Raw genomic sequence first — 55,616 nt, 5'->3', positions numbered from 1 at the left:
CCGACGGCCGAGGAAGTCGTCACCGACATCTTCCGCGCCTCGATCAAGAGCTACAAGGATCTGCCCAAGAACCTCTACAACATCCAGTGGAAGTTCCGGGACGAGCGCCGCCCGCGCTTTGGCGTGATGCGCGGCCGCGAGTTCTTCATGAAGGACGCCTACAGCTTCGACCTCGACGCCGACGGCGCGCGCAAGTCCTACAACCGCATGTTCGTGGCCTATCTGAACCTGTTCGCGCGGATGGGGCTGAAGGCCGTGCCGATGCGCGCCGACACCGGTCCGATCGGTGGCGACCTCAGCCACGAGTTCATCGTCCTGGCCGAGACCGGCGAAAGCGCCGTGTTCTGCCATAAGGACCTGGTCGAGATGCCGGCTCCCGGTCCGGACCTCGACTGGATCAACGGCGACCTGCAGCCGATCGTGAACCAGCGCACGTCGCTGTACGCCGCGACCGAGGAAATGCATGACGAAGCGGCCTTCAACGCCCTGCCGGAAGGCGACCGCCTGTCGGCGCGCGGCATTGAGGTCGGTCACATCTTCTCGTTCGGCACGAAGTACTCCGAGCCGATGAAGGCCACCGTCCAGGGCCCCGACGGCCAGCAGGTCCCGGTGCAGATGGGCAGCTACGGCGTCGGCGTCTCGCGTCTGCTGGGCGCGATCATCGAGGCCAGCCATGACGAGGGCGGCATCATCTGGCCGGAAAGCGTCGCGCCGTTCGACGTCGGCATCGTCAACATGCGTCAGGGCGACGCCGCCTGCGACGCCGCCTGCGAGACCGCTTACAACGCGCTCAAGGCCGCCGGTCGCGACGCTCTGTACGACGACACCGACGCCCGCGGCGGCGCCAAGTTCGCCACCATGGACCTGATCGGCCTGCCCTGGCAGCTGATCGTCGGCCCCAAGGGCATCGCCGAGGGCGTCGTCGAGATCAAGAACCGCAAGACCGGCGAGCGCCACACCGCTTCGCTGGAGTCGGTGCTCGACGGCCTGACCAAGAGCAAGACCGCCTGATGCCAGACGCTCGCGCCGCCGGTCCCTTCAGCCGCTGGGAGCGCTCCGTCGCTCGCCGGTATCTGTTCGCCAAGCGCAAGAACGGCGGCGTGGCGCTGATCTCGATCATCTCGTTCTGCGCGGTGATGTTGGCGGTCTTCGCCCTCATCACGGTGATGAGCGTCATGAACGGCTTCCGGGCCGAGTTGCTGGGGCGGATCCTCGGCTTCAACGGGCATCTCTACGCCCAGTCGCCGCTGATCAACGGCCCTGATCGCGACACGATCATTCGCCGGATCAAGGCGGCGCCGGGCGTGATCCAGGCCGCGCCGATGGTCGAGGCCCAGGCCATGGTCATCGGCCCGACCCAGGTCACCGGCGCCATCGTGCGCGGCGTGACGACCTCGGACCTGCGGCACATGTCGCTGATCGCGGGCAACATCAAGCAGGGCTCGCTGGCGGGTTTCGGCCAGGGCGAGTACGGCGGCGACACGGTGCTGATCGGCGACCGCATGGCTCAGGCTCTGGGCGTGCGTCCCGGCGACGCCATCACCCTGATCTCGCCTTCGGGCCCGGCCACGGCTTTCGGCAGCTCGACGCGCGAGAAGAACTACATCGTCGGCGGGGTCTTCAGCGTCGGCATGAGCCAGTTCGACGAGGCCTTCGTCTATATGCCGCTGGAGCAGGCGCAGCTGTTCTTCGGCCGTGACACCTCGATCGACTATGTCGAGATCAAGGTCGACGATCCCGACAAGGCCGTCGACTACAAGCACGCCGTCGAGGTCGCCAGCGGCCCCGGCGCCCTGGTGACGGACTGGGTCGAGAAGAACCAGAGCTACTTCAACGCCCTGCAGGTCGAGCGCAAGGTGATGCGGCTGATCCTGTTCTGCATCGTCGCCATCGCCACCCTGAACATCATCTCCAGCTTGGTCATGCTGGTGAAGAACAAGGGCAAGGACATCGCCATCCTGCGCACCATGGGCGCGGGGCAGGGCGCGATCCTGCGCATCTTCCTGATGGCCGGCGCCTCGATCGGCGTGGCCGGCACCCTGAGCGGTCTCGCGCTCGGCGCGCTGTTCTGCACCTACATCACGCCGATCCAGAAGTTCGTCGAATGGGCGACCGGCACGGCCGTGTTCAGCGCCGACGTCTACATGCTCTCGCACATTCCCGCGAAGATCGACTGGATCGAGGTCGCCGGCATTGTCACGGCCTCCGCCCTGATGAGCCTGCTGGCGACCCTGCCGCCTGCCTGGCGCGCCTCGCGCCTCGATCCGGTGGAGGCGCTTCGCTATGAGTGACCCGATCCTGTCCTTGCGCGGGGTCGAGCGCGTCTACAAGACCGAGGCCGGCTCGCTGCCGGTGCTGCGCGGCGTCGATCTCGACGTTTATCCAGGCGAGGTCGTCGGCCTGATCGGCCCCTCGGGCTCGGGCAAGTCGTCGCTGCTGCATTCGGCTGGGCTGCTGGAGCACCCGGACGCTGGCGCGGTGACGCTGGAAGGGCGCGATTGCACCAAGCTCTCGGAGCGGATCCGCACCCGCATCCGCCTCGGCACTGTGGGCTTCGTCTATCAGTTCCACCACCTGCTGCCCGAGTTCACCGCCCTTGAGAACGTCGCCCTGCCGCTGTCGATCGCCGGCAAGGGGCAACGTGAAGCCGAGGCGCGGGCGAAGGAGCTTCTGGAAGGGCTGGGCTTGGGTCATCGCCTCAACCACCAGCCGGCCCAGATGTCCGGCGGCGAGCAGCAGCGCGTCGCGATCGCCCGGGCGCTGGCCAATCGGCCTAAGCTGTTGCTGGCCGACGAGCCGACCGGCAACCTCGACCCCGCGACTTCCGCCGCCGTGTTCCAGTCGCTGTATGAGGTGGCGCGCCAGGAGGGCGTCGCCGCCCTGATCGCCACGCACAACATGGAGCTGGCCCGCTACATGGATCGGGTTCTGGCGCTGAAGGACGGTCACCTCGAAGCGCGTAGCCGCCAAGAGGTCTAGAGCAGCGCCTGCTTCATCGCCGCGAAGAAACCCGCCTGGTCGATGCGCTTGATCACGCGGGCGTTCGGCGGCCGGCGCTTCAGCGCCGGATCGGCGACCTCGATGTCCGGGAGGATCGAATGCGAGACGCTGAGATAGCCGCGCGTCAGCTCGCCCATCGTCTCGACGTCGACCACGCACTGCTCGCTTTCCAGGATCAGGCTTTCGTCAAGCGCGACGGCGCAAGTCAGGGCGTCGGGATGCAGGCTGCCGTCCAGGCCTTCAGTATCGCGCGCGAAGGCGAGGGACGCGCGGTTCACGTCGGTGAAGAACTTGGCCTTCGGTGTGCCCAGCGCCTCAAGCTCCGCCAGTTGCGCACTGGTGAAAAGGCCGTCCCGTAAGGTCTCTGTCCAGGTCACGATCGACATATTGAAACCAGCGTTGATCACGATCTTCGCCGCTTCCGGATCGACATACAGATTGTACTCGGCCGCGGGCGTGACGTTGCCGACTCCATTGTCCGTGCCGCCCATGATCCAGAGATGCTTCAGCGCCTGCGCGATGCGAGGCTCGCGCAGATAGGCGAGGGCGATGTTGGTCAGCGGCGCCTGGGCGATCAGCGTGATCTCGCCGGGCGCGGCCATGATCCGTCGCACAAGCTCGTCGACCGCGTGGCCCTCGGTCGGGCGCTGCGCGGTCTTGGCGAAGCCGCTGTCGCTCATGCCGTCGTGGCCGAAGACATAGGCCGCATCGAGGGGCGCGCGGGTGAAGGGACGCTCCGCGCCGAGATAGACCGGTACGCCGGCCTTGCCGCAGCGCTCCAGCGTCACCAGGGCGTTCTCGGCGTGCTGGACGAAGCCGACATTGCCGTGGGCGATGGTGATCGCCTCGACCTCCACGCCGGGGCGGGTGAGGGCGAGCATCAGCGAGAAGACGTCGTCGCCGGCGGTGTCGGTGTCGATGATCAGGCGCATGGCGACGATTTGCCGTGATCCGCGCGGCTTGACCATAGGAAGGTGCGCCATACGCGGCGTTCGGCGGAAAATGCACGAACCGCGACAGGAACATCTTGTGAACAGAACAAAACCGGAATATGGAACAAAACAAGAAATCTGTGGAGGTTCGGATGATCCGTGTGGCGCGTGAGTCTTTGGCCCTTGTGTCTGTCGCCAGCTTCGTCTGGATGATGTGCTCGGTCGCCCAGCTGGTGGCCTGAGTCGTGTAGGCGGAGGATCGGTCATGGCGGACGGGGAGGCAGACGGTTTCGTCCACCTGCGGGTCCGCTCGGCCTATTCGCTGCTCGAAGGCGCGATCAAGGCCGACCAGATCGGCAAGCTGGCTGCGGCGGCGGGGATGCCCGCGGCGGGTCTCGCCGACCGCGCTAACCTGTTCGGCGCCCTGGAATATTCGTCCTACGCCAAGGACGCCGGCGTTCAGCCGATCATCGGCTGCGCCATCCCCGTGACAGGCATCGGCGGTGGACCGACAGAGCGTTGGGCGCGGGCCCCCACCGTGATGCTGCTCGCCCAGAACGAGCGGGGCTATCTCAATCTCTCCGAGCTCTCGTCGATCGCCTATCTCGACAGCGCCGAACTGCCCGAGCCGGTCGTGCCCTGGGCCAAGGTGGCGGAGTACAGTGACGGTCTGATCCTGCTGTCCGGCGGAACCGACGGTCCCGTCGACGCGCTGTTCGCCGCCGGCAAGACGGCCGAGGCGTCCGCCGCCCTGGCGGAAATGCACCGCGTGTTTGGCGACCGTTTCTATGTCGAGCTGCAGCGCCATGGCCTGCCCAAACAGGCGGCCGCCGAGCCGGGTCTGGTCAACTGGGCCTACGAGAACGACGTGCCGTTGGTCGCCACCAACGACGTCTATTTCGCCAAGCCGCAATTCTACGAGGCGCACGACGCGCTGCTCTGCATCGCCGACGGCGCGTTCGTCGGTCAGGACGAGCGCCGCCGCGTCACGCCCGAGCACTGGTTCAAGCCGCCGGCCGACATGCGCAAGCTGTTCGCCGACCTGCCGGAGGCCTGCGACAACACCCTCGACATCGCCCGGCGCTGCGCCTTCATGGTGCACAAGCGCGCGCCCATCCTGCCCAGCTTCCCGACCGGCGATGGCCGCAACGAGGCCGAAGAGCTTCGTCACCAGGCCCGCGAGGGCCTGAAGATGCGCCTCGACGGGCTGACGCTGTCGGCGCCCGAGGAGGACTATTGGAAGCGCCTCGAGTTCGAGCTCGACATCATCGAGAAGATGGGCTTCCCCGGCTACTTCCTGATCGTGTCGGACTTCATCAAGTGGGGTAAGGCGCACGGCATCCCGGTCGGTCCGGGGCGGGGCTCGGGCGCCGGTTCGCTGGTCGCCTGGGTGTTGACCATCACCGACCTCGATCCGCTTCGGTTTGGCTTGCTGTTCGAGCGCTTCCTCAATCCCGAACGGGTTTCAATGCCCGACTTCGACGTCGACTTCTGCCAGGAGCGACGCGAAGAGGTGATCTCCTACGTGCAGGAGAAGTACGGCCGCGACCGCGTGGCCCAGATCATCACGTTCGGTTCGTTGCAGGCTCGGGCCGTGCTGCGCGACGTCGGCCGAGTGATGCAGCTGCCGCTGGGTCTGGTCGACCGTCTCTGCAAGATGGTGCCGAACAACCCGGCCGCGCCGGTGACCCTGGCCCAGGCGATCGACATCGAGCCGCGTCTGCGCCAGGCGCGCGACGAGGACCCGAACGTCGCCAACTGCCTCAACGTGGCGCTGCAGCTGGAAGGCCTGTTCCGTAACGCGTCGACCCACGCCGCCGGCGTGGTGATCGGCGACCGGCCGCTCACCCAGCTGACGCCGCTGTACAAGGATCCGCGCTCGGACCTGCCCGCCACCCAGTTCAACATGAAGTGGGTCGAGAGCGCCGGCCTGGTGAAGTTCGACTTTCTGGGCCTGAAGACCCTGACGGTGCTGGATCGCGCCGTGAAGCACCTGAAGAAGCGCGGCTTCGAGATCGATCTAGGCAAGCTGCCGTTCGACGATACGAAGACCTACGAACTGCTCGCCTCCGGCCAGACGGTCGGCGTGTTCCAGCTTGAAAGCCAGGGCATGCGCGACACCCTGCGCAAGATGCGCTGCGGCTCGATCGAGGAGATCACGGCGCTGATCTCGCTCTATCGACCGGGCCCGATGGACAACATCGACACCTTCGTCGACTGCAAGTTCGGCCGCAAACCCGTCGACACCCTGCACCCGTCGCTGGAGACGGTGCTGAAGGAAACCTACGGCGTCATTGTCTACCAGGAACAGGTGATGCAGATCGCCCAGATCCTGGCGGGCTACAGCCTGGGCGAAGCCGACCTTCTGCGCCGGGCCATGGGTAAGAAGAAGAAGGAGGAGATGGATCTCCAGAAGATCCGTTTCGTCTCCGGCGCCAAGGAAAAGGGCGTCCCCGAGGAGCAGTCGGGCTCGATCTTCGAACTGGTGGCCAAGTTCGCCGGCTACGGCTTCAACAAGTCGCACGCCGCCGCCTATGCCTTCATCTCGTACCAGACCGCCTGGCTGAAGGCGAACACGCCGGTCGAGTTCTTCGCCGCGTCGATGAGCCTCGATCTGTCGAACACCGACAAGCTGGCCGTCTTCCACCAGGACGCCCGCCGCTTCGGGATCACCGTGCGCGCGCCGGACGTGAACCGCTCGGGCGCCGACTTCGAGGTCGAGAACGGCGAGGTGCTGTACGCCTTGGGCGCGATCCGGAACGTCGGCTTGGACGCCATGAAACATCTCGTGGCCGTGCGCGAGGAAGGCGGACCGTTCCGCGACATTTTCGACTTCGTCGAGCGGATCGATCCACGTCAGGTCAACAAGCGGGCGATCGAAAACCTGGCTCGCGCGGGCGCCTTCGACTCGATCCACAAGAACCGCGCCCAGATCGTGGCCTCGGCCGACGTGCTGATCGCCCACGCCCAGAGCTGTCACGCCGATCGCCAGGGCGGGCAGGGCGGCCTGTTCGGCTCGGACTTGGGCGCTGGTCGTCCACGCTTGGCCAAGACCGAGAATTGGAATCAGGTCGACCTGCTGGACGAAGAGCTTTCGGCCGTCGGCTTCTATCTGACCGGCCACCCGCTGGAGGACATGGTTGGCATGCTGCGCCGCCGGCGCACGGCCATGCTGGCCGAGGCCATGGTCCAGGCGGAAGCCGGCATGGAGGCCTTCCGGATGTGCGGCATGGTCCGCCGCCGGCAGGAGCGCGCCTCGCAGAGCGGCGAGAAGTTCGCCTTCGTCTCGTTGTCGGATCCGACCGGCGAGTACGAGGTGCTGTTCCCGCCCGAGTCATTGCGCAAGTGCCGCGACGTGCTGGAGCCCGGCAAGGCCGTGGCCATCAAGGTCCGCGCCAAGGCCCGCGACGGCGAGGTCCGCTTCTTCGGCGACGACGCCGAGCCGATCGAAAAGGCCATCGAGAACGTCGTGGCGGGCCTGCGCGTGCACCTGTCGCCATCGGCGGCCGAGATCGACGCTCTCAAGCGGCGGCTGGAGCCGGCGCAATCCCAGAAGGGCGGCGAGGTCACGTTCGTCGCCGCGATCAGCGGCGGACGCGAGATCGAGCTGAGGCTGCCGGGGCGTTATAGTCTGGACGCGGCGCTGCGCGGAGCTTTGAAGACCGCGCCGGGCGTGGCGTTGCTGGAGGATGTTTAGGAAAATATTCCTATATCGAGGTCTTCTCGGGTGATTGGAGGGGCTGCGCGCTATGGCGGCGTTGGACATGGCGTTTGAAGCTCTTGCCAAGGATTTCAGCCAGCGCGGTCTATTTGTGCGCCTTGAGCACGATCCTGGCGATGTCTTGGAGGGGCCGTGACGTCGTCCGTTGGCAATTCAGCTGAGGTCGCCGGTTATGACGAGGCGACTTTGCGGTTCTATGCGGAGCAGGCTCAGACCTACGCCGCCAACGCGCGGGATGGTCCCAGTCGGCTCTTGGGCGGGTTCCTGAAGCGACTTCACCCTGGCGCGCGCATTCTGGAGCTGGGTTGCGGGGACGGTCGGGACAGTGAGGCCATGCTGACGCTCGGTTTCCGCGTGGACCCCACGGACGGCGTGGCGGCCATGGCGAAGCAGGCCGAGGCCAGGCTCGGGCGCCCGGTGCGCGTGATGCGCTTTGATCAGTTGGATGATTTGGACGTCTATGATGGCGTATGGGCCAATGCGAGCCTGCTGCATGTGCCCGGATCGGCGCTTCCCGATATTCTGTCGAGGGTCTTTCGAGCCCTGAAACCGGGCGGACTTCACGTTGCGACCTATAAGGCGGGCGAGATGGGCGGGCGCGACGGCCTGGGCCGCTACTTCAACTATCCATCGCCCGGGGTTCTTGAGGCCGCCTACCACGCCGCGGCGGATTGGGAGGTCTTGTCCGTTCGCGGCTATGCCGGCGGCGACTACGAGGGCGGACAAAGGCCGTGGCTGGCCGTCACGGCGCGTCGGCCCCGCTGAGGACGGGCGATCTCACCAGGCCGCGGCGCGGCCGTTCAGAAGTCCCGCTCGGAAGAGCCGCCGCTCGGCCGCCTTGCCGCCCTTGACGATCACGGGCTTGTCGGCGGCCCGCAGGATGGGAAGGTCGTCCAGGCTGTCGGTATAGGCATAGGCCCAACGGGCGCCATGGCCGGCCTCGGCCAAGGCCTGGCATTTGCGTTGATGGCGGCAGTGGATGTTGGCGATCCAGCCGCCGAGGCCAGGCTTCAGCGAGGTCCCCAGCACATCGACGCGTCGATCCAGCGTGCGCAGCAGGGCGTTGGCCAGGCAGGTCGGCGCGGCGGTGACGACGACGACCCGGTCGCCGGCCGCCACGTGGTTGTCCAGCGCGGCCAGGGCTTGGCGCTTCCAGGACAGACTGCAGCGCTTTTCGACGAAGGCTTGGGCGAAGTCGTCGCACGACGCCAACAGTTGCTGTTCTGACAGGCCCGCGGTGGCGATCCACAGGAGGATCGATGCGCCGGCCCGTCGGGTGTGGGGCAGGGCGACCATCGGAACCGCCACCGGGGCGACAGCGAGCGTCGCCAGAAGGCGTAGCGGCGAACGCTTGGCGCGCGCCCACAGCCACAGGGCCGTGGAGTCGCCGTTCAGCAGCGTGCCGTCCATGTCGAACACCGCGAGCATCGCCATTCCCCGTCTCACCCTTTGTCAGTGAGCCACGGCGACGTGGAAGATTTGCGACAGCGTCCCATGTCCCTGTGGACAAGGACGCCCCCGCCGTGGGCTCCTGGCTATAGGACGACGTCGGTCAGCGATCGCCTCAAGGCGCCGGCGATCATATTTCACCGGCGTCGAGGCGATGGGCGGGCTTGCTTTTTCGTTCCACAGCGACTATTTGCGCGGCCATTCCACACGTGGACGTTCGGCTGCATCGGGGAGACATCCCGGCGTCGCCGTTCCGGTCCCGCTCCAGAATGGTCTGGAACGGGGGTGTCCACGGAGGTTCAACCGGAAAAAGGATTAAGGCCCGATGGCTCTTCCCGAATTCTCCATGCGTCAGCTCCTGGAAGCCGGCGCTCACTTCGGTCACCAGACGCACCGCTGGAACCCGAAGATGGACCGCTACATCTTCGGTTCGCGCTCGAACATCCACATCATCGACCTGTCGCAGACGATCCCGCTGCTTCACCAAGCCCTGGTGAAGGTTCGCGAAGTCGCCGCCGCCGGCGGTCGCGTGCTGTTCGTCGGCACCAAGCGCCAGGCCAGCGACCCGGTCGCCACGGCCGCCAAGCGCTGCGCCCAGTACTACGTGAACCACCGCTGGCTCGGCGGCACCCTGACCAACTGGCGCACCGTCTCGGGCTCGATCGCTCGTCTGCGCGAGCTGGAAGGCGTCCTGGCCGGCGAAGCCCAAGGCCGCTCCAAGAAGGAACTGCTGCAGCTGACCCGCGAGCGCGACAAGCTGGAGCTGTCGCTGGGCGGCATCAAGGACATGGGCGGCATCCCCGACATCATGTTCGTGATCGACACCAACAAGGAAGCGATCGCGATCCTGGAAGCCCGCAAGCTGAACATCCCGGTCGTCGCCATCCTCGACACCAACTGCGATCCGGACGGCATCACCTACCCGATCCCGGGTAACGACGACGCCGCCCGCGCCCTGCAACTGTACTGCGACCTGATCGCCGACGCCGTCCTGGACGGCCTGGCCGCCGGTCAAGCCGCCGCTGGCGTGGACCTGGGCGCTTCGGTCGCTCCGGTCGAGCCGGCCCTGGCCCGCGAACTGGCTCCGGAAGCTCCGGCCGCCGAAGCGGCTCCGGAATCGGCCGAAGGCTGATTTCCCACGCGTTCCCGGCCGGGCAGCCGCCTGGCTTGGGGACCGTCGCGACCCTGACATGGGACCGGGCTAAGTAGTCCGGTCCCAACTCTTTATCGATTTGGCGAGCTAACAAGCTCGGTCGCCAACCGTTTGAATCTGGAGATTTTCGATGGCTGAGATCACCGCCGCCCTCGTCAAGGAACTGCGCGAAAAGTCCGGCGTCGGCATGATGGACTGCAAGAAGGCGCTGGCTGAGAACAACGGCGACATCGAAGCGTCCATCGACTGGCTGCGCGCCAAGGGCCTGTCCAAGGCCGCCAAGAAGGCCGATCGCGCCGCCGCCGAAGGTCTGGTGGCCATCGCCACCGCCGAGCAAGGCGCTGGCGAAACCGCCACGGCCGTCGAAGTGAACGCCGAAACCGACTTCGTGTCGCGTAACGACCTGTTCCAGGGCGCTGCTCGTCAGATCGCCGGCGCCGCCATCGCTACCGACGGTTCGGTCGACGCGATCACCGCCGCCAAGCTGGGCGGCGGCGAGACCGTGCAGGACCACCTGACCAACCTGATCGCCACGATCGGCGAGAACATGATGGTGCGTCGCGCCGCCAAGTGGACGGTCGAGAACGGCGTCGTCGCCTCGTACATCCACAACGCCACCGCGCCCGACCTCGGCCGCATCGGCGTGCTGGTCGCCATCGAGTCGGCCGGCGACAAGGCCGCCCTGCGCGAGCTGGGCCGCAAGATCGCCATGCACGTCGCCGCGACCTCGCCGCTGTCGCTGTCGCCGGACGATCTGGACCCGGCCGCCATCGAGCGTGAAAAGGCCGTGTTCACCGAGCAGGCGCTCGAGTCTGGCAAGCCGCCGGCGGTCGTCGAGAAGATGATCGAAGGCCGCATCCGCAAGTTCCTGGAAGAAGTCGTGCTGCTGAAGCAGGCCTTCGTCATGAACCCGGATCAGACCGTCGAGCAGCTGGTCGCCGAGACCGCCAAGACGCTCGGCGCGCCGATCACCGTGAAGGGCTTCACCCGTCTCGCCCTCGGCGAAGGCGTGGAAAAGAAGCAAGACGACTTCGCCGCCGAAGTCGCCTCAATGACCGGCCAAGGCTAAGGCCTTTCGTCGGACGCCGCCTGGCGCCCGACAGACATTCAGGGCGCGGCGCGTCTAGACGCGCGCCGCGCCCTTTTTGCGCCTGCCGGACGGCGTCTTCGCGCCGGTTGGCAAAACACATCTCAGTTCTGTACAACGCACGTAATGTGCGTGCCGACGACTCAGGAATAGCGGTCCATGTCCGATACCAGCGCGCCCCAGAAATATCGTCGCATCCTGCTCAAGGTGTCCGGCGAAGTCCTGATGGGCGAGACGCCGTACGGCATCGACACCAACACCGTCCAATCCGTCGCTGAAGATGTCGCCGAGATCGTGCGCTCGGGCGTCGAGCTGTGCCTGGTGATCGGCGGCGGCAACATCTTCCGCGGCATGGCCGGCGCGGCCAAGGGCATGGAGCGCTCCAGCGCCGACTACATGGGCATGCTGGCCACGGTGATGAACGCCCTGGCCATGCAAGATGCTCTTGAGCGCATTGGCGTCCAGACGCGGGTGCAGTCGGCCATCCCTATGGCCACCGTCTGCGAGCCCTACATCCGTCGCCGCGCCCAGCGCCACCTCGAGAAGGGGCGCGTCGTGATCTTCGCGGCCGGCACCGGCAACCCGTTCTTCACGACCGACACCGCCGCCGCCCTTCGCGCGGCCGAGATGCAGTGCGACGCCCTGTTCAAGGGCACCAGCGTCGACGGCGTCTACACCGCCGATCCCAAGAAGGACCCCAAGGCCGAGCGCTATGATCGCCTGACCTATATGGACGTCCTGGCCAAGGACCTGCGGGTCATGGACGCCTCGGCCGTGGCGCTCATGCGCGACAGCAACATTCCGATCGTGGTCTTCTCGATCAAGGGGCGCGGCAACCTGCTGAACGTCCTGCGAGGCGAGGGGACCCATACCGTGGTCGCCAGCGACCGCGCCGCCGCCTAGTTTCGAAAAAGCGAGGAGAGCCCGTCATGGCCGCCGCCGAAAAACCCGTCCTGTCGCGCTATCGCGACCGCATGGACAAGGCCGTCGCCGCTCTGAAGGAAGAGTTCGGCAGCCTGCGCACTGGCCGCGCTTCGGCCAGCATTCTGGACCAGGTGATGGTCGAAGCCTACGGCTCGACCACGCCGCTGAACGCGGTGGCTTCGGTCAGCGTGCCCGAGCCGCGCCAGATCAATGTCAGCGTCTGGGATCGCGGCGTCGTGGTCTCGGTCGAGAAGGCGATCCGCGCCTCGGGCCTCGGCCTGAATCCGGTCGTCGAAGGTCAGAACCTGCGTATCCCGATCCCGCCGCTCACCGAGGAGCGCCGCAAGGACCTGCAGAAGATCGCCGGCAAGTACGCCGAGCAGCAGAAGATCGCCGTTCGTAACGTCCGCCGCGACGCCAACGACGACCTGAAGAAGGCCGAGAAGGACGGCGCCGTCGCCGAGGACGAGCGCAAGAAGATGGAAACCGAGGTCCAGAAGATGACCGACGAGGCCATCAAGCGCATCGACGAGGCCTTGAAAATCAAAGAACAAGAGATCATGCAGGTCTGATCGCCCTTCCCATCGCGTAGGGAGAGGACGAGGGAAGGTTGAAGCGGATGTCGCCGACCACCGGCTTGCAGGACGTTTCGGCGCGCGTCGGGGGAGGCGCGTCCGATCAGCGACTGCACGTGGCCATTATCATGGATGGCAATGGCCGCTGGGCGAAGCAGCGGGGCATGCCGCGCGTCCTCGGCCATCGGGCCGGGGTCAACGCCCTGAAGCGCACTGTAGAGGGCGCCCAGGAGCAGAATGTTGGTGTGCTGACGGTTTTTGGTTTCTCGACCGAGAACTGGCGCCGTCCGGCGCAGGAAGTGTCGGAACTGATGGGCCTGCTGAAGGCCTATGTGGAATCCGACCTCGAGCGCCTGGCTCGCGCCGGCGTTAAGGTCCGCATCATCGGTCGCCGAACGGGCCTGTCCGCGGACATCGCCGAGGTGATCGAGCGGGCCGAGAAGCGTACGGCTCAAAACACCGATTTCGTGCTCCAGGTCGCCTTCAACTATGGCGGTCAGGCCGATATCACCGATGCGGCCCGCGCCTTCGCCGAAAAGGTGGCGCGTGGCGAGGCCAAGCCCGAGGACCTCACCGAGGAAACCTTCGGCCAGCTGCTGTCGACGGCGGCCGCGCCGGCGCCGGACTTGATCGTCCGCACCAGCGGCGAGCGTCGAATCTCCAACTTCCTGCTCTGGGACTGCGCCTACGCCGAGCTGGTGTTCCAGGATGTGCTGTGGCCCGACTACGGGCCAGAAGCCCTGGCGGCCGCCATCGCCGAATATCGCCGTCGGGATCGACGCTATGGAGGGGTCGCGGCCGATGACGTCGCCGTCGCCGGCTAAGCGCTTCAACTGGGGCAATCTTCGAATGCGCGTGGTCTCGGCCACCGTGCTCGTGCCTACGGTCGTCGCCGCCGTATGGCTGGGCGGCCCATGGATTCTGGCCCTGGCCCTGATCTGCGTGGCGCTGCTGGCCCGGGAGTGGGGCAAGATCAGCGCGCCCAAGGCGCCGCGCGCGGTCGGCGCCGTGGTCGGCGTCTTCTGCGCCATCGCGGTGATCGCCGCCTTCCTGCACCAGTTCTTCATCGCCTGGGCGGTCGTGGCGGTCGGCGCCTTCCTGGCCGGACTGATCGCGCGCGGCGCCGTCGAGCGCCGCGCGGACGCGGCCTATGGCGTCGTCTACATCGCGCCCGCCGTGATCGCGCTGGTCTGGGTGCGGTCGCTGCCGGATGGACTTTGGTGGACGCTGCTGCTGTTCGTGGTCACCTGGTTCGCCGACATTTTCGCCTATGTGGCCGGCAGCATCGTGAAGGGGCCCAAGCTGTGGCCCCAGATCTCGCCGAACAAGACCTGGTCGGGTTTCGTCGGCGGGCTGGTGGCGGCGACGATCGGCGCCGTGCTGGTCGCCTATTTCGCCCAGCTGAAGCTGGTCTGGCCGGCCGCGGCGCTGGTGGGCTTTCTGGGCGGGCTGGCGACCATGGCCGGCGACCTCTGGGAGTCGATGCTCAAGCGCCGCTTTGGCGTGAAGGACAGCGGCGACATCATTCCGGGCCACGGCGGTCTGCTGGACCGCGTCGATGGCCTGATGTTCGCGGCCATCGTCATCGCCGCCGTGCGTCTCGTCGATCACTGGGGATGGGCGCATTGACCTCGCCACGCAAGGTGGTGGTGCTGGGCTCGACCGGATCGATCGGCCTTTCGACCTTGAGCCTTTTCGAAGAGGCCGGCGTGCCGGTCGAAATCCTGGCGCTGACGGCCGGGGGCAACGTCGATCGCCTGATCGAGCAGGCGCTGCGCTGGCGACCGCAGGTCGCGGTGATCCAGGACGAAACCAAGCTTGGAGCTCTTCGAGCGGGCCTCGCCGGAAGCGGCGTCCGCGCCGCCGCCGGCGCGGACGCGATCATCGAGGCCGCGGCCATGGGCGCGGACTGGGTGATGTCGGCGATCGTCGGGGCGGCCGGCTTGGCGCCGACCCTGGCCGCCGCGCGAACCGGGGCGGTTATCGCCCTGGCGAACAAGGAGAGCCTCGTCTGCGCCGGGCCCGCGCTTCTCGGGATCGCCAAGGCGGCGGGCGGCTCGGTGATCCCGGTCGATTCGGAGCATTCGGCGATCTTCCAGGTGCTGCAGCCTGAGTGCGCGCATCGCGTCGCCCGGCTGATCCTGACGGCCTCGGGCGGCCCGTTCCGCACCTGGGACAAGGCCGCCATGGCGGTCGCGACGCCTGAACAGGCGGTGGCCCATCCCAACTGGTCGATGGGCGCCAAGATTTCGGTCGATTCCGCGACGATGATGAACAAGGGGCTTGAGATGATCGAAGCCTCCTACCTGTTCGGAACCCCAGAAGACCGCGTCGACGTCGTGATCCACCCGCAGTCCGTGATCCATAGCCTGGTGGAGTATGCCGATGGCTCGACGCTGGCGCAGCTGGGCCCGCCGGACATGCGCAGCCCGATCGCCTGCGCTTTCTCCTGGCCCGATCGTTTGCCCTGGCCCGCGCCGCGCCTCGATCTGGCCGCCTACGGCCAGCTGACCTTCGAATCGCCCGACCTGGATCGCTTCCCGTCGATCGGCATCGCCCGCGAGGCGCTGCGCCTCGGCGGCGGCGCGCCGACGGCCATGAACGCCGCCAATGAGGTCGCGGTCGCCGCTTTCCTTGACCGGAAGATTGGCTTTCTCGATATTGCCGCCGCGGTGGCGGGAACCCTCGAGCGTATGAACAGTCTGGGTGGGCTCTCCGTTGCGGAAGGTGACGCCGTCGATAATGCGATGATGATCGACGCCAGCGCTCGCCGCATTGCGGCCGAGGTTGTCGCGCAAAAGCATCGGCGCTGATCGGGAGACCCGGCCATTTCATGACCGACGTGCTGTTCTACATCGTTCCCACGATCTTCGTGCTGTCCATCGTGGTGACGATCCACGAGCTGGGCCATTTCTGGGTGGCGCGCGCCTGTGGGGTCGCGATCGACTGCTTCTCGATCGGTTTCGGTCGAGCGCTGTTCTCTTGGCGCGACAAGCAAGGCGTCGAGTGGCGCATCGCGGCGATTCCGCTGGGCGGCTACGTCCGGTTCTCGGGCGACGAGAACGCCGCCAGCGTGCCCGACCAGAACGATCTCACGGCCATGAAACGCGCCATCGTCGCGCGTGAGGGCGAGGCGGCGGTCAAGCGCTACTTCCACTTCAAGCCGGTCTGGCAGCGCGCGCTGATCGCCGTCGCCGGTCCGATGGCCAACTTCATCCTCGCCATCCTGATCATGGCCGCCTTTCTGGTCATCATCGGCAATCCGCGCGGCCAGGCGACGGTGCGCGAGGTGCAGCCCAACTCGCCAGCCGCCCAAGCGGGCCTGTTGCCGGGGGATATCCTGCTGAAGGCCGACAAGACGCCGATCCGCGGCGCGGGCGACGTTAGCGCCTACGTTTCCTTGCGCGCGAAGATGCCGATCGACCTGACGATCGAGCGGGCGGGGCGCGTGCAGCACGTCACCGTTGTTCCCGCCCTGGCCGAAAGCCGCGACGACATCCGCGGCCGCATCAAGGAAGGCCGCATGGGCGTGGTGCTGGGCAGCGTCTCGCGCCTCGAGAAGTCCAGCGTCCTGACCGCCATTCCCGACGCCACGGTCGAGGTGTGGGGCATGATCAAGACGATCGGCTTCTATCTCGGCCGCCTGGTGACCGGGCAACTGCCCGCGGATCAGATCAGCGGCATTATCGGCATCGGCCACACCGCCGGCGCGGTCACCAAGGCCAGCGCCGCCGGCGCGCCGGATATGGCGACGATGGCGCTACGGGTCTTCGTCTCGTCCATGCTGCTGATCGCCAGCCTGTCGGTCAGCATCGGCTTCATGAACCTGTTGCCGATCCCGATCCTCGATGGGGGCCACTTGCTGATGTACGCCTATGAGGCCGTGGCCCGGCGGCCGCTGCGAGCGGACTTTCAGGCGGCCGGCTTCCGCGCGGGGCTTGCCTTGATCCTGGGTTTCATGCTGTTCGCGGCGTGGAACGACCTCAACCGCTACGACGTGTTCAAATTCATCGGCGGCCTGTTCACGTGAACGCCCGCCCTCCGTCCATGATTGGTCACATGAACAGATTCCGCGCCCAAAGCGCCGCGTTCGCCACTGGTATGGCGCTGCTCCTCGGCTCGACGGCCTTGGTGGCTCCGCATCAGGCCTTCGCACAGGCCGCCCAGACCGGTGTGGTGCAGCGCATCGTCGTGCAGGGCAACGAGCGGATCGAGCAGGGCACCGTTCTGTCCTACCTGCCGATCCAGCCGGGCGACACGGTCGATTCCCAGCGTCTTGACCTGGCCCTGAAGACCCTGGCGCGCACCGACCTGTTCGCGGACGTGAAGATCGAGATGCAGGGCGGCGACCTCGTCGTGAAGGTGGTCGAGAACCCGATCATCAACCAGGTGGTCTTCGAGGGGAATTCGTCCCTCAAGGAAGACAAGCTGAAGGACGAAGTGCAGATCCGCCCGCGCGGTATCTTCACCCGCGCCAAGGTGCAGGCCGACGTTCAGCGCATCATCGAGCTCTATCGCCGTTCGGGCCGCATCTCGGCGACCGTGACGCCGAAGGTCGTGGAACTGCCGCAGAAGCGCGTCGACCTGGTGTTCGAGATCAGCGAAGGCCCCAAGAGCGGCGTGCTGGGCATCAACTTCCTGGGCAATTCCGAGTTCTCGGACAACGACCTGCGCGATGTCATCGTGACCAAGGAAAGCCGCTGGTACAAAATCCTGACCAGCAACGACAACTACGATCCCGATCGGATCGAGTACGACCGCGAACAACTGCGCAAGCACTACCGCAACCGCGGCTATTTCGATTTCCGCGTGATTTCGTCGGTGGCCGAACTGGCGCCGGACAAGAACGGCTTCGCCGTCACCTACACGCTGGATGAAGGTCCGAAGTACAAGTTCGGCAAGGTCACGGTCGAGACCGAGCTCAAGAAGCTGGACGGCAATCTGCTGGCTCAGATCCTGCCGATCCGCGCCGGCCAGCTCTACGAGGACGAGCGTATCGAGCAGGCGACCGACGCCCTGACCTTCGCGGCGGGCGCGGCTGGCTTCGCCTTCGTGGACGTGCGTCCGCGCTATGTGCCCAACCGCGAGACCAAGACCGTCGACGTCGTGTTCTCGGTCCGCGAAGGGCCGCGCGTCTATGTCGACCGCATCGACATCGTCGGCAACACCCGCACGCTGGACTACGTCCTGCGCCGCGAGCTGGAAGTGGCCGAGGGCGACGCCTACAACCGCGTGCTGGTCGACCGGTCGAAGAACAACATCCGTCGCCTGGGCTTCTTCAAGGAAGTCGACATCGACGACACCCCCGGCTCGGCGCCCGATCGTACGAACCTGCGGGTCAAGGTCGAGGAACAGCCGACCGGCGAACTGTCCTTCAGCGCCGGCTACAGCTCGGTCGACAAGCTGGTGCTGGACGTCGGCATCACCGAGCGGAACTTCCGCGGCCGCGGTCAGAACTTCCGGGCGCGCGCCTCGGTCGGTTCGCTGCGTCAGCAGGTCGACTTCGGCTTCTCCGAGCCGCGCTTCCTGGGCCGCAACCTGGTCGCGGGCGTGAACCTCTACACCTTCCGCTACGATCTGTCGGACTACGCGGCCTACGACACCAAGTCGGTCGGCGGCGACGTGCGCTTCGGCTTCCCGCTGACGAACGACGCCTCGATGAGCCTGCGCTACACGATCCGCCAGGACGACGTCAGCGTCGCCGACAGCCTCTGCACCAGCGGCTCGGTCTCGCAGATCCTCTGCCTGCAGCGCGGCGCCTACATCACCTCGATGATCGGTTATGGGCTGCGCATCGACAAGCGGAATGACCCGATCAACCCGACCCGCGGCTGGTTCGCGGACTTGAACCAGGATCTGGCCGGGCTGGGCGGCGACGTGAAGTACCTCAAGACCGAAGCCGACGCCGGCTGGTATTGGGGCTTCACCAAGGACCTGGTGTTCAGCGCTACCGGCTCGTTCGGCTACATCCAGGGCTGGGGCGGCGACAACGTCCGGATCAACGACCGCTTCTATCGCGGCGGCACCTCGTTCCGCGGCTTCGAGATCGCCGGTATCGGCCCGCGCGACATCTCGAGCACGAACAACTCGATGGGCGCCAAACTCTACGCCATCAGCACCTTCGAGCTGACCGTGCCGACCTTCCTGCCTGAGCAGTACGGCATCAAGGCCGCTCTGTTCAGCGACGTGGGTACGGCCGGCCTGCTGGACGATGTGGATCGTCAGAAGTCGCCTGGCGTCTTCGATCCGAACATCAAGGATAACCTTGGTCTGCGTGCCTCGGCCGGTATCTCGATCGACTGGAAATCCCCCATGGGTCCCATTCGGTTCGATATCAGCCGCATTTTGGCCAAGGAAAGCTACGACCGAACCGAGACGTTCCGGTTCTCCACCTCCACAAGGTTCCAATAAACATGTCCAAGTTCCTGTCCGCGGCCGCTTCCAGCGTTGTCGCCCTCGCTATCGCGACCAGCGCTTCGGCCCAGACGGCTCCGGCCGCTCCGGCCGCCGCTCCCGCGGCTCCGGCCGTCACGCACGGTCCGGCCCTGCCGGGCGTCTGCATCTTTTCGGACAAGCGCGCGGTCGGCCAATCGCTGGTCGGCAAGGCCGTCGACGCCCGCCTGAAGACCATTGCTGGCCAGGTGCAGGCCGAGCTGAACGGCGAGCGCACCGCGCTCGAGACCGAAGCCAAGGCCCTCGACGCCAAGCGCGCCACCCTGGCCCAAGACGCTCAGGAGCAGCAAGGCGCCGCTCTGCAGGTCAAGGCCAACGCCTGGCAACGTAAGGCGCAGCTGCGCCAGAAGGAATATGAAGCGACCGAGCAAAAGGCGCTGTCGCGCGTCTATCAAGAGCTGGATACGCCGATCCGCCAAGTCTATCAGGCGCAGAAGTGCAGCATCCTGTTTGACCGCGACTCCGTGATGCTGGCTAACCCGGCCATGGACATCACCGACGCCGTCGTCGCCGCTCTGGACGCCCGCATCAAGACCCTGACCTTCGATCGCGAACGTCTGGACCAGCCGGTCCCGGGCGCTCAAGCTCTGCAACCGACCAATAAGTAAGCGAATCGTCTCCTTTGGGGTTACCTAAGGGAATTGTATTCGCCGTGAGGAGCCATGCCGGACCCGCGTTTCTTCGATAGCCTGGGTCCGGCATCGCTTTCCGAGTTGGCCCGGGCCGGCGCCGCCGAGTTGGCGGACGCGGCCTTGGGCGACCGTCAGATCGCCCACGTCGCGCCGCTTGACGCCGCCGACGCCCAGGCGATCACCTTCTTCTCGGACGCCAAGCGTAAAGACGCCGCCGCCGCGACGCGCGCCGGCGCGTGTTTCGTGCGGCCGGAACACCGTGACTTTCTACCGGCGACGTGCGCCGCTCTGATCACCAGGCATCCACAGGCGGCTTGGGCCGCGGCGACCGCGCGCCTTCACGCGCCGCGACGCCAGGATCCTTCGTCCGACGCCGTAAGCGCCCATGCCGAGCTGGAGGATGGCGTCTTGCTGTCGCCGGGCGTGACGGTCGGGCAGGGCGCTCGCATCGGACGCGGAACGCGCATGGCGCCCGGCGTGGTGATCGGGCCCGGCGTGGTGATCGGCCGCGACTGCCTGATCGGACCTAACGTCGTGATCGGCTTTTCGCTGATCGGCGACCGGGTGTCCATTTCGGCGGGCGCGGTGATCGGCGAGGCCGGCTTTGGCGCCGCCGCCGGGCCGCGCGGCATGGTCGACCTGCCTCAGCTGGGGCGGGTGGTGATCCAGGACAACGTGACGATCGGCGCCAACAGCTGTGTGGATCGGGGCGCTTTCGCCGACACCACGATCGGCGAGAACACCAAGATCGACAATCTCGTGCATGTCGCCCACAACGTCCGTATCGGGCGTAATTGCGTGTTGGCTGCGTTTACCGGCATTTCCGGCAGCACGACGGTGGGCGACGGCGTCGCCTTTGGCGGCAAGGCCGGGGTGGCCGACCATTTGAATATCGGTTCGGGCGCGAGCGTCGGGGCGGCCGCCTCGGTGTTCAAGGACGTTCCGAAAGGTGAAACATGGACGGGATTCCCGGCGCGACCGCTGAAGCGGTGGCTCCGAGAAACCGCCTGGCTGTCGCGCAGAGCGGGCGGCCGAGTGACGAGGGGCGACGAATGAGCCAGACCAACGAACAAGCGACGTCGACCGATATCGACATCGCCGAGATCCTGGCGCGCATTCCGCACCGCTATCCGTTCCTGCTGGTCGATCGCGCCGAGGACTACAACGCCCACAAGTCGATCGTCGGCATCAAGTGCGTGACGGTCAACGAACCGTTCTTCCAGGGTCACTTCCCCGGCAATCCGGTGATGCCCGGCGTGCTGATCATCGAGGCCTTGGCCCAGACCGGCGCGGTGCTGATGAGCAAGTCGCTGGAAGTCGACACCGAGGGCAAGACCATCTTCTTCATGTCGGTCGACAACGCCCGTTTCCGCACGCCCGTCCGCCCCGGCGACGTGCTGCGCATGGAGGTCGAGGTGCTGCGGGCCCGTTCGTCGATCTTCAAGTTCAAGGGCGTCGCCAAGGTCGGCGACAAGGTCGCCGCCGAGGTCGAGTTCGCCGCCATGGTGGTCGAGACGGGGCCCAAGGCATGACAATCCATCCCACCGCTCTGGTCGCGCCCGAGGCCAAGATCGCCTCGGATGTCGAGATCGGCCCCTACAGCATCGTCGGCCCCGACGTGACCCTGAACGCGGGCGTGCGCCTGCTGTCGCACGTGGTCGTGGAGGGCGCGACGACGATCGGCGAGGGCTGCGTTGTCCACCCCTTCGCCAACCTTGGCGGGCCGCCCCAGCACCTAGGCCACAAGGGCGAGCGCACCGAGCTGTTGATCGGGCCGCGCAACATCATCCGCGAGCACGTGACGATGCACACCGGCACGGCTTCGGGGAAGGGCGTGACCACCATCGGTTCGGACGGCTTGTACATGGTCGGCTCGCACGTCGCCCATGACTGCACGGTCGGCGACTTCGTGGTGCTGGCCAAGGGCGCGACCCTGGGCGGCCATGTCGCCATCGGCGACTACGTGTTCATGGGCGGCCTGGCCGCCGCGCACCAGTTCTCGCGCATCGGCCGCTACAGCTTCATCGGCGGCCTGGCCGCGGTGACCAAGGACGTAATCCCCTACGGCTCGGTGTGGGGCAACCACGCCCACCTCGAAGGGCTGAACCTGGTTGGCCTCAAACGCCGCGGCTTCTCGCGCGAGACGATCAACGCGTTGCGCGCGGCGTACCGCCTGCTGTTCGCGGATGAAGGCACGTTCCAGGAACGCCTGGAGGACGTGGCCGAGATCCACGCGGGCAATCCCGAGGTCATGGAAATCGTCGACTTCATCCGCGCCGACGCCAATCGCCCCCTGTGCCTGCCCGAGCGGGAAGTCTAGGCTCAAGTCATGCGTAAGCTGGGTCTGATCGCTGGCGGCGGGTCGCTGCCCGTCGAGCTCGCCGCGCGCTGCGAGGCGGCGGGACGGTCGTTCGCTGTCATGCGGCTGAAGAGCTTCGCTGACCCCGTCCTGGCCCGCTATCCGGGCGTTGACGTGGGCCTTGGCGAGTTCGGCAAGGTGTTCAAGGCGCTGAAGGCCGAGGGCTGCGAGGTGGTCTGCTTCGCCGGCAATGTGAAGCGTCCGGACTTCGCCGCCCTGATGCCCGATGCGCGGGGCCTGAAGGTCGTGCCGGGTCTGATCATGGCCGCGCGCCAGGGCGACGACGCCCTGCTTCGTCGGGTGCTGGACGAGTTCGAGAAGGAAGGCTTCGAGATCGAGGGCGCGCACGAGGTCGTCGGTGAGATGACCCTGCCTCTGGGCCGCCTGGGGCGCTTCTATCCCAGCGCCGAACACATGGCCGACATCGACAAGGCGTTGATGGTGGCGCGCGAGATCGGCCGGCTGGACGTGGGGCAGGGCGCCGTCGTCTGCGATGGCCTGGTGCTCGCCGTGGAGGCCCAGGAGGGCACCGACGCCATGCTGCGGCGGGTCGCGGATCTGCCGCAGGCCATCCGGGGTTCCGCCGAGCGTCCGCGGGGCGTGCTGGCCAAGGCGCCCAAGCCGATCCAGGAGACCAAGGTTGATCTGCCCACGATCGGCGTCGCCACGCTTCAGCGCGCGGCGCGCGCGGGTCTGGCCGGCGTCGTCGGCGAGGCTGGCCGCCTGCTGGTTGTCGATCGCGAGGCGGTGATCGCCGCCGCTGACGAGCTGGGTCTTTTCGTGCTGGGGGTGGATCCGCGAGGCGACGGGTGACCGCGCCCTTGAAGGTCATGCTGGTCGCCGCCGAGGCCTCGGGCGACGCGCTCGGCGCGTCCCTGGCCAAGGCTCTGCGAGCTAGGCTCGGCGATCGGGTGACCTTTGTAGGCGTCGGCGGCGTCAAGATGGCTGAGCAGGGGATCCAGAGCCCCTTCGATATCGCCCAGTTGTCCATTCTGGGCATCTGGGAGGGACTGAAAGCCTATCCCACGGTCAAGGCGCGTCTGGCTGACACTGTCGCCCTGGCTGAGCGCGAAAAGCCCGATGTCGCCGTGCTGATCGACAGCTGGGGCTTCAACATTCGCCTGGCTAAGGCCCTTCGGAAGGCCAATCCCAGCATTGCTCTGGTGAAATACGTGGCCCCGCAGGTCTGGGCCTATCATGCGGGTCGCGCTCACACGCTCGCCAAGGCCGTGGACCTGCTGCTGTCGATCCAGCCCATGGACAAGGCCTATTTCGACGCCGCGGGGCTGGAGAACGTCTTCGTCGGCAATTCGGCGCTGGCCAAACGGTTCGATCGCGCGGACGCTCACCGCCTTCGCGCCGCCATCGGCGTGAGCGCCGACGAGCCGATGCTGCTGGTCCTGCCGGGTAGTCGCCCGTCCGAGATCGAGCGGGTGATGCCGGCTTTCGAAGACGCCGTGCACCGACTGAAGGCCGAGCGGCCGGAATTGGTGGTGGTCGTGCCCGCCGCCTACACCGTCGTCGAAGCCGTCAAGGCCCGGGTCGCGGGCTGGCCGTTCCGCGCCCACGTGATCGAGGACGAGCAGCTCAAGGACGATGCCTTCGTTGCGGGCGACGTGGCCCTGGCCTGCAGCGGCACCGTGACTACCGAGCTGGCCCTGGCTGGTCGACCGATGGTGGTCGGCTACAAGACTGGCGCGATTACCTACGCCATCCTCAAGCGCCTGATGAAGCCGCGCTGGATCACCCTGTTCAACATCGCCGCCGGTCGCGCCGTCGCGCCGGAATTCATTCAGCATGATTGCGAAGGCGAAGCTCTGGCGCGCGCCGTGGGCCAGCTGTTGGACAATCCCGAACGCCGCGCTCGACAAACGGCGGAGCAATACGAAGCGCTCGACAAGATGGGGCGGGGCATGCCCGACCCGTCCGAGGCGGCGGCGACCGCGATGATCGATTTCCTGACCGCGCGTGGCGCACCGCAAGGTTAACTGGCGGTTTACGTCCGAGTCTTAATCTCTGGATAACGTCCCTCGCGGAGCCGTCGTCGTGGCCATAGACCCGACCGCGCCCCTGACTCCGATTACTCCCGCCGCGCCGCCCGGGAGCCAGCCGAATTCTGTCGTTCTGCAGGCCATGGCCCGCGCGGCCCTGGCGAACGTCACCAACACGTTGAGCGAACTCGTCGGGCAGCCCACGACGGAGGCCAACAAGTCTCGCCAGGATGTCGAGCAAGCTGACAAGGCGGGGACCCGGGACGCGGGGCGCGCCGCGGTGTCGTCTTCATCGGCGAGCGGGACCGCCAACGCGACGACGACGCGGGCGCCGCCGCAGGAGAGTCGTCTGATGCGCGCGGTGCGGATCGCCGCCACGGACGCCGTTCCACGCCAAGGGGGGCTTGCTCCGCTGATGGCGGATGTGCGCGCGGTCCTGGAGCGCCCAGATACGCCGGCGGAAGTGCGGAGCGCCGCGGAGGCGCTGATGACTCGCTTGCCGCGCGCGTTCGAGATTTCCTCGTCCCGGGGCCTGAGAAAGGCTGTCGCGCAATCTGGCGTGTTTCTAGAGGCGCGCTTGGCTCGAAGCGGGTCATCCACGGGAGGCGGCGAGGCTTTGGCCGCGTCGCCGAGCGCCGATCTGAAGGCGGCCTTGCTGGTCTTTAAGGGAACTCTCAGCCACTGGCTGGCGGGGGCGGCGCCGGCCGCCGTCGGGGAACGGGAACACTCGGAAAGCGGCGAGTTCGCGCCTGACCGGCCCGCGCCGGCCGTCGACATTGATCATCCCGTCGCTGACCATCCCGCCAACGCGCAGAAAGCGATGTCCGAAGCGACATCCCAGCTCGAGCCAGAGGGGGCTAAGGAAGAAGGGCTGTCCTATCCGCCCACGGCTCTGGAGGCCGCTCCGGACGAGCCGGAGCGCGGGCCGCCTGCGCCGAACACGACGAGGCCGCGACCGCCTTTGCCCGCGGAGGGCGAGGCTGAGCCGTCGGTTCGACCAGCCGCAGCTCAGGCGCAAGCGCCGTCGGACGACGACGTGGAGCCCCGCTTCGCCGCCTTCCTTGCGCCTTCGCGGTCGATGATCGCGGCGCAGCCGGCCAAGCCCGTGTCGACGGTGCTCGGACTCCTGGACTTGGCGGAGGCTTCGCCAGCGATGGATGAAAGCCGCCCCCCGGCGCCGATGGTGGTCGCGCCGCTCGCCGCCCGGGGCTATGGCGGGTTGGTCGCCTATTCCGGAAAGCCGAAGACGCCGCCGCCGCCGTTCGCGGATGGGCCCATGGCCGGGCAGCGGCCTTCTGCGTCGGAGTTGCCGGCCCACGCCGCGCCTGACGAGATCGTCCGCCGCTTGCTGAAAGGCGTCGGCGCCGCCCTTGCGCGGCAGGACCTGATGCAGATCGCGTCGCTGCGGGAGGTCCACCACGATCCGGAGACCGGCGAGACTCGCCCGCAGCCCGCGCGCCTGAACCTGGACGTGCCGTTCGTGACGCCGCAGGGCGTCGCGGTGGCGCAGTTCGAGATCACCCGCGACGGCGGCGGCGGAGGCGGCGCCATGGTCGGGCCGGTCGAGCGGACCTATCGCGTACGCTTTTCCATTGATGTCGAGCCGCTGGGCCCGGTGCACGCCTTGGTCACCCTGACCGGGGCGCGGGCGCGGGTCTCGCTGTGGGCCGAGCGCGCCGAGACCATCGCCCGTCTGCGCGCGGGCGAAGAGGCGCTGGGCGCGGCGCTGCGACAGGCCGAGCTGACGCCGGAGGTCGCCGTCCACTCTGGCCCGCCCCCGGTAAGGGACGCCCGGGCCCTGGGCCATTTCGTGGACCAGGCCTCATGAGCGGGATTTCGGGCCCCACAGCAAGGCCGCGCATCGCGGTCGCTCTGCTGCACGACGAGACCAGCGCCCCCCGCGTCGTCGCCTCTGGCCAGGGCTGGATAGGCGAGAAGATCATCGAGACGGCCCGTGAGCACGGCGTGCCGATCGAGGAGGACCCGGTGCTGGCTCAAGCCCTCTCGACGATCGAGATCGACGAGGAGATCCCCGAGAGTCTCTATCGCGCCGTCGCCGAGGTGCTGGGCTTTCTGCTGAACCGCTGAAACGAAAAAGGCCCCGCCGAAGCGAGGCCTGATCCTTGGTCCTGGCGGAGCGCTTAGCGCTTTTCGACCGGGATGTAATCGCGCTGCGTGGCGCCGGTGTAGAGCTGACGCGGACGGCCGATCTTGCGGGTCGGATCCTCGAACATCTCCTTCCACTGGCTGATCCAGCCCACGGTGCGGGCCAGAGCGAACAGCACGGTAAACATGTTGGTCGGGAAGCCCATCGCACGCAGGGTGATGCCCGAATAGAAGTCGATGTTCGGGTACAGCTTGCGGTCGACGAAGTACGGGTCGTTCAGGGCGACCTTTTCCAGCTCCTGCGCGACCTGCAGCAGCGGGTCGTTGTTGTGGCCCAGTTCGCCCAGCACCTCGTGCGCGGTCTTCTGCATGACCTTAGCGCGCGGGTCGAAGTTCTTGTACACGCGGTGGCCGAAGCCCATCAGCTTGTACTTACGGTCCTTCACGCCCTGGACGTAGTCCTTGATGTTGTCGACCGAACCGATGGTCTCCAGCATTTCCAGAGCTTCCTGGTTGGCGCCGCCGTGCGACGGGCCCCACAGGCAGGCGATGCCGGCGGCGATGCAGGCGAACGGGTGCGCGCCCGACGAACCGGCCAGGCGGACGGTCGAGGTCGAGGCGTTCTGCTCGTGGTCGGCGTGCAGGATGAAGATCCGGTCCATGGCGCGGGTCAGCACCGGGTTCGGCTTCCAGTCCTCGGCCGGCACGGCGAAGCACATGCGCAGGAAGTTTTCCGAGTACGACAGGTCGTTGCGCGGCGACACGAACGGCTGGCCGACCGTGTACTTGTAGGCGCGGGCGGCGATCGTCGGCATCTTGGCGATCAGGCGATGAGCGCTGATCTCGCGCTCACGGGCGTCGTCGACGTTCATGCTGTCAGCGTAGAAGGCCGACAGGGCGCCGACGGCGCCGGTCATGACGGCCATTGGGTGGGCGTCGCGGCGGAAACCCTCGAAGAACCGGTCGAACTGCGCGTGCAGCATCGTGTGGTAGGTGATGTTGTGCTCGAACTTGGCGAACTCGTCGGCCTTGGGCAGCTCGCCGTTCAGCAGCAGGTAGCAGACCTCAAGGAACGAGGACTTCTCGGCCAGTTGGTCGATCGGGTAGCCGCGGTGCAGCAAAACACCGGCGTCGCCGTCGATATAGGTGATCTTGCTCTCGCAAGACGCCGTCGAGGTGAAGCCCGGATCGAAGGTGAAGTGGTCGCTTTCGGCGTAGACTTTCCGGATGTCGAGGACGTCCGGACCCGTGCTGCCCTTGAGAATCGGCAGGTCGTAGCTCTTGTCGCCGATCGTCAGCGTGGCTTTATCGGTCATACTTAGACCCCTTCATAAATTGGAACGAGCAGTCCAACTTTCGTTTTCGCGGGTGCGTTATAGCGCCTCATGCGCGCGGCGCCAGGGCGTCGTCAAGTCGTCCCAAACTCTCTTCGCGGGACAGGGCGGCCATCGTCTTGTTCAGATCCGGCGCTGGCGCGCCGCCGGTCAGGATTCCGCGCAGGGCGGGGCCGAACTTGCCGAAGCCGACGCCTTCGGATTCCGCGAACGATTTCAACACGGTCTCCAGCGTAGCGGCGTCAAAGGCCGGCGCGGCCGCCAGCTGGTTACGCAAGCGCTTGAGGCGTTCGACGGTTTCATCCGTCAGCTGCTTCTGCGTCTTTTCGTCCAGGGTCAGCGGGCGGACTTTCAGTGCGAACGCACAGTGATCGACCAGCTCCAGGATGGTCTTGGCGCCTTCCTTCACTTCCGGGACCGTGCGGGCGATGCGTTCGCGGGCGTCGGCGGGCAGGGGCTCGTCGCGCTTCTCGGCGGCGGCCAGGGCGAGCGCGGTCAGACGGGCGTCGTCGGCCTTGCGCAGGTGCTGGGCGTTGATGTGGTTCAGCTTGGCCCAGTCCAGGCGCGCCGGCGCCTTGACCACGTCGGCCACGTCGAACCAGCTGATCGCCTGCTCGTCGTTGAAGACCTCGTCGTCGCCGTGACCCCAGCCCAGGCGCGCCAGGTAGTTGCGCATGCCTTCGGGGATGTAGCCGAGATCGGCGAACTCGCCGACGGCTTGGGCGCCATGGCGCTTGGAGAGCTTGGCGCCGTCGGGGCCGTGAATCAGCGGAATGTGGGCGAAGGCCGGCACGGCCCAGTCCATCGCCTGATAGATCAGGGTCTGGCGGGCGGCGTTGTTCAGGTGGTCGTCACCCCGGATCACGTGGGTGACGCCCATGTCGTGGTCGTCGACCACCACGGCGAGGTTGTAGGTCGGGGCGCCGTCGGCGCGCAGCAAGACGAGGTCGTCCAGCTCGATATTGCGGAACGTCACCGGGCCCTTGACCATGTCGTCGACCAGGGTCTCGCCGTCCAGCGGGCCCTTGAAGCGGATGACGTGCGGAGCCGACAGGTCCCCCTCGGGCGCGTCCCGCCAGGGCGAGCGGATCGCCTTGCCCTCGGCGCGGGCCTTCTCGCGCGCGACTTCCAGCTCCTCGACCGTCATCCAGCAGCGATAGGCGCGGCCCTTGGCCAGCAGCTCATGCACCACCTCCACGTGACGCGGCGCGCGGGTGTGCTGGAAGATCACCTCTTCGTCGGACTTCAGGCCCAGCCAGTCCAGGCCCTCGAAGATCGCGGCCACCGCGGCTTCGGTCGAGCGCTCGCGATCGGTGTCCTCGACGCGAATAAGGAACTTCCCTCCCGTATGGCGTGCATATAACCAGTTGAACAGCGCCGTGCGGGCGCCGCCGATATGCAGGAAACCGGTGGGCGAGGGGGCGAAGCGCGTGACGACGCCTGTAGGGGTTGGGTTCGACATGGACTTCAAGGCTGCAAGGCTGGACGCCGGGACGGCGTCGAAAAACGCGAGCCGCGACGCGGCTTGGGCGGGGCGTCTTAGCATGGCGGTTCCCGCGAGGCCTAGCGGTTTCGCGCGCCGCGGCGAAGTTGGCCAAGCTGTCGAAAATCTCGTGGTTTCCGCGTGTTAGGGGCGGAAGCTGTCGATATCTCGCGTCCGGCGGCGGTCAAGCGGCTCTCTGTTCGCGCGCTGGCGTCGCTAGCGCTCGTGGAACTGCGCGCCAACGAGGTCCGAGCCTTTCTCTGGGCGCCGGTCGCCTTCGGATTGGGAGCGTCGGCTTATCTGGAGGCGGCGCGCGAGCCTTCCTTGGCGTTGCTGTCCGCCATCGCCGCAGCGCTCAGCGGCGCCTGGTGGGTGCTCCGGGCGCGGGGCGCGCCGGCGCTGATCGTGGCCCTGGCGAGCCTGACGGCCTTTGGCGCGGCGGGCGCCTTCGCCGCGAAGGTGCGAAGCGATCGCGTGGCGGCGCCGATCATGACGGGCGAGCGCGTCGTGCGTCGTGTTGAAGGCTTCGTCGTCGACGTCGTCAGTCCGGGCGCGGGTGGACCCCGAATCCTGATCGCGCCCGTGTCGATCTCGGGATTGCCGCCGGAAAAGACGCCTACCCGCATTCGCGTGACGATCGGCGAGAATGAGACGCCCGCGCCCGGCGATGCGATCAGTCTGAAGGCCATGCTGGGCCAGCCGCCGCCGCCCGCCGCGCCGGGATCCTACGACTTCGCCCGCGACGCGTGGTTCGATTCCATTGGCGGCGTCGGCTTCACGATCGGAGAGCTCGCGGACGCGCGGCTGGACCCGCCGCCGGTTCGACTGCGGGTCGTCATGGCGATCAACGCCTTTCGATGGAGCCTCGCGCAGCGGATCCTGGCGCGGATGGGCCCGACCAGCGGCGGGATTGGCGCGGCCATGGTGACCGGGCACGAGGCCTGGATCACGCAGGAGCAGACCGACGCCATGCGAGCCTCGGGCCTGGCGCACATCCTGTCGATCTCCGGGCTGCACATGGCGATCGTCGGCGGGTTCGTGTTCGGCGCGGTGCGCCTGGGCGTCGCCGCCTGGCCTTGGCTGGCGCTCCGGGCGCCGGGCAAGAAGATCGCCGCCGGCGCGGGCCTCGTCGCCGTGCTCGGCTATCTGGTGATCTCCGGTGCGCCGCCGCCAGCCGAGCGCGCGGCGATCACGGCCAGCGTCGCTTTCCTCGCTATCCTGTTCGATCGCCGCGCCATCACCCTGCATGGCCTGGCCGTGGCGGCCCTGCTGATCCTGGCGCTGAAGCCGGAGACGGCCGGCGAGCCGGGCTTTCAGATGTCATTCGCGGCCACCGCGGCCCTGGTGGCTCTGGCCGAAGGCTGGCCGCGTCCGGTCAAGGAGATCTCGACGCCTTGGTGGATCCGTTGGCCCCAGGCCGGCATCACCTGGCTGGCCGCTAGCGTCGCCGCCAGCCTGGTGGCGGGCCTGGCGACAGCGCCGTTCGCCATGCAGCATTTCAACCGCGTCGCTGTTTGGGGCTTGCCGGCCAATTTGGCGGTCGCGCCTCTGTCCTCGTTCGTGATCATGCCGTTCCTGGCGATCGGCACGCTGCTCGAGCCGTTCGGCCTGGGCGCGCCGTTCCTGGCCGTGGCCGGCTGGGGCGTCGATGCGATGGTCGGCGTCGCCAATGGCTTCGCCGACGCCCATGGCGCGCAGCAGATCGTGGCGAGCGCGCCGCCGCAGGTGCTGGTCATCGCCTTCTTGGGGCTGATGCTCCTGTGCTTGTGGAAGGGCCGCCTGCGCTGGGTGGGCGCGCCGATGGCGCTGGCCGTGGCGCTCTGGCCGAGACCCGCGCCGCCCGACGCCTGGATCGCCGCCGATGGGGCGACGGCCGCCGTGCGATCCGGAGACGCGGCCATCCTGCTGCGCACGGACGCCAAGCGGTTCGGCGCGGAGCTTTGGGCGCGAAGGCGGGGCCTGACGCCGACGACCTGGAACCTCTACGCCTGCGACAAACGCATCTGCGCGCCTGGCTTGGGCGCGCCGGTGCGACTGTCCCTGGCCTGGAGCCGAGCGACGCCCGACGCCGAGACCCTGTCGGGCCTGTGCGTCAATAGCGAGGTCGTGGTGGTTCGCGCCGTGGCGCCGGAACGCATTCCGCCGCTCTGCGCCGACACCGTCCTGCTGACGGCGGAGGATTTCGCGCGGGGCGGGGCCGCTGAGCTCTATCATCGCGCCGACGGCTGGCGGATCGTCTGGGCGCAGCCCTTGCGCGGCGATCGTCCTTGGAGCCGGCTGCTGACAGCGGATGACGTCGAAGGCCGCTAGAGGTTCGGTGGAAAGTCTGGAGGTCTCGCCATGTCCAACCCGTTCGCCGCCCGCCGCGTCGCCTTCCGCGCCCTGCACGCCCAGGGCTGCTTCACACTCCCCAATCCGTGGGACGCCGGGAGCGCGCGTCGGCTAGAGAAGCTGGGCTTCAAGGCCCTGGCCTCGACCAGCGCCGGCGCGGCCTGGTCCCTGGGCAAGGACGATGGCCAGATCACCCGCGAGGAGGTCATCACCCACTTGCGTATGCTGTGCGCCGCGACAGAGCTGCCAGTGAACGCCGACTTCGAGAACGGCTTTTCCGACACCGCGGAGGGCGTGGGCGAGAGCGTGACCTTGGCGATTGACGCCGGCGTCGCGGGCCTGTCGATCGAGGACTGGTCGGGCTCGGGCCTTTACGACCTGCCGACGGCCGTGGAGCGGCTCAAGGCGGCGCGCCGGGCGATCGACGCCTCGGGCCAGGACGTGATCCTCGTTGGACGCGCCGAAGGCTATCTGCGCGGCGTGCGGGACTTAGGCCAGATCCTGGAGCGCCTGAAGGCCTATGCCGAGGCCGGCGCGGACTGCCTTTATGCGCCCGCCGTGACCGATCCGGAGGAGATCAAGGCTCTCGTGCAGGCCGTGGCGCCCAAGCCCTTGAACGTCCTGCTGTGGGGACCGGAGATGACAGTCGACAGCCTCGCCGCCTTGGGCGTGCGCCGCGTCAGCACGGGCGGCGCTCTCGCGGCCGCCGCCTGGAAGGGCTTCGACGCCGCCGCCAAGCGCTTGGCGGAGGAGGGGCGGCTGTAGGGCTCCCCACAAGGTAAGGCCCCGATCCTCGCCTGAGGTCGGGGCCTTAAATTCGAGACGTCTCGGTGTCCCAGCTTTCCGCTGCACCCAATCCCTAGTGATACCGGCGGATCAGGCCCACCAGCTTGCCTTGCACCTCGACCTGGTCAGGGCCGAAGATACGGGTCTCGTACTTCGGGTTGGCGGCTTCCAGGGCGATCGAGCCGCCCTTCTTGCGCAGGCGCTTCAGCGTGGCTTCCTCGCCGACCAGGGCGACGACGATCTCGCCCGAGGTGGCGGTGTCGCCCTTCTTGATGATCACATAGTCGCCGTCGAGGATGCCGGCCTCGATCATCGAGTCCCCTTGGACCTCGAGGACATAGTGCTCGCCATTGCCCAGCATGGCCTCGGGCACCGGCAGGCGCTCGCGCTCGTGCTGGATGGCGTCGATCGGGGTGCCCGCGGCGATGCGGCCCAGGATCGGTAGTTCGCGACTGTCGTTGGCGGCCGGCGCGGGGGCCGTGGCGGGCGGCGCGCCGCCGCCTTCGAACACTTGCGGGCGGAACGCGCCGCGGCCCTTGGGCGGGGCGGCGGTCGTCGCCTGTTGCGGCAGCTTCACCACTTCCAGCGCGCGGGCCCGGTGGGCCAGACGGCGGATGAAGCCGCGTTCCTCCAGCGCCGTGATCAGGCGGTGGATGCCGGACTTCGACGCCAGGTCGAGCGCCTCCTTCATCTCGTCGAAGGACGGGGAGACGCCGGTCTCCTTGATCCGCTCGTGGATGAACATCAGCAGTTCGTGCTGCTTGCGGGTGAGCATGTCGACCTCGGCTGGAGCGCGGAACAAACCGCAAACCTTGGAGAATGTTCTCTAGGCGTTCTTCCTTAATGTCAAGTTGACGCTGTTCCCCCTGTGTTCAGGCCAGGAATTGCGGGGATTCTCAGCGGTCTTGAGGCGGCGTCGCGGCCGAATCAACCAGGTCTTCGAAGCGCGTCGCCATCTCCGGGAACTTCGGCGTGCAGCCCTCGTAGAAGCTCATGATCTTGCGCATATCGGCTTCGTAGTCGCCCGTTGGGTAGATGGCCGGACCCAAGCCAACCACCTTTCGGCGATAGTCCATCATGCCCAGAACCATCGGCACGCCGGCGCCTTTGGCTATGTGGTAGAACCCGGTCTTCCACTGACGCGCCTTGCCCCGCGTGCCTTCCGGCGCGATCGTCAGCATGAACTCGTCGCGGCGCGCGAACTCCTCGATCATGGCCCTGACCATGTCCTTGGAGCGCTCGCGGTCCAGGGGAATGCCGCCCAGGTCTCGCATCATCTGATCGAACGGCTTCTTGAACAGCGACGCCTTGCCGATGAAGCTGAGCTTCAGGTCCAGGGCGTCGGCCGCGCCGACGAAATAGACGAAGTCCCAGTTGCTGGTGTGCGGGGCGGCGATGATGACGAACTTCCGCGTCTCCGGCGGCGCGCCTTCGATGCGCCAGCCGCGGAGCTTGAAATGCGCCGAGAGGGCCCATTTCACCACGCGGGCGAGCCAGTTCATGCGGTCTTTTCCAGGCCGAGCCAAGGTTGAGCTCAAGCTCAGCCTATCAGAATTCGCGTGGCGGCCGTCACGTCAGCATGTCGCATCAGGCTCTCGCCGACCAGCATGGCCTTGGCGCCGGTGGCCTCCATCCGCACGACGTCGGCGTGGGTGAAGACGCCGCTCTCGGTGACCAGAAGGGCGTCTTTCGGAGCCTGGGCGGCCAGACGCTCGGTGACAGCGAGGTCGACGACGAAGCTTTTCAGGTCGCGGTTGTTGATCCCAACAAGATCCGAGCCCAAGGCGCCGGCGCGCGCCATCTCGGCTTCATCGTGGACTTCGACCAAAGCATCCATGCCCAGGCGCTTGGCTTCCGACATCAGTTCGGCGGCCAGGACGTCGTCGATCATGGCCAGGATCACTAGGATCGCGTCGGCGCCCAGCGCGCGGCTTTCGGCCACCTGCCAGGGGTCAACGAGAAAGTCCTTGCGGATGCAGGGCAGGGCGGTCGCCGCGCGGGCCGCCACGAGATAGTCGTCCGCGCCCTGGAAGCTCGGACCGTCGGTCAGGACCGACAGGCAGGCCGCGCCGCCGGCCTCATAGGCCTTGGCCAGGACCGGCGGGTCGAAGTCCTCGCGGATCAGACCCTTGGACGGCGAGGCCTTCTTGATCTCGGCGATCAGCGACAGCTTTCCCGGCGTGTGCTTGGCTTCCAGCGCCGCCTTGAAGCCGCGGGGGGCGGAGGCCGCCTTGGCGGCGGCGTCGACATCGGCCTGCGAGCGCGCGGCCTTGCGGCCGGCGACGTCCTCGCGCTTGTAGGCGGCGATCTTGGCCAGGATATCGGTCACGCGGGGACTTCCGTATTCGTAGCGGCCACCAGGCCGTCCAGGGCGGCGCGGGCGCGGCCCTCGTCGATGACGTCGGCCGCCAATTCGATGCCCTCGACCAGGGTCTCGACCTTGTCGGCGACCAGGAAGGCCGCGGCGGCGTTCAGCAGCACGATGTCGCGGTAGGCGCCCTTCTCGCCGTCGAACAGGCGGGTCAGGGCGGCGGCGTTGAAGGCGGGATCGCCGCCCGTGATGTCCGACAGCGAGGCGCGCGGCAGGCCGACGGCCTCGGGCGTGATCGTGAACAGATGCATGCGCCCGTCGCGCCACTCGGCGACCTCGGTCTCGCCGGTGGTGGTCAGCTCGTCCAGACCTGAACCGTGCACCGACCAGGCGCGTTCAGCCCCCAGGGCGCCCAGCGCCCTAGCGATCGGCTCGACGAAGCGGGGCGCGGAGACGCCGACGACCTGACGCTTCGCCCCCGCCGGATTGGTCAGCGGGCCCAGCAGGTTGAAGATCGTGCGGAAGCCGAGCTCCTGGCGGATCGGCGAGACGTGCCGCATGGCGCCGTGGTGGGCCTGGGCGAACAGGAAGCAGATGCCGGCCTCGTCCAGCGCCCGCCGTTGCTGCGCGCGCGTCGCGTCGATATTGACGCCCAGGGCGGTCAGCACGTCGGCGGTGCCCGACTTCGAGGTGATCGCCCGGTTGCCGTGCTTGGCCACCTTCAGCCCGCCGCCGGCGGCGACGAAGCCCACGGCGGTCGAGATGTTCAGCGTGTGGAGGCCGTCGCCGCCGGTGCCGCAGACGTCGATGACCTCGTAGGGGTGATCAAGATGCACGGCGGCGCGGCGCATGGCGCGGGCGCAGGCGGCGATCTCGCCCACCGTCTCGCCGCGCAGGCGCATGGCGGTCACGGCGGCGGCGACCTGGGCCGGCGTCGGCTCGCCGCGCAGGCAGGCGGCGAAGAAGACCTCGGCGTCCTCTTCGCCCAGGGTCTGGCCGTCGGCCAGCTTGGCCAGCAGGGGCTTGAAAGCGTCGGACATGGAGGCGGCCCTAGACCCAGACCGCCGCGTCGCGCTTGACGCCCGCCAGGTCCATGAAGTTGGCCAGCATCTGGTGGCCGCCCTCGGTGGCGATCGATTCCGGGTGGAACTGCACGCCGAACACCGGCCGGGTCTTGTGCTGCACGCCCATGATCTCGCCGTCGTCGGTCCAGGCGGTGACCTCCAGCTCGGGCGGGAGGTCCTCCTTGCGGACGGCCAGGCTGTGGTAGCGGGTGGCCGTGAAGGGGTTGGGCAGGCCCTTGAAGATGCCCTTGTCGTTGTGGCGGACCTTGCTGACCTTGCCGTGCATGACCTGCTTGGCGCGGATCACCTCGCCGCCATAGGCTTGGCCGATGGCTTGGTGGCCCAGGCACACGCCCAGGATCGGCAGGTCTTCGGGCGCGCCGCGCAGCAGCGGCAGGCAGATGCCCGCCTGGTCCGGCGCCTTGGGGCCCGGCGACAGCAGAACGGCGTCCGGCTTCAGGCCCAGAGCCTCCTGAACCGTCAGGGCGTCGTTGCGGTAGACCTCGGTCTCCGCGCCCAGTTCGTTCAGATAGTGAACGAGATTGTAGGTGAAGCTGTCGTAGTTATCGATGACGAGTATCATGACGCCGCCTTTCGGAGGTCGGTTCTAGCCTGAGCGTGCGCATTGTGTAGCGCCAATTTCGCCTGCGGCTTTCAGTTACGGTTACAGCGGACACGGTCTGGAGCATCATATGGGGATGGACCCGCGTGATTCCGCCCTGGACCCTGTCGCCGTCGCCTATGTCCGCGCTCTGCTGCGGCCCAAGACGCGCGTCCAGAAGCTGGGACCGGTCCTGGCCGCCGCGGCCTTCGCCGCGTTTTGCGCGATCAGCTTCGCCACGGTCATGGTGCTGGCGCCGCCGACGGTCACCCAGCACCTGCCGCAGGATCGGCTTGGGGATCCCTAGCCCTTTCTTGGTCGCGTGACGGGCGTCGAAACCGGTTCTCACTTTCGACTGTCACGCTCTCAGCCCTAAGGCTCAGCTGAATCGCCAGGCTTCCTCGGCCGCGCGCTTGAGGGCGCGGGACTTGTGCAGCGTCTCGTCGTACTCGGCGTCTGGATCGCTGTCGGCGACGATGCCGCCGCCGGCCTGAACGTACATCATGCCGTCCTTGACCAGCGCCGTGCGCAGCACGATGCAGGTGTCGACCGAGCCGTCCGCGCCGAAATAGCCGACCGCGCCGGCGTAGCCGATGCCGCGCTTTTCGACTTCCAGCTCGTCGATGATCTCCATCGCCCGCACCTTGGGCGCGCCCGAGAGCGTCCCGGCGGGCAGGGCGGCCATCAGCACGTCAACCGGATCGACGCCCTCGGGCGCGTTGCCCTCGACGTTCGAGACGATGTGCATCACGTGGCTGTAGCGCTCGATCTTGAAGCTCTCGGTCACGCGGACGTTCGGGCCCTTGGGCTTTTCCGCCGGCGCGTTGCGACCGTGATGGTTCAGCATCGCCACCCGGCCGACGTCGTTGCGGCCCAGGTCCAGCAGCATCAGGTGCTCGGCGCGCTCCTTGGGATCGGCCAGCAGTTCGGCTTCCAGCGCCGCGTCCTCTTCGGGCGTCGCGCCGCGCGGACGGGTGCCGGCGATCGGACGGATCGTGATCTTGCCGTCGCGCAGACGCACCAGGATCTCGGGGCTGGAGCCGACCAGGTTGAAGCCGTCCAGGTTCAGGAAGAACAGGAAGGGCGACGGATTGGTCCGGCGCAGCGAGCGATAGAGCGCGAAAGGCGGCAGGTCGAAGGGCGCGCGGAAGCGGTGGCTGGCCACCACCTGGAAGATGTCGCCTGCGGCGATGTAGTCCTTCGCCTTGGCCACGACCTGGTGGTAGTCGGCGCGGCTGACCGGCGTCGTGAACTCCATCGGACCCCGCGGCGCGCGGGGCGCGTCGTGGGCCAGCGGGCGGTGAAGGTCGGCCATCACCGTCTCGATCCGCGCCCGGGCGGCCTCGTAGGCCTCCTTGGCGGAGACGCCGGCGTTAGGCCGCACCGCCGTGGTCAGGATGATCTCCTGGGCGATGGCGTCGAAGATCGCGACGATCTGCGGGCGGGTCATGATCCCGTCCGGCAGGCCCAGCGTGTCCTCGTTGATGTCGGGCAGGCGCTCAACCAGACGGACGAGGTCGTAGCCCAGGGCCCCGAACACGCCGGCGGCCATGGGCGGCAGGCCCTTGGGCAGCTCCATGCGCGAGCGGGCGACCAGATCGCGCAAGCTGTCCAACGCGCCGCCCGCCTGCGGCGTGTAGCGGCCGGCGGCGATGTCGTCGCCCTCGGCGATCTCGGCCTGATCGCCGCGGCAGCGCCAGACGAGGTCGGGGTTCATGGTCACGATCGAGTAGCGACCGCGCCAGGCGCCGCCCTCGACGCTCTCGAACAGGAAGCTGTAGGGACGCGTCTGGGCGATCTTCAGATAGGCCGAAACCGGCGTTTCCAGATCGTCGATCAGACGGGTCCAGACAACCTGCTGCCGCCCGGAGTCATAAGCTTCCGAAAAGGCGTCGAAGGCGGGTTCCAGACTCATTACTCGGCTTTCTTTCCGGACTTGGCGGCTTCGGCCTTGGCCAGGGCGTCGGTGTCGACCCCGATGGCCTGGCGAGCCAGGGTCAGGTTGGTCTTGGTCTTCAGCTGGGTCTTGGCGGCGGCGCGCGAGGCTTCGCCCAGATCGCGCATGAGGCCGTTCGCGGCCTGGGCCTGGGCGATCACGGCGTAGCGGGCGACGTCGTTGGTCGGAGCGGCGTGGACGGCTTCCAGCTTGGCGACGACATAGGCTTCGCCCTGCTGGCCGGCGCGGGCGGTGAACACCGCGTTCGGCTTGGCGTCGAAGGCCGCGCCGAGGAAGGCCGGGCCCAGACCCATGTGCTGCTGGGCGTTCTGGCGCGACAGGCCCGGGACGCGTTGGACGTTGGACTGCGCCGCGGCGGCGACCGCCTCGAACGACTCGCCCTTCTTCACGCGCGCGGCCAGTTCGTCGGCCTTGGCCTTCAGGCGCTTGCCCATCTCCTGACCCATCCAGACGGCGGTCAGCTGCGGCTTGATTTCGGCCAGGGGCGGCATGGCGGCCGGAACCACCTTCTCGACCTTCACGGCGTAGTATTCGCCCTTGCCCAGTTCGATCAGGTCGCTTTCGCCGCCTTGCGGCAGACCGAAAGCGGTCTTGATCATGTCGGGCGTGAGGCCCGCCACGGGCTGACCCATCTGGTCGGCGCCCTGGGCGGTGATCGGCGCGGTCGTCACGACCATGGCGCCGGCCTTGCTGGCGGCGGCGACGAGGTCGGCGCCGGCGTCGTGGGCGTCCTGGTAAGCCTGGGTCTGGTCATAGGCCTTGGCCTGGGCGGCCTGGGCGCGGACCTCGGCCTCGATCTGTGGGCGGACGCTGTCGAGCGTGGCGGTGACGCCCGGCGTGACCTTGGTGACCTTCACGACCGAAACGCCCAACTCGCCGTTGATCGGACCGCTGACCTGGCCGGCGGCCAGGCTGAACGCCGCGTCGGCGACCTTGCGGTCGGGCAGGGCGGTCTTGGGCTTGTCGATCAGGGCGACCGGCGACTTGCCATAGGCCTTGGCGACCGTGGCGGGATCCTCGCCCTTGGCCAGGCGCTGCGAGATCGTGGCGGCGGCCTTGGCGTCCGGCGCGACGATCTGGATCAGCGAGCGCGTTTCCGGCTTGGCCAGGCTGTCCTTGCGGAAGTCGAAGGCCTTCTGGACGGCGGCGGGGTCGATGGCGACGGTCGGCTCCAGGGCCTTGGCGCTGACGCGCATGATCGACAGCACGCGCGTTTCCGGACGTGTCAGGCGATCGGCGTTTTCCTTCATGAAGGCGATCAGCTGCGCGTCGGTCGGCGGCGCGGGCTTTTCGACGGAGGCCGGATTGACGGCGAAGGCGGCGATGTCGCGCGTCTCCAGGCCGTAGGCGGCCTGCAGGGCCGCGTAGATGCGGGGGGCCTTCAGGCCGTCGGCCACCGCCGAGAAGAAGTGGCCCTGGGCGATCTCGTCGCGCAGCGAGGCCTCATAGGCCTGCGGCGTCAGATTGTTCTGCGCCAGAAGGGCGGCGTACAGCTTCGGATCGAACTTGCCGGTGATCGGGTCGAACGGACGCTGGCCGGGCGCCAACTGGCTCATCTGTTCGTGAACGGTCTTGGCGATCAGCTTGTCGGAGGGGACGACGCCCATCTTGCCGATGGCGGCGGCGATCGATTCCTGCAGCGCCAGCTCCTGGACGATCTGTTTGTCGAGGCCGCGCTCGACGGCCTGGTCCGGCGTCAGCGGCTCGCCGTTCCGGCGCTCGATCTCCTTGCGGTAGTTGTCGAAGCGCAGCTTGAAGTCCTGGGCGGACATCTCGCGCGAGCCGGCGTCGATCACGCCCGAGCCGCGCGGCCCCTTGAAGACGTCGCTGATGCCGAAGATGGCGAAGCTGACGATCAGCAGGCCAAACAGCAACACCGCGAACGGCGATTTGGCGAAGGAGCGGAAACCGGCGAGCATGAGGGCGAGAACCTTCCAGTCGGACCGCCGAAGCAACGAGCAAGGCGGTCGAGAGCAGCGGGTATAGTAGAGCCGCATGCGCGGGGGCAAGCGGCGCGGGCTTGACTTCCCAAGCGAGCGTGTCCCCAAGAAGGCGCTCATGACCCTTTCAAGCACGACGCCCCGGCCGTTGATCGCCGGAAACTGGAAAATGAACGGCCTTTCGGCCGCTCTGGACGAAGCGCGCGCCGTCGCGGCGGCGCTGGACCAGCGCCCCGCCGCCGCCCGCGTGGCGATCTTCCCCCCGGCCACCCTGCTACACCGTTTGGCCGAAGCCGTGGCGGGCTCGGCCGTCCTGGTCGGCGGGCAGGACTGCCACGCCAAGGCCAGCGGCGCCCATACCGGCGATATCTCGGCCGAGATGATCGGCGACGCCAACGGGACCATGGTCATCGTCGGCCATTCCGAGCGGCGCACCGATCATGGCGAGACCTGCCAGCAGGTCGCCGCCAAGGTCGAGGCGGCGTTGGCCGCAGGCCTCGAACCGATCGTCTGCGTCGGTGAAAGCCTGGACCAGCGGCAAGCGGGCGAGGCGGTGACCTTCGTCATCGGTCAGCTGCGCAATTCGCTGCCAGCCAGTCTGCAGGGCCAAGCCTTCAGCGTCGCCTACGAGCCGATCTGGGCGATCGGCACTGGCCACGTCGCGTCGGTCGAGAACATTGTCGAGATGCACGCGGCCATCCGCGCCGAGCTCGTCTCCCGGTTCGGCGACCAGGGCGCGACCACGCCGATCCTGTATGGCGGCTCGGTGAAGCCCGAAAACGCCGCGGAAATCCTTGCCGCGCCCGAGGTCGGCGGCGCTCTGGTCGGCGGCGCTTCGCTGAAGGCCAAGGATTTCCTGGCTATCGTCGAAGCCGCCTGACGGCGTGAACCCTGCCGGGACGAGCCGCGCGAGCGCACGGTTCGTCCCGGGCCTTGGGCCAGAATCCTTGACATAGCGGCGCCCACGTGCGCCTTACCGCGCCTTGCAAATCACCGCGTATTCAAGACTTTCATGACCTCGATGCACGCCTATCGCACCCATAACTGCGGCGCTCTGCGCGCTTCCGACACCGGCGCGGCCGTGCGTCTGTCGGGCTGGATCCACCGCAAGCGCGACCACGGCGGTCTGGTCTTCATCGACCTGCGCGACCACTACGGTCTGACCCAGCTGGTCCTGCACCCCGAAACGCCGGGCTTCAACGTGGTCGAGCGCCTTCGCGCCGAGAGCGTGATCCGCGTCGACGGCGAGGTCATCGCCCGTGACGCCAGCGTGGTGAACCCCAACCTCCCGACCGGTGAGATCGAGATCCGCGTCTCGGCCGTCGAGGTGCTGTCCGAGGCCGCAGAGCTGCCGCTGCCGGTCTTTGGCGAGCCGGACTATCCGGAAGAAATCCGCCTCAAGCACCGCTATCTCGACCTGCGTCGCGAGACGCTGCACAAGAACATCGTCCTGCGCTCGCGCGTGATCCAGTCGATCCGCAACCGCATGTTCGCCCAGGGCTTCAACGAGTTCCAGACGCCGATCCTGACGGCCAGCTCGCCGGAAGGCGCGCGCGACTTCCTGGTGCCCTCGCGCCTGCATCCGGAGAAGTTCTACGCCCTGCCGCAGGCCCCCCAGCAGTTCAAGCAGCTGCTGATGGTCTCGGGCTTCGATCGCTACTTCCAGATCGCGCCGTGCTTCCGCGACGAGGACCTGCGCGCCGACCGTTCGCTCGAATTCTACCAGCTCGACGTCGAGATGAGCTTCGTCACCCAGGAAGACGTCTTCGCGGCCATCGAGCCGGTGATGCACGGTGTCTTCGAGGAGTTCGGGCAGGGCCGTCGCGTCTCGCCGATCAGCGAGACCCACACCTTCACCAACGACTTCGGCGCGACGTTCGAGCACAAGGGCTTCGAGCGCCTGACCTACGCCCAGTCGATGGCCTGGTACGGCAGCGACAAGCCGGACCTGCGCAACCCGATCAAGATGGCGAACGTCTCGGAGCACTTCCGCGATGGCGGCTTTGGCCTGTTCGCCAAGATCCTGGGCGCGGACGCCAAGAACCAGATCTGGGCGATCCCGGCCCCCACGGGCGGTTCGCGCGCCTTCTGCGATCGCATGAACAGCTGGGCCCAGGGCGAAGGCCAGCCGGGCCTGGGCTATGTCTTCTGGTCGGAAGACCAAGGCGGCTGGGGCGGCCCGATCGCCAAGAACCTGGGCGAGCCGACGCAGGCCCTCATGGAATCGCTGGGCCTGGGCGCCGGCGACGCCGCCTTCTTCGTGGCCGGCGATCCCTCCGTGTTCGCCAAGTTCGCGGGCCTGGCCCGCACCCGCGTCGGCACGGAGTTGAAGCTGGTCGACGAGAACCAGTTCAAGTTCTGCTGGATCGTCGACTTCCCGATGTTCGAGTGGAACGAGGACGAGAAGAAGGTCGACTTTTCCCACAACCCGTTCTCGATGCCGCAGGGCGGCCTGGAGGCCCTGGAGACCCAGGATCCGCTAACCATCCGCGCCTACCAGTACGACATCGTCTGCAACGGCTACGAGCTGTGCTCGGGCGCGATCCGGAACCACAAGCCCGAGATCATGCTCAAGGCTTTCGAGATCGCCGGCTACGGCCCCGAAGTGGTCGAAGAGCAGTTCGGCGGCATGCTGAACGCGTTCCGCTACGGCGCGCCGCCGCACGGCGGCCTGGCGCCCGGCATCGACCGCATCGTCATGCTGCTGGCCGACCAGGTCGCCATCCGCGAGGTCATCGCCTTCCCGCTGAACCAGCAGGGCCAGGACCTCTTGATGAACGCCCCGGCAAATGTGCTGGATAAGCAGCTGAAGGAGCTGCACATCCGCACCGCGCCCCCCATTAAGGTTTAGGCGATCAAGGTCTAGGACCCGGCGGCCGCCGCAAAAGAAAAGCCCTCCGGTCTCGCGATCGGAGGGCTTTTTCTTGGTCTGAGACTTCCCGCCTCAGCCGATCACCATTTGGGTGGTTTCGGCGGCTTGGGCGGAGCTGGCGGCGCCGGCGGGGCGGGCGGCGACTTGGGCATCTCCCGCCACAGCATGAACTGCTGGGCGCCTCGGATGCCGCTGCAAGGGCGCACGGTCAGGCCCGAGGGCAGGCGGGTGGCGCTGTCGCCACAGGCTTCGTCCAGCTGGTCCTGATCCAGGCCCTTCGCGCCGGACAGGTCCGCGCCGCCGAGGTTCACCAGCGACAGGTCCGCGTTGCGGAAGTCCGCGCCGCTGAAAATACCGCCGCGCAGGTTCGAACCGGTCAGGTCAGCGTTGCGGAAGTTGGCGCCTTCGAAACGGCCGCCCTGGAAGTTGGCGTGGTTGATGTCGGCGTTCGAGAAGTCGGCGTCGCGGGCGTTGACGCCCGAAAGATTGGCCGCGATCAGCTCGCCATTGGAGAAGCGCGCTTTCGCCAGGTTGGCGCCGTTCATCTGGACGCCGTGCAGCTCCGCCGACGACAGGTCGACCCGCACAAGCACCGCCAGCTGGAAGTTGGCGCCGCTGCTTTCCACGCCCGACATGCGCGCGTCGGTGAAGTTGGCGTTGTTGAAGTTGGCGCCGCGCATCTCGGCGCCGCGCAGGTCGGCGCGGCTGAGGTCGGCCGAGAAGAAGTTGCTGCCGTAGAACATCGCGCCGCGCAGGTCGGCGCCGATCAGCACGGCCTTTGCGAAATTAGCCCCGGCGAACTTGGCGTTCATCAGCTTGCGGCCGGCCAGGTCGCAGCTGGCGCACATTCCGCCGAAAGAGGTCAGCTTGGCGACGTCGCGATCCTCGCTCGCAGCGTGGGCCTGACCGGCGAGGGCCAGCAGGCTCAGCGAGAGGGCGGCGATGGGAGCGCCAAGACGGAACATCAATTTCTCCGTGCAGTCCATAACGCGACTGTGTGAGTTACGGTTTGAACCGGGCGGGCGCCAGAAGCCACTTAAATCGCGGTAATGACGGGGATTTAACGGCGGCGCGGGTAGAGCCGCGCGCCCTGCTCAACGACCGGTCGTTGACGTGGATGGGCGTCAGGAGGACGCGATCGGCCCCGTCTGGTCGGACTGCGCGCCGCAGGTGTCGCAGACCGTGATCGCGCCGCGACGGACCAGTGAGAGGTCGCCGCAGGACGGACACATCTCGCCCTCGACGCCTGGACGCTCGGCCCCTTCCACCCGGCGGCGGCCGAAGGCGGCGAAGACCAGGTTGTCCGGCGTGGCGCCGCGCGAGAAGCCCTTCGAGATGAAGCGGCTGGCGGGCACCGGATCGAGCTCGCCATCCTCGTCGGCGTCGATCAGGCGCTTGCCGAAGCCCAGGCCGTCGGCGTTGAACTCGCTGGGATCGGCGTTGGCCAGATCGTCGCGACCCAGGTACGAGACGCCCAGCTCGCGGAACACGTAGTCGAGGATCGAGGTCGCCGACTTGATCGAGTCATTGCCCGTCACCGGGCCCGCCGGCTCGAACTTGGTGTAGACGAAGGCGTCGACGAACTCGTCCAGAGGCACGCCGTGCTGCAGGCCGAGCGACACCGCGATCGCGAAGTTGTTCATCAGGCTGCGGAACGCCGCGCCTTCCTTGTGCATGTCGATGAACAGCTCGCCCAGCTCGCCGTCCTCGTATTCGCCGGTATGCAGATAGACCTTGTGGCCGCCGACGGCCGCCTTCTGGATATAGCCCTTGCGACGGTCGGGCAGGCGGCGGCGCGAGCGGTCGCGCTCGACGATCTTCTCGACGACGCGTTCGGTGACGATCGGCTCGCGCGCCATCTGTTCGCGAAGGGGCGCGGCTCGGGCCGGCTCGGGCGCGGGCTCTTCGGGCAGCTCCAGCTTGAACTCGGCCGGCGGCGCGGCGCGTTGCAGACGCAGAGCGCGGACCCCGGCGCGCGCGGCGGCGGCCTGGGCCCGGACGGCGTCGGCGGGCCGGGCGTCGAAGGCGATGGGCAGCGGCACGGTCGTCGGCAGACAGGCGAAGCCCTCGACGGCCGTCAGCATGGCCAGTCGGTCGGCGAAGGTCGGCGTTTCGACCGACTGGAAAGCTTCGCGGAGTTCGGGATTCAGCGCTTCGCAGTCGCCCAGCCGGCCCGCGCCCAGCGCATGGCGCTCCGCCGCCTCGATCTCGTCCTCGGAGAAGTCGGCGAAGGCCAGGGTGTCGAAGTCGCGGCGGGCGACATCCTCGGCCGAGGCGCCCAGCACGTCGCGCAGGAAGCCCGGACCCATGACAGCCGGAGCGAAGGCGGCGCGCAGGCCGCGGCATTCGCGCAGGGCGTTCTCGGCCTTCTCGATCTCGTGGGCGGTGAAGCCGCGCGCCTGCAGGACCATATGGTCGATGGCCGGGCTCTCGGCGAGCGTGCCGTGACCCAGGGCGTGGCGACGGGCGGCGTCGAGGTCCGCGCCTTCGGTCGACAGGGCCTCCATCGCGGCGGGGCTGAAGGTCGGCAGCAGCAGGCCGTCGGCGGTCTGGGCCACCGACACGGGCGACATCGCGCCGGCCGGGCCGACGGGCGCGCCGCCGAGGCGCAGCGTGGCCTCGGCGTCCTCGAACGGCCCGACCAGGGCGATCGAACGCAGGCCGTGCTTCTTGGCCAGGCCGTGAGCGGTGGCGAGCGCCGCGGCGGCCTCGGTGGCGAGTTCGGAGCGCAGGGCGGCGGCGCGGACGCGGCGCTCGGCCAGGGTCTTCAGCACGCCCTGGCGATCCTGGGCGTAGGCGGGATCCTGACCCAGGGCGGAGGCCGCCTCCGCGCTGGCCGACAGGGCGGCGCCCACGGCCAGGGCCCACAGCGCGGCGGCCGCGTCGCGACCTTCCGGGCTGGTTTGCGAGAGGCCTTGGCTGAGCAGACAGTCGCCGACGCCCGCGAGGGACAGGCGGGCCTGCTGGTCGCCGCGATCCAGTTCCAGCGCCGTGCCCCACAGGTGGCAAACCTCGGTGAAGCGCTCCACGTCGAAGCCTTCGTCGTCGAGGAAGGCGCTGGCGTCGATCGCCGCGCCGACGCCGACGCCGCGCGCCAGGATCTCGGCGTCCTGAGGGGAGAAGGCGAGGGTGAGGGCGCCCGTCTCCCAGGCCACGTGCGCGGCCAGTGCGGCGCTCTCATCGCCAGCGGCGACGCCTTGGCGCGACGCCGCGGCGATCATGTCGGTCTCGGGCGGCGGGGCCAGATCCTTGATCGGCGAGCGCGGCGTGTCGGCCGTGGCGATGGCCTCGAGGATCGTGCGGTCGTCGGCGCCCAGTTCGCGGGCCTTGCGCGCCGCCCGGGCCAGGGCGGGGTTCTTGCGGACGTCGGCGCAGGCGCGCGCATCGCCCTGGCAGCGACGAACGGCGTCGGTGACTTGGGCCAGGGCCGCGTCCAGCCGGCTGGCGGCTTGGGCCGCCAGGGTCGCGGCGCGACGGCGAGCCAGGTTTTCCCGCGCCAGGGCCTCGAACTCGATCTCGCCAACGTCGGGCAACTGCAGTTGTCCGGCTTGCCCACCCGCTGGCGTGGCGTAGCCGCCCAGCATGGTCGCCAGCAGGGCGTCCTTGAAACCGGCCGCGTCGGCCTTGTCGCCAAACAGGCCACGGGCCAGGCCGATCTTGGCGATGCGCTCGGCGTAGCGGGCCGGACCGCCGCCCAGCGGCGCCTTGGGCTCGATGGTTCCGGCCCAGTCGAGCCAGGCTTCGACGCGGGCGTCCGTCCAGGCGGCCGGCGCGGCGATCACGATGATGCTGTCGGCGCGCTCAAGGTCGCGCCATTCCATCACGGGGACCGTTCCGGCGGCTTTGGCGGGCGTGCGCATGGGACGTTTCCTGGTTCCGTCTGCCAGCTTATAGGCTTACCAAATCCTTAATGCGTGATTCCACGCGGTCGGGATGCGCGTAAGGTCGCACCTACGCTAGAACCTCTCGCCAGCGCTCTCAATAGATGTTGGGGGTGGTGGAGGGTTAATCCACAAAATGTTGAAGCTTGCCGTCGGCGTGGAGCGCTGGACGCTGGCGACCCGGGGCCCTATAGTCGCGCCGCTTCGCCGCGCCGGTCGCGGCCTGTCTTGAGCCCTCTTAAGTTTCGGGTGCGAACCTAGTGCTGAAAGCGATCTTCACCTGGTGGAACGGCGCGACCCTGGGTCAGCGTTTCCATATCGGCCGCCGCGGCGTCTTCGTGGGCCAGGACGAGCAGGGCAACCGTTACTTCGAGGCGCGCGACAACAGCGACAGCTACGACCAGCGCAAGCGCCGCTGGGTGATCTACAACGGTTACGCCGAAGCCTCGAAGGTTCCGCCGGACTGGAGCGGCTGGCTGCACTATACGCTGGACGAACCGCCGACCCAGGCGCCGCTGAAGCGTCGCGAGTGGGAGAAGGATCACCTGCCGAACCTGACCGGCACGGTCCACGCCTGGCGTCCGAAGGGGTCCTTGACCCGCGGCGGCGAGCGCGCGGCCGCCACCAGCGACTACCAAGCCTGGTCGCCGGAATAGGCCGGATGTCCAGCCGGACGTCCTGGATCGCCGCCGCCGCGGTGCTGGCCGGTCTGGCCGGAAGCGCGGCGTCCGCCCGTCAGGCTGTTCCGCAACAGGCTCAAGCCCCTCAGGCGGCGCCGCAAGCGCCGACCGCGCCAACGGCTCGGCCCGCCACATCCCCGACGCCCGAGCTTCGGCCGTCACAGCCTGTGCAAAGCGCGCCGGTCGCGGCGACGCCGTCATCCCAGGCCGCGCCGCCACCCGCCGAGACCCAGGACAAGCCTCCGGCCCCGACCGCGCCGGTCAAGCCGCCGGAGCCGGCCAAGCGCCAGCGCTACGCCATCGCCATCATGCAGGCGCTGGACAAGGTCACGACCGAAACGATGCGCTTCGAGGTCCCGGTCGGTCAGCCGATCCGCTACAAGACCCTGGTCTTCACGGTCCGCGCTTGCGAGACCGCCGCGGCCGACGAGGTCGCGCCGGAGACGGCGGCCTATGTCATCGTCGACACCCAGCCCAAGGCCCAGGCCGGTCGCCCCGCGCCCGCCGGGCGCCAGATCTACAAGGGTTGGATGTACGCCAGCTCGCCGGGTCTGAACCCGCTGCAGCACCCGGTCTATGACGCCTGGCTGATCGCCTGCAAGCAGTCGATCCCGGTCGCCCCGCCCGCCAAGCCGTAGAAGTCGCCGGGCGCGTCGAGCGCCTTGGCTAGAAGCTTCCGATATGCCGCTCGGCTGATCTCGATCGTCCCGAATTGCGTCAGGTGCTCGGTCAGGAACTGAGTGTCCAGCAGCTGGTAGCCGCCGGCGATCAATCGCGCGACCAGGTGCACCAGCGCCACCTTGCTGGCGTCGCGCGCCGTCGAGAACATGCTCTCGCCGAAGAACGCGCCGCCCAGCGAGACGCCGTAGAGCCCGCCGACCAACTCGCCCTCCAGCCAGGTCTCGACGCTATGCGCCAGGCCCCGCGCGTAGAGCTGTCCGTAGAGCCGCTGAATGGGGTGGTTGATCCAGGTGTCCACGCGGCCGGGCCGTGACGCGGCGCAGCCCTCGATCACCGCGTCGAAGGCGGTGTCGATGCGCACCTCGTACGGGCCGTTGCGGACCGTCCGCGCCAAGCGCTTGGGGATGTGGAAGCTCCCGAGCGGCAGGACGCCCCGCCGCTCGGGATCGATCAGGAAGAGGCTTTCGTCCTCGCGGGCGTCGGCCATAGGGAAGACGCCACGCGCGTAGCAGGCGATCAGGTCATCGACCGTGAAGGCGTCTTCCATATCTGAGCCTGGACTAGGCTTCCTGGGCTTTGATCCAGCGCTCCAACCAGTGGATGTCGTAGTCGCCGGCCAGGATGTCGGGCTGCACCAGGAGGTCCTGGAACAGCGGGATCGTGGTCTCGACGCCGCCGACGACCATTTCGGCCAGGCAGCGCTTCAGGCGCGCGACGCACTCGGCGCGGTCGCGGCCGTGCACGATCAGCTTGCCGATCAGGCTGTCGTAGTAGGGCGGGATCGCATAGCCGGTGTAGATCGCCGAATCCAGGCGAACGCCCAGGCCGCCGGGGGCGTGGAAGTCGGTGATCGTGCCCGGCGACGGCGTGAACGTCCGCGCGTTCTCGGCGTTGATCCGGCACTCGATGGCGTGGCCTTCGAAGACCACGTCTTCTTGCGTGAACGACAGCGGCAGACCCGCCGCGATGCGGATCTGCTCGCGCACCAGGTCGATGCCGGTGATGGCTTCGGTGACCGGATGCTCGACCTGCAGGCGGGTGTTCATCTCGATGAAGAAGAATTCGTCGTTCTCCCACAGGAACTCGATGGTCCCGACACCCAGGTAGCCGATGGCCTTCACGGCATCGACGACGATCTTGCCGATCTTGGCGCGACCCTCGGCCGACAGGGCGGGCGAGGGGGCTTCTTCCAGCACCTTCTGGTGACGACGCTGCAGCGAGCAGTCGCGTTCGCCCAGGTGCACGACGTTGCCATGGCTGTCGGCGATGACCTGCAGCTCGATGTGGCGCGGCTTCTGGAGGTAGCGCTCCATGTAGACCGTGTCGTCGCCGAAGGCGGCGCGGGCCTCGGCGCGGGCGGTCGAGACCGCCTCGGCCAGGTCTTCACGCGTCTGGGCGACCTTCATCCCCCGCCCGCCGCCGCCGGCGGCGGCCTTGATCAGCACGGGGAAGCCGATCTTCTCGGCGGCCTCGAAGGCCTCTTCCTCGGTCGAGACGCCGCCGTCCGAGCCGGGAACGACCGGAATGCCTGCGTCCTTCACGGCCTGCTTGGCGGTGATCTTGTCGCCCATCATCCGGATGTGCTCGGGCTTCGGACCGATGAAGGTGAAGCCGTGCGCGCCGACGATCTCGGCGAAGCGGGCGTTCTCGGACAGGAAGCCATAACCCGGGTGAATCGCCTGGGCGCCGGTGATCTCGGCGGCCGCGATGATCGACGGGATGTTCAGGTAGCTCTTGGCGGCCGGGGCCGGACCGATGCAGACGCTTTCGTCGGCCAGGCGCACCCACATGGAGTTGCGGTCGGCCTCGGAGTGCACGGCCACCGTCGAGATGCCCATTTCCTTGCAGGCGCGGTGAACCCGGAGCGCGATCTCGCCCCGGTTCGCGATGAGGATCTTGTCGAACATGAGCGTTACTCGATGACGACGAGCGGCTCGCCGAACTCGACGGGCTGGGCGTCGGCGACCAGGATCTCGACGATCTTGCCGGCCTTCGGGGCCGAAATCGGGTTCATGGTCTTCATGGCTTCGACGATCAGCAGGGTCTGACCGGCCGAGACGGTGTCGCCGACCTTCACGAACGGGTCGGCGCCGGGCTGCGGCGACAGGTAGGCGGTGCCGACCATCGGCGACTTCACGGCGTCGCCGCGAGCGGCGGCCGGGGCCTGAGCGGCTTCGGCGGCGGGCGCGGCGGCGGCCGGAGCCGGAGCGGCGGCGGGCGCCGGGGCGTAGGCGGGAGCCGCGGCCTGGACGTAGTTGACCGGCGCCGCGGTCAGTTCGCGCGCGACGCGGATCTTCAGGCCGGCATGTTCGACCTCGATCTCCGAGAGGCCCGTGTCCTTCAGGATGTCCGCGATCTTGCGGACCAGACGGGCGTCGATCGCCGGAGCTTCGACCGGATCGGCGGGGGCCTTGGGGTTCGACATGGAAGCTTACCTTGTTGTTCTGAAACGCCGCGCGCCGCGGAAAAGCGCTGGGGCGAGGTCCTCGTTAAACGCCGATCAGGCCGAAAGCGGCCTCGATCGCCAATTCATAGCTAGCCGCGCCGAACCCGGAGACGATCCCCGTGGCCGCCAGCGACACATAGGTGTGACGGCGGAAGTCCTCTCGCGCCGCCGGGTTGGACAGATGGCACTCGATCACCGGGATGCTCAAGGTCTTGAGCGCGTCCAGCAACGCGATCGAGGTGTGGCCGTAGCCAGCCGGATTGAGAATGAGCGCCGAGGCCGACTCACGCGCCTCTTGCACCCAATCGATCAGGACGCCCTCGTGGTTGGACTGGCGGAAGACCACCGAAACGCCGCGCGAAGCCGCCCGCGCCTCACAGCGCGTCCGGACATCCTCGAGCGTGTCCTTGCCGTAAATCTCGGGCTCGCGGGTTCCCAACAGGTTGAGGTTGGGGCCGCTCAGCACGTGGATCGGTTTTACCATGCGGCTCCGCCGTCGATTCCGGGAGGTCTTGTATAGCCGGTTCCCTCGGGTCACAAGCACGGCTCGCTTCGGAGGCGATATGAGACTTCTATTGAACGGCGAAGAACGGGACGTGGGCGAGGTGCGCACGATCGCGGATCTGGTGGAGTCGCTGGGCCTGGACGCCCGCAAGGTGGCGGTCGAGCGCAACCTCGAGATCGCCCCGCGTTCGACCTATGCCGACACGGCCCTGGCCGACGGCGACCGCATCGAGATCGTCACTTTTATCGGCGGCGGTTGATCCTGCGTATTTGAAACGCCGGCTGCCGGGGCGTAAACCAGCCGCATGAACGCGCATGTTTCCCCCGACACCGTCACCGCTGATAGCGACGAGACCTGGACCGTCGCCGGCCGCACCTTCCGCTCGCGCCTGATTGTCGGCACGGGCAAGTACAAGGACTATGCGACCAACGCCGCAGCCGCCCGCGCGGCCGGGGCCGAGATCGTCACCGTGGCCGTGCGCCGCGTGAACTTGACGGATCCGACCCAGCCGCTGCTGGTCGACTACGTCAAGCCGACCGAGTTCACCTATCTGCCCAATACGGCGGGCTGCTTCACGGGCGAGGACGCCGTTCGCACCCTGCGGCTGGCGCGCGAGGCCGGCGGCTGGGACCTGGTGAAGCTGGAGGTCCTCAGCGACCCCAAGACCCTGTTCCCCGACATGGAAGAGACCCTGCGCTCGCTGAAGCTGCTGGTCGCCGACGGGTTCCAGGTGATGGTCTACTGCTCGGACGACCCGGTCTACGCCAAGAAGCTGGAAGAGGCGGGCGCCGTGGCGATCATGCCGCTGGGCGCGCCGATCGGCTCGGGCCTGGGCATCCAGAACCGCGTGAACCTGCGGATCATCGTCGAGAACGCCAAGGTGCCGGTGCTGGTCGACGCCGGGGTCGGCACGGCCTCGGACGCGGCGATCGGCATGGAGCTGGGCTGCGACGCCATCCTGATGAACACCGCCATCGCCGAGGCCAAGGACCCGATCCGCATGGCCAAGGCGATGAAGCACGCCGTCATCGCCGGCCGCGAGGCCTATCTGGCCGGCCGGATGCAAAAGCGGCTCTACGCCGATCCCAGCTCGCCGTTGGCGGGGCTGATTTAAGTAGAAGCTTCTTCCCCCTCCGGGGGGAGGAGCGCCGCAGGCGCGGACGGGGCGAGCGTGGTTCGGAAACGCCGCTTTGCCCCACCTGACCGCGCGTCGCGCGGTCGTCCGCCCCCGGAGGGGGCGGAGAGAATAGTTGTCAGCCCGCCTTGGCCTTGCTCGCCCGCGTCTGCTCGATCGCCAGCTTGAGCGCGTTGATGTCGGCGCCCGGGATCAGGGTGTCGCCCACCACGAAAGCCGGCGTGCCTTGCAGGGCCAGGGTCTTGGCCAGGGCTTCGGTGTCGGCCAAGTGCTGGGTCACGGACTGGCTCTCGCCAGCGGCCTTGGCCTTGTCGAGATCGACCCCCAGTCCCTTGGCGATCCGCAGGGCGCCCGCGGCGTCGAGGGCGTTCTCGGCCATCAGCGCCTTGTAGAGCTCCAGGCTCTTGCCCTGGTCCTTGGCGCCCAGCATCAGGCGCGCGGCGGCCTCGCTGTCGCGGCCGAAGATCACGAAGTCCTTTAGCACCAGGCGAATGTCGGGGTTCTTCTGGACCAGCTCCACGATCTCGGGCGCGGCGTGCTTGCAGTAGCCGCAGCGGTAGTCGAAAAACTCGGTGACCGTGATGGTCCCCGCCGGATTGATCACGACGTCGCGCGGATCGCGCTCGATCGCCTGCCGATATTGGCCGATCGCCTTCTGGGCCGAGGCCGCTTGCTGGCTGGCCTGCTTTTCCTGCAGCTTCTGGCTGACCTCCATCAGCACCTCGGGGTGCTCGAGCAGATAGGCGCGGACCTTCTCGCCAAACCGTTCGCTGGGCTTGGCGTCGGGCCGCTCGCAGCCGGCGAGGGTCAGGCCGGCGATGGCCAGCGGAATAGCGAGGGTCGCGGCGCGACGAAGCAGGGTCATCGAGATCTCTAGGTTAGGCAGGCCGGCTATCGGCCGAGATTGGATTGCACGGCGCCGTCCTTGGCCAGGTCCTTCAGGTCCTGGTTCGAGGGGCGGGAGGCCAGGACGATGTCGGTGGCGCGGCGCCAGTCCGGGGTGTCCTTGGGCAGCAATTCGCGGGCCCGCATGGCGAAGACCCGCGCCTCCCGAATGGCACCCAGCGAGAAGTACTGCTCGGCGGTCGCCAGGCGCGCCTCGCCGTCCTTCTTCTGCTTGTCATAGGCCTGGGCCAGCAGGCGCCAGGCGACGGTGTTGTCGGGCTCGTTCAACAGGCTGCGTTTCAGCTCCTTGACGCCTTCCTCGACCTTGGCCGGGTCATTCAGGTTGATCAGGGTCTGGCCGAGGTTGACCCGCAGCAGGGCGGCGTCGGGCTTCAGAGCGACCGACTTGCGCTGCGGCTCCTCGGCCAGGGCGATGCGGTTGAACTCGAACAGGACCTGACCCTTCAGCTCCCAGAGATAGGGATTGTCGGGATTGTTGGCGATCAGGCCGTCGATCAGCTTCAAGGACCGATCCGGATCCTTCATCTGGTAGTAGGCGATGGCGCGCGCGTAGCGGGCGGGGAAGCTGGCGTCGGTCTCCTTGTACTTCATCAAGGCGACCTGCGGATTGATGAAGCCTTCCAGCTTGGCCTTCATCACCTCGTGCTGGGCGATGTCCTCGGGCGTGTCGACGGCGCTGTAGTGCGGCTGGCGCTCGACGCGGCTGCGCAGCACTTCGATGCGTTCGGACGACAGCGGGTGGCTGCGGAAATAGGCGTATCGCCGAGCCTGGTCGAAGACCTCCTGGTAGCGGAAGTTGTCGAAGAACTCGACGAGACCGCGGCCCGATTGACCTGTTGCTTCCAGGAAGCCGGCGCCGGCCTGGTCCGCGCGAGACTCCTGCTCGCGGCTATAGCCCAGCGCGCCCAGCGCGCCGGCGTACTGGGAGTTGGCGATCAGGGCCGCGCCGCCGTCGGGCGAGCCGGCGAGGGCGGCCAGGATGCCCAGACCCATGGTCAGGATCATGGGCTTGAGACCCGCCCGCATCATCTCGTCGGAGCGGATGGGGTGGCCGCCGGCCAAGTGTCCGGTTTCGTGGGCGATGACGCCGCGCAGCTGGTTCGGGTTCTCGGTCTGCAGGATCAGGCCGGTGTTCAGGCCCATCTGCAAGCCTTGGGTGGCGAAGGCGTTCAGGCTCTTGTCGCCGACGATCAGGATCCGGACGTTCCTGGGATCCAGACCCGCCGCCGCGAAAATCGGGTCGGCGTCGTGATGCAGAATCTCTTCGATCTCGGTGTCGCGGATCAGAGACGGGGCGTCGTCCTGGGCCAGGGCGACCTTGGGGACCGACACGCCGGACGCGACGATGGACAGCGCCGACAGCGCGACGACCAATCGACGCTCTATCTGGCCACGCCCAGTCTGGCGCTTTCCGGCATGCCCTCGACGCGAGGTCATCGAATGATCTCCAGATCGCGCCCCCGCGAACCCGATCAGTCTAACTTGGATCATCTTGCGGAGGGAACAAGGCTTGCGCCTGCCCCTGCGACGATTTCGGCCCGCGCCTCGGTCGGAAGCGCGGGCCGTTTTCAGCTCAGCTACCGGCGCCACCAGCCGCGACGCGGCTTTTCGGGCGGGGTGGTGATCTCGGCCGGATCGGGCTCGGCCGGAGCGGCCGGCTCGGCTTCCGTCACGACCTCTGGCGTCACGGCCTGGGGCGCCACGACCTCCGGTTCCGGTTCCGGAGCCGGCGCGGGCGCGGCTGCGACCACCGGCGCGGCTTCCGGCTCGGGCGGAGCGACCGCAGCCGATTCGGTGACGACTTCAGCCACGGCCTCGGCCGCCTCGGCGACCTCGGCGGTCGCTTTCTTGCTGCGCGAGCGGGTGCGCTTGGGCTTCTTCGGCGCTTCCTCGGCTTCCGGCAGCTCGACCCAGACGTCGGCCGGCGGCGCGGAGATCACCGGCGGGGCCAGGATCGGCGCTTCGAACGGCTCGGCCGGTTCGGCGGCGGTCACGACCTCGACGGGCGAGGCGGCTTCGGCCACGGCGGCCTCGGCGACCGGCGCTTCGTCGCGGTTGCGGCGACCGCGGTCACGACCGCGACGGCCGCGTTCGCGAGCGGGGCGCTCCTCACGTTCGGCGCGCTCGGGACGTTCGGTCGGAGCCTCGGCGCGAGCTTCCGGCGCGGGGCGACGGCCTTCGCCGCCATTGCCGCCGACAAGGGCGGCCGGGTCGTGCCAAGTGAAGACGTTCTCGCCAAACGGGACGCGCGGACGGATCCAGACATAGGCGTCGGTCTGACGATCGCCATCCTCGCGACCGCCGCGACGACCGCCGCGGCG

At 67.8% G+C, this 55,616-nt stretch carries 52 protein-coding genes (2 of these 52 only partly in view); 32 read left to right on the top strand and 20 right to left on the bottom strand.

The window, feature by feature from the left end; genetic code table 11:
- The 3 genes in view from proS to CSW60_RS02195 are tightly spaced (each overlapping or abutting the next) and all read left to right on the top strand, a layout consistent with a single transcriptional unit that may run on beyond the window.
- Positions 1 to 1,011, top strand: partial view of a proline--tRNA ligase gene (gene proS / locus CSW60_RS02205; protein ID WP_099535712.1) — the 3' portion only. It extends 321 nt beyond the left edge of the window; the window shows 1,011 of its 1,332 coding nt (coding positions 322-1,332); the start codon falls outside the window, past its left edge; the stop codon is at positions 1,009 to 1,011.
- Positions 1,011 to 2,291, top strand: a complete 1,281-nt coding sequence (locus CSW60_RS02200) for a lipoprotein-releasing ABC transporter permease subunit (RefSeq protein WP_099535711.1) — start codon at positions 1,011 to 1,013, stop codon at positions 2,289 to 2,291. The genes proS and CSW60_RS02200 overlap by 1 nt, the downstream gene beginning before the upstream one ends.
- On the top strand, positions 2,284 to 2,979 hold the full coding sequence (locus tag CSW60_RS02195) for an ABC transporter ATP-binding protein (protein WP_099535710.1): 696 nt from the start codon (positions 2,284 to 2,286) through the stop codon (positions 2,977 to 2,979). Before CSW60_RS02200 ends, CSW60_RS02195 begins: the two co-directional genes overlap by 8 nt.
- Here CSW60_RS02195 and CSW60_RS02190 read toward each other — a convergent pair.
- Entirely contained in the window at positions 2,976 to 3,932 is a 957-nt protein-coding gene (locus CSW60_RS02190) for a nucleoside hydrolase (RefSeq protein ID WP_099537527.1), read from the bottom strand. The genes CSW60_RS02195 and CSW60_RS02190 overlap by 4 nt on opposite strands.
- Positions 3,933 to 4,084: 152 nt before the next feature.
- Here CSW60_RS02190 and sidA point away from each other — a divergent pair, with 152 nt between their 5' ends.
- From sidA to CSW60_RS02175, 3 genes are all read left to right on the top strand, one after another.
- A complete protein-coding gene (gene sidA / locus CSW60_RS02185) occupies positions 4,085 to 4,174 on the top strand; it encodes a cell division inhibitor SidA (RefSeq protein ID WP_099535709.1) in 90 nt (29 codons plus the stop codon).
- 23 nt (positions 4,175 to 4,197) lie between these two features.
- Positions 4,198 to 7,629 carry a DNA polymerase III subunit alpha gene (dnaE, locus tag CSW60_RS02180; protein ID WP_099535708.1) on the top strand — a complete coding sequence of 1,144 codons (3,432 nt, stop codon included), beginning with the start codon at positions 4,198 to 4,200 and terminating at the stop codon, positions 7,627 to 7,629.
- Positions 7,630 to 7,785: 156 nt separating this feature from the next.
- Positions 7,786 to 8,418 carry a class I SAM-dependent methyltransferase gene (locus CSW60_RS02175; protein ID WP_099535707.1) on the top strand — a complete coding sequence of 211 codons (633 nt, stop codon included), beginning with the start codon at positions 7,786 to 7,788 and terminating at the stop codon, positions 8,416 to 8,418.
- Between the two features lie 12 nt (positions 8,419 to 8,430).
- On the opposite strand, the gene CSW60_RS02170 is transcribed toward CSW60_RS02175, so the two are convergent.
- The gene (locus CSW60_RS02170; RefSeq protein WP_099537526.1) at positions 8,431 to 9,081 is read right to left on the bottom strand and encodes a haloacid dehalogenase-like hydrolase; all 651 of its coding nucleotides are present in this window, start codon (positions 9,079 to 9,081) and stop codon (positions 8,431 to 8,433) included.
- 346 nt (positions 9,082 to 9,427) lie between these two features.
- Here CSW60_RS02170 and rpsB point away from each other — a divergent pair, with 346 nt between their 5' ends.
- The 17 genes from rpsB to CSW60_RS02085 all read left to right on the top strand — a co-directional run bounded on the left by rpsB (position 9,428) and on the right by CSW60_RS02085 (position 26,364).
- Positions 9,428 to 10,234: a 30S ribosomal protein S2 gene (gene rpsB / locus CSW60_RS02165; RefSeq protein WP_066683419.1), complete on the top strand. Its 807-nt coding sequence runs from the start codon at positions 9,428 to 9,430 to the stop codon at positions 10,232 to 10,234.
- A 151-nt stretch (positions 10,235 to 10,385) separates the two neighbouring features.
- Positions 10,386 to 11,324 carry a translation elongation factor Ts gene (gene tsf, locus CSW60_RS02160; RefSeq protein ID WP_099535706.1) on the top strand — a complete coding sequence of 313 codons (939 nt, stop codon included), beginning with the start codon at positions 10,386 to 10,388 and terminating at the stop codon, positions 11,322 to 11,324.
- Positions 11,325 to 11,501: 177 nt separating this feature from the next.
- Complete coding sequence (gene pyrH, locus CSW60_RS02155; RefSeq protein ID WP_099535705.1) at positions 11,502 to 12,245, top strand: UMP kinase; 744 nt, start codon at positions 11,502 to 11,504, stop codon at positions 12,243 to 12,245.
- Between the two features lie 26 nt (positions 12,246 to 12,271).
- Entirely contained in the window at positions 12,272 to 12,838 is a 567-nt protein-coding gene (gene frr / locus CSW60_RS02150) for a ribosome recycling factor (protein ID WP_099535704.1), read from the top strand.
- Between the two features lie 47 nt (positions 12,839 to 12,885).
- Positions 12,886 to 13,665, top strand: coding sequence for a polyprenyl diphosphate synthase (gene uppS / locus CSW60_RS02145; RefSeq protein ID WP_099535703.1), 780 nt, complete (start codon positions 12,886 to 12,888; stop codon positions 13,663 to 13,665).
- Entirely contained in the window at positions 13,625 to 14,470 is an 846-nt protein-coding gene (locus CSW60_RS02140; protein WP_099535702.1) for a phosphatidate cytidylyltransferase, read from the top strand. Before uppS ends, CSW60_RS02140 begins: the two co-directional genes overlap by 41 nt.
- Positions 14,458 to 15,654 (top strand): 1-deoxy-D-xylulose-5-phosphate reductoisomerase, encoded by a 1,197-nt coding sequence (dxr, locus tag CSW60_RS02135; RefSeq protein ID WP_099535701.1) that lies wholly within the window; start codon positions 14,458 to 14,460, stop codon positions 15,652 to 15,654. The genes CSW60_RS02140 and dxr overlap by 13 nt, the downstream gene beginning before the upstream one ends.
- Positions 15,655 to 15,674: 20 nt before the next feature.
- Entirely contained in the window at positions 15,675 to 16,871 is a 1,197-nt protein-coding gene (locus tag CSW60_RS02130; RefSeq protein WP_099535700.1) for an RIP metalloprotease, read from the top strand.
- Positions 16,872 to 16,888: 17 nt separating this feature from the next.
- Positions 16,889 to 19,252 carry an outer membrane protein assembly factor BamA gene (gene bamA / locus CSW60_RS02125; protein ID WP_099535699.1) on the top strand — a complete coding sequence of 788 codons (2,364 nt, stop codon included), beginning with the start codon at positions 16,889 to 16,891 and terminating at the stop codon, positions 19,250 to 19,252.
- A 2-nt stretch (positions 19,253 to 19,254) separates the two neighbouring features.
- On the top strand, positions 19,255 to 19,902 hold the full coding sequence (locus CSW60_RS02120; RefSeq protein ID WP_099535698.1) for an OmpH family outer membrane protein: 648 nt from the start codon (positions 19,255 to 19,257) through the stop codon (positions 19,900 to 19,902).
- 54 nt (positions 19,903 to 19,956) lie between these two features.
- Positions 19,957 to 20,982, top strand: coding sequence for a UDP-3-O-(3-hydroxymyristoyl)glucosamine N-acyltransferase (gene lpxD, locus CSW60_RS02115; RefSeq protein ID WP_099535697.1), 1,026 nt, complete (start codon positions 19,957 to 19,959; stop codon positions 20,980 to 20,982).
- Positions 20,979 to 21,458 carry a 3-hydroxyacyl-ACP dehydratase FabZ gene (gene fabZ, locus CSW60_RS02110; RefSeq protein WP_099535696.1) on the top strand — a complete coding sequence of 160 codons (480 nt, stop codon included), beginning with the start codon at positions 20,979 to 20,981 and terminating at the stop codon, positions 21,456 to 21,458. Before lpxD ends, fabZ begins: the two co-directional genes overlap by 4 nt.
- Positions 21,455 to 22,246, top strand: coding sequence for an acyl-ACP--UDP-N-acetylglucosamine O-acyltransferase (gene lpxA, locus CSW60_RS02105; RefSeq protein WP_099535695.1), 792 nt, complete (start codon positions 21,455 to 21,457; stop codon positions 22,244 to 22,246). The genes fabZ and lpxA overlap by 4 nt, the downstream gene beginning before the upstream one ends.
- A 9-nt stretch (positions 22,247 to 22,255) precedes the next feature.
- Positions 22,256 to 23,098: an LpxI family protein gene (locus CSW60_RS02100; RefSeq protein ID WP_099535694.1), complete on the top strand. Its 843-nt coding sequence runs from the start codon at positions 22,256 to 22,258 to the stop codon at positions 23,096 to 23,098.
- A complete protein-coding gene (gene lpxB, locus CSW60_RS02095) occupies positions 23,095 to 24,273 on the top strand; it encodes a lipid-A-disaccharide synthase (RefSeq protein WP_099535693.1) in 1,179 nt (392 codons plus the stop codon). Before CSW60_RS02100 ends, lpxB begins: the two co-directional genes overlap by 4 nt.
- Before the next feature lie 58 nt (positions 24,274 to 24,331).
- Positions 24,332 to 26,104 carry a flagellar hook-length control protein FliK gene (locus tag CSW60_RS02090; RefSeq protein ID WP_099535692.1) on the top strand — a complete coding sequence of 591 codons (1,773 nt, stop codon included), beginning with the start codon at positions 24,332 to 24,334 and terminating at the stop codon, positions 26,102 to 26,104.
- Positions 26,101 to 26,364, top strand: a complete 264-nt coding sequence (locus CSW60_RS02085; RefSeq protein WP_099535691.1) for an EscU/YscU/HrcU family type III secretion system export apparatus switch protein — start codon at positions 26,101 to 26,103, stop codon at positions 26,362 to 26,364. Before CSW60_RS02090 ends, CSW60_RS02085 begins: the two co-directional genes overlap by 4 nt.
- 53 nt (positions 26,365 to 26,417) lie before the next feature.
- On the opposite strand, the gene gltA is transcribed toward CSW60_RS02085, so the two are convergent.
- Entirely contained in the window at positions 26,418 to 27,698 is a 1,281-nt protein-coding gene (gene gltA, locus CSW60_RS02080) for a citrate synthase (protein WP_099535690.1), read from the bottom strand.
- A 67-nt stretch (positions 27,699 to 27,765) separates the two neighbouring features.
- On the bottom strand, positions 27,766 to 29,178 hold the full coding sequence (gltX, locus tag CSW60_RS02075; RefSeq protein WP_099535689.1) for a glutamate--tRNA ligase: 1,413 nt from the start codon (positions 29,176 to 29,178) through the stop codon (positions 27,766 to 27,768).
- 186 nt (positions 29,179 to 29,364) lie between these two features.
- Between gltX and CSW60_RS02070 the strand changes: the two genes are divergently transcribed.
- Together CSW60_RS02070 and CSW60_RS02065 are read left to right on the top strand one after the other, a co-directional pair.
- Entirely contained in the window at positions 29,365 to 31,509 is a 2,145-nt protein-coding gene (locus CSW60_RS02070; protein WP_369801019.1) for a ComEC/Rec2 family competence protein, read from the top strand.
- Between the two features lie 30 nt (positions 31,510 to 31,539).
- Complete coding sequence (locus tag CSW60_RS02065) at positions 31,540 to 32,295, top strand: oxaloacetate decarboxylase (protein WP_099535687.1); 756 nt, start codon at positions 31,540 to 31,542, stop codon at positions 32,293 to 32,295.
- A 94-nt stretch (positions 32,296 to 32,389) separates the two neighbouring features.
- On the opposite strand, the gene lexA is transcribed toward CSW60_RS02065, so the two are convergent.
- From lexA to CSW60_RS02040, 5 genes are all read right to left on the bottom strand, one after another.
- Positions 32,390 to 33,091, bottom strand: a complete 702-nt coding sequence (gene lexA / locus CSW60_RS02060; protein ID WP_099537525.1) for a transcriptional repressor LexA — start codon at positions 33,089 to 33,091, stop codon at positions 32,390 to 32,392.
- 121 nt (positions 33,092 to 33,212) lie between these two features.
- A complete protein-coding gene (locus CSW60_RS02055) occupies positions 33,213 to 33,818 on the bottom strand; it encodes a lysophospholipid acyltransferase family protein (protein WP_099535686.1) in 606 nt (201 codons plus the stop codon).
- Between the two features lie 38 nt (positions 33,819 to 33,856).
- On the bottom strand, positions 33,857 to 34,645 hold the full coding sequence (trpC, locus tag CSW60_RS02050; protein ID WP_099535685.1) for an indole-3-glycerol phosphate synthase TrpC: 789 nt from the start codon (positions 34,643 to 34,645) through the stop codon (positions 33,857 to 33,859).
- Positions 34,642 to 35,667 (bottom strand): anthranilate phosphoribosyltransferase, encoded by a 1,026-nt coding sequence (gene trpD / locus CSW60_RS02045; protein WP_099535684.1) that lies wholly within the window; start codon positions 35,665 to 35,667, stop codon positions 34,642 to 34,644. Before trpD ends, trpC begins: the two co-directional genes overlap by 4 nt.
- A gap of 10 nt (positions 35,668 to 35,677) precedes the next feature.
- The gene (locus CSW60_RS02040) at positions 35,678 to 36,274 is read right to left on the bottom strand and encodes an aminodeoxychorismate/anthranilate synthase component II (protein ID WP_099535683.1); all 597 of its coding nucleotides are present in this window, start codon (positions 36,272 to 36,274) and stop codon (positions 35,678 to 35,680) included.
- Between the two features lie 115 nt (positions 36,275 to 36,389).
- Here CSW60_RS02040 and CSW60_RS23585 point away from each other — a divergent pair, with 115 nt between their 5' ends.
- A complete protein-coding gene (locus CSW60_RS23585) occupies positions 36,390 to 36,599 on the top strand; it encodes a hypothetical protein (protein ID WP_201723025.1) in 210 nt (69 codons plus the stop codon).
- 72 nt (positions 36,600 to 36,671) lie between these two features.
- Here the strand turns inward: CSW60_RS23585 and trpE are convergent, their stop codons facing one another.
- Both trpE and CSW60_RS02025 read right to left on the bottom strand, forming a co-directional pair.
- The gene (gene trpE, locus CSW60_RS02030) at positions 36,672 to 38,207 is read right to left on the bottom strand and encodes an anthranilate synthase component I (RefSeq protein WP_099535681.1); all 1,536 of its coding nucleotides are present in this window, start codon (positions 38,205 to 38,207) and stop codon (positions 36,672 to 36,674) included.
- Positions 38,207 to 40,168 carry a peptidylprolyl isomerase gene (locus tag CSW60_RS02025; protein ID WP_099535680.1) on the bottom strand — a complete coding sequence of 654 codons (1,962 nt, stop codon included), beginning with the start codon at positions 40,166 to 40,168 and terminating at the stop codon, positions 38,207 to 38,209. The genes trpE and CSW60_RS02025 overlap by 1 nt, the downstream gene beginning before the upstream one ends.
- Positions 40,169 to 40,307: 139 nt before the next feature.
- On the opposite strand from CSW60_RS02025, the gene tpiA reads away from it, so the two are divergent.
- On the top strand, positions 40,308 to 41,069 hold the full coding sequence (gene tpiA / locus CSW60_RS02020; protein ID WP_099535679.1) for a triose-phosphate isomerase: 762 nt from the start codon (positions 40,308 to 40,310) through the stop codon (positions 41,067 to 41,069).
- Positions 41,070 to 41,201: 132 nt separating this feature from the next.
- On the top strand, positions 41,202 to 43,040 hold the full coding sequence (aspS, locus tag CSW60_RS02015) for an aspartate--tRNA ligase (protein ID WP_201722950.1): 1,839 nt from the start codon (positions 41,202 to 41,204) through the stop codon (positions 43,038 to 43,040).
- A 101-nt stretch (positions 43,041 to 43,141) separates the two neighbouring features.
- Here the strand turns inward: aspS and CSW60_RS02010 are convergent, their stop codons facing one another.
- Both CSW60_RS02010 and CSW60_RS02005 read right to left on the bottom strand, forming a co-directional pair.
- A complete protein-coding gene (locus CSW60_RS02010) occupies positions 43,142 to 44,026 on the bottom strand; it encodes a pentapeptide repeat-containing protein (protein ID WP_099535678.1) in 885 nt (294 codons plus the stop codon).
- A 159-nt stretch (positions 44,027 to 44,185) separates the two neighbouring features.
- The gene (locus CSW60_RS02005; protein ID WP_099535677.1) at positions 44,186 to 46,921 is read right to left on the bottom strand and encodes a ribonucleotide reductase; all 2,736 of its coding nucleotides are present in this window, start codon (positions 46,919 to 46,921) and stop codon (positions 44,186 to 44,188) included.
- Between the two features lie 281 nt (positions 46,922 to 47,202).
- Between CSW60_RS02005 and CSW60_RS02000 the strand changes: the two genes are divergently transcribed.
- Both CSW60_RS02000 and CSW60_RS01995 read left to right on the top strand, forming a co-directional pair.
- On the top strand, positions 47,203 to 47,598 hold the full coding sequence (locus tag CSW60_RS02000) for an NADH:ubiquinone oxidoreductase subunit NDUFA12 (RefSeq protein ID WP_099535676.1): 396 nt from the start codon (positions 47,203 to 47,205) through the stop codon (positions 47,596 to 47,598).
- A gap of 5 nt (positions 47,599 to 47,603) precedes the next feature.
- The gene (locus CSW60_RS01995; protein WP_099535675.1) at positions 47,604 to 48,260 is read left to right on the top strand and encodes a DUF2155 domain-containing protein; all 657 of its coding nucleotides are present in this window, start codon (positions 47,604 to 47,606) and stop codon (positions 48,258 to 48,260) included.
- Here the strand turns inward: CSW60_RS01995 and aat are convergent.
- From aat to aroQ, 4 genes are all read right to left on the bottom strand, one after another.
- Positions 48,197 to 48,850 carry a leucyl/phenylalanyl-tRNA--protein transferase gene (gene aat / locus CSW60_RS01990; protein ID WP_099535674.1) on the bottom strand — a complete coding sequence of 218 codons (654 nt, stop codon included), beginning with the start codon at positions 48,848 to 48,850 and terminating at the stop codon, positions 48,197 to 48,199. The genes CSW60_RS01995 and aat overlap by 64 nt on opposite strands.
- A gap of 13 nt (positions 48,851 to 48,863) precedes the next feature.
- Complete coding sequence (gene accC / locus CSW60_RS01985) at positions 48,864 to 50,210, bottom strand: acetyl-CoA carboxylase biotin carboxylase subunit (protein ID WP_099535673.1); 1,347 nt, start codon at positions 50,208 to 50,210, stop codon at positions 48,864 to 48,866.
- Between the two features lie 5 nt (positions 50,211 to 50,215).
- A complete protein-coding gene (gene accB, locus CSW60_RS01980) occupies positions 50,216 to 50,728 on the bottom strand; it encodes an acetyl-CoA carboxylase biotin carboxyl carrier protein (protein WP_099535672.1) in 513 nt (170 codons plus the stop codon).
- Positions 50,729 to 50,792: 64 nt separating this feature from the next.
- Positions 50,793 to 51,233, bottom strand: coding sequence for a type II 3-dehydroquinate dehydratase (aroQ, locus tag CSW60_RS01975; RefSeq protein ID WP_099535671.1), 441 nt, complete (start codon positions 51,231 to 51,233; stop codon positions 50,793 to 50,795).
- Between the two features lie 79 nt (positions 51,234 to 51,312).
- On the opposite strand from aroQ, the gene thiS reads away from it, so the two are divergent.
- Complete coding sequence (gene thiS, locus CSW60_RS23580; protein ID WP_201722949.1) at positions 51,313 to 51,513, top strand: sulfur carrier protein ThiS; 201 nt, start codon at positions 51,313 to 51,315, stop codon at positions 51,511 to 51,513.
- A 45-nt stretch (positions 51,514 to 51,558) separates the two neighbouring features.
- Positions 51,559 to 52,368 carry a thiazole synthase gene (locus tag CSW60_RS01970; RefSeq protein ID WP_201722948.1) on the top strand — a complete coding sequence of 270 codons (810 nt, stop codon included), beginning with the start codon at positions 51,559 to 51,561 and terminating at the stop codon, positions 52,366 to 52,368.
- Between the two features lie 139 nt (positions 52,369 to 52,507).
- On the opposite strand, the gene CSW60_RS01965 is transcribed toward CSW60_RS01970, so the two are convergent.
- The 3 genes from CSW60_RS01965 to CSW60_RS01955 form a co-directional block, all read right to left on the bottom strand.
- Positions 52,508 to 53,254, bottom strand: a complete 747-nt coding sequence (locus CSW60_RS01965) for a DsbA family protein (RefSeq protein ID WP_099535670.1) — start codon at positions 53,252 to 53,254, stop codon at positions 52,508 to 52,510.
- A 26-nt stretch (positions 53,255 to 53,280) separates the two neighbouring features.
- Positions 53,281 to 54,732 (bottom strand): M48 family metalloprotease, encoded by a 1,452-nt coding sequence (locus CSW60_RS01960; RefSeq protein ID WP_099535669.1) that lies wholly within the window; start codon positions 54,730 to 54,732, stop codon positions 53,281 to 53,283.
- Positions 54,733 to 54,872: 140 nt separating this feature from the next.
- Positions 54,873 to 55,616: the 3' end of a ribonuclease E/G gene (locus CSW60_RS01955; RefSeq protein WP_099535668.1), read on the bottom strand. The gene runs 1,992 nt beyond the window's last position; only the last 744 of its 2,736 coding nucleotides appear in the window; its start codon lies off the right edge, out of view; it ends in the stop codon at positions 54,873 to 54,875.

Origin of the sequence: Caulobacter sp. X (genome assembly GCF_002742635.1) — a bacterium.
Lineage (GTDB): Bacteria > Pseudomonadota > Alphaproteobacteria > Caulobacterales > Caulobacteraceae > Caulobacter.
The sequence above is the reverse complement of the archived record's forward strand: the minus strand, read 5'-3'. Positions and strand labels throughout refer to the sequence as shown.

Bases quoted from the DNA above. Each gene is read 5' to 3' on its own strand.
- CSW60_RS02200 (WP_099535711.1), top strand. From the start codon at position 1,011: ATGCCAGACGCTCGCGCCGCCGGTCCCTTCAGCCGCTGGGAGCGCTCC.
- CSW60_RS02195 (WP_099535710.1), top strand. From the start codon at position 2,284: ATGAGTGACCCGATCCTGTCCTTGCGCGGGGTCGAGCGCGTCTACAAG.
- CSW60_RS02190 (WP_099537527.1), bottom strand. From the start codon at position 3,932: ATGCGCCTGATCATCGACACCGACACCGCCGGCGACGACGTCTTCTCG.
- sidA (WP_099535709.1), top strand. From the start codon at position 4,085: ATGATCCGTGTGGCGCGTGAGTCTTTGGCCCTTGTGTCTGTCGCCAGC.
- dnaE (WP_099535708.1), top strand. From the start codon at position 4,198: ATGGCGGACGGGGAGGCAGACGGTTTCGTCCACCTGCGGGTCCGCTCG.
- CSW60_RS02170 (WP_099537526.1), bottom strand. From the start codon at position 9,081: ATGCTCGCGGTGTTCGACATGGACGGCACGCTGCTGAACGGCGACTCC.
- rpsB (WP_066683419.1), top strand. From the start codon at position 9,428: ATGGCTCTTCCCGAATTCTCCATGCGTCAGCTCCTGGAAGCCGGCGCT.
- tsf (WP_099535706.1), top strand. From the start codon at position 10,386: ATGGCTGAGATCACCGCCGCCCTCGTCAAGGAACTGCGCGAAAAGTCC.
- pyrH (WP_099535705.1), top strand. From the start codon at position 11,502: ATGTCCGATACCAGCGCGCCCCAGAAATATCGTCGCATCCTGCTCAAG.
- frr (WP_099535704.1), top strand. From the start codon at position 12,272: ATGGCCGCCGCCGAAAAACCCGTCCTGTCGCGCTATCGCGACCGCATG.
- uppS (WP_099535703.1), top strand. From the start codon at position 12,886: ATGTCGCCGACCACCGGCTTGCAGGACGTTTCGGCGCGCGTCGGGGGA.
- CSW60_RS02140 (WP_099535702.1), top strand. From the start codon at position 13,625: ATGGAGGGGTCGCGGCCGATGACGTCGCCGTCGCCGGCTAAGCGCTTC.
- dxr (WP_099535701.1), top strand. From the start codon at position 14,458: ATGGGCGCATTGACCTCGCCACGCAAGGTGGTGGTGCTGGGCTCGACC.
- CSW60_RS02130 (WP_099535700.1), top strand. From the start codon at position 15,675: ATGACCGACGTGCTGTTCTACATCGTTCCCACGATCTTCGTGCTGTCC.
- bamA (WP_099535699.1), top strand. From the start codon at position 16,889: ATGATTGGTCACATGAACAGATTCCGCGCCCAAAGCGCCGCGTTCGCC.
- CSW60_RS02120 (WP_099535698.1), top strand. From the start codon at position 19,255: ATGTCCAAGTTCCTGTCCGCGGCCGCTTCCAGCGTTGTCGCCCTCGCT.
- lpxD (WP_099535697.1), top strand. From the start codon at position 19,957: ATGCCGGACCCGCGTTTCTTCGATAGCCTGGGTCCGGCATCGCTTTCC.
- fabZ (WP_099535696.1), top strand. From the start codon at position 20,979: ATGAGCCAGACCAACGAACAAGCGACGTCGACCGATATCGACATCGCC.
- lpxA (WP_099535695.1), top strand. From the start codon at position 21,455: ATGACAATCCATCCCACCGCTCTGGTCGCGCCCGAGGCCAAGATCGCC.
- CSW60_RS02100 (WP_099535694.1), top strand. From the start codon at position 22,256: ATGCGTAAGCTGGGTCTGATCGCTGGCGGCGGGTCGCTGCCCGTCGAG.
- CSW60_RS02085 (WP_099535691.1), top strand. From the start codon at position 26,101: ATGAGCGGGATTTCGGGCCCCACAGCAAGGCCGCGCATCGCGGTCGCT.
- gltA (WP_099535690.1), bottom strand. From the start codon at position 27,698: ATGACCGATAAAGCCACGCTGACGATCGGCGACAAGAGCTACGACCTG.
- gltX (WP_099535689.1), bottom strand. From the start codon at position 29,178: ATGTCGAACCCAACCCCTACAGGCGTCGTCACGCGCTTCGCCCCCTCG.
- CSW60_RS02065 (WP_099535687.1), top strand. From the start codon at position 31,540: ATGTCCAACCCGTTCGCCGCCCGCCGCGTCGCCTTCCGCGCCCTGCAC.
- lexA (WP_099537525.1), bottom strand. From the start codon at position 33,091: ATGCTCACCCGCAAGCAGCACGAACTGCTGATGTTCATCCACGAGCGG.
- CSW60_RS02055 (WP_099535686.1), bottom strand. From the start codon at position 33,818: ATGAACTGGCTCGCCCGCGTGGTGAAATGGGCCCTCTCGGCGCATTTC.
- trpD (WP_099535684.1), bottom strand. From the start codon at position 35,667: ATGTCCGACGCTTTCAAGCCCCTGCTGGCCAAGCTGGCCGACGGCCAG.
- CSW60_RS02040 (WP_099535683.1), bottom strand. From the start codon at position 36,274: ATGATACTCGTCATCGATAACTACGACAGCTTCACCTACAATCTCGTT.
- CSW60_RS23585 (WP_201723025.1), top strand. From the start codon at position 36,390: ATGGACCCGCGTGATTCCGCCCTGGACCCTGTCGCCGTCGCCTATGTC.
- trpE (WP_099535681.1), bottom strand. From the start codon at position 38,207: ATGAGTCTGGAACCCGCCTTCGACGCCTTTTCGGAAGCTTATGACTCC.
- CSW60_RS02025 (WP_099535680.1), bottom strand. From the start codon at position 40,168: ATGCTCGCCGGTTTCCGCTCCTTCGCCAAATCGCCGTTCGCGGTGTTG.
- tpiA (WP_099535679.1), top strand. From the start codon at position 40,308: ATGACCCTTTCAAGCACGACGCCCCGGCCGTTGATCGCCGGAAACTGG.
- aspS (WP_201722950.1), top strand. From the start codon at position 41,202: ATGACCTCGATGCACGCCTATCGCACCCATAACTGCGGCGCTCTGCGC.
- CSW60_RS02010 (WP_099535678.1), bottom strand. From the start codon at position 44,026: ATGTTCCGTCTTGGCGCTCCCATCGCCGCCCTCTCGCTGAGCCTGCTG.
- CSW60_RS02005 (WP_099535677.1), bottom strand. From the start codon at position 46,921: ATGCGCACGCCCGCCAAAGCCGCCGGAACGGTCCCCGTGATGGAATGG.
- CSW60_RS01995 (WP_099535675.1), top strand. From the start codon at position 47,604: ATGTCCAGCCGGACGTCCTGGATCGCCGCCGCCGCGGTGCTGGCCGGT.
- aat (WP_099535674.1), bottom strand. From the start codon at position 48,850: ATGGAAGACGCCTTCACGGTCGATGACCTGATCGCCTGCTACGCGCGT.
- accC (WP_099535673.1), bottom strand. From the start codon at position 50,210: ATGTTCGACAAGATCCTCATCGCGAACCGGGGCGAGATCGCGCTCCGG.
- accB (WP_099535672.1), bottom strand. From the start codon at position 50,728: ATGTCGAACCCCAAGGCCCCCGCCGATCCGGTCGAAGCTCCGGCGATC.
- aroQ (WP_099535671.1), bottom strand. From the start codon at position 51,233: ATGGTAAAACCGATCCACGTGCTGAGCGGCCCCAACCTCAACCTGTTG.
- thiS (WP_201722949.1), top strand. From the start codon at position 51,313: ATGAGACTTCTATTGAACGGCGAAGAACGGGACGTGGGCGAGGTGCGC.
- CSW60_RS01970 (WP_201722948.1), top strand. From the start codon at position 51,559: ATGAACGCGCATGTTTCCCCCGACACCGTCACCGCTGATAGCGACGAG.
- CSW60_RS01965 (WP_099535670.1), bottom strand. From the start codon at position 53,254: ATGACCCTGCTTCGTCGCGCCGCGACCCTCGCTATTCCGCTGGCCATC.
- CSW60_RS01960 (WP_099535669.1), bottom strand. From the start codon at position 54,732: ATGACCTCGCGTCGAGGGCATGCCGGAAAGCGCCAGACTGGGCGTGGC.